This window comes from Flavobacterium soli DSM 19725 (assembly GCF_000422705.1).
Lineage (GTDB): Bacteria > Bacteroidota > Bacteroidia > Flavobacteriales > Flavobacteriaceae > Flavobacterium > Flavobacterium soli.
In genome coordinates, this window is record NZ_KE383908.1 from 1 (window position 1) to 57,671 (window position 57,671).

The window sequence follows — 57,671 nt, forward strand, 5'->3', positions numbered from 1 at the left end:
CGTAATTAACAGACAAACTCCATATGTAAATACATATAAATTTGCCTGTTAATTTTTAATATTTTATTTGTTTTTTATCATAGAATGCACTAGCCGTTGTGGGCATTTTGCTCAGACTAGCAAGGGCCTGTTAGTGGCAATCTTTTATTTTTTCGTATTCTTCTGCTTTAATTACTTGAGTTTTTATTTTCAATTTCTCAAAGGTTTTTTCGGCTTTATATTTACAACGATCATCATTTGTCATAAAAAAATCACAATGGGAAGCATAAAATGTATGTAATGCATCGTCAAACATATTATTAAAGTTACTATCTGTTTTGTAACCTTGTAAGTCATATTTGTAAAACGTTTCAATAATTTTTGAATATGCATTATTCTCACTAGTTTTTGATTTTGGCTCGTACAATTCAGATATTTCAAATATATCTAAATGCTTTGGTAAACCTTCGAAGTTTGATTTTATAGATTTAACCATTTCTGGGTTATTTCTATGTTTAGTTAAACTTTGAACTAAATATGATTTAAAAGATTTATACAAACTATAATCAGATTTTAATCTACTTTGAAAATCAAAAATATCTTCCATCAAAGCTAGTTGATTGTTTTCTATTCTAGATTTTGGATACATTATTCCAAACATTGGGTCAAATGAATATGCTTTTTTGAATTCAGGTGGAAGTGGAATTAATTTATATAAATCTGCAAGATTTGGTGCGTTAGGTATTTCATCAAATTTCAAAGCTTCAAGAAATGAAGTTGGTTCAAATTCCCATTCACTTTTTTTCTCTTCAAAAAATTCTTCTATTTTTCTGAAATGCCATGTTGCTTCGTTTCTTCCCCAATATTGGCAGATACACAAATCGTTTGTTAGTTTCTTTATGTAGTTTAAATGGCCGTCGATATAACTTGGATTTTTTTGAAAACCTCTGAACAAATCGTTAAGATGAGCGTTTGAATATGGAACAATAATTTTTTTTTCAAGAATCAAATTCTCTATTTCTGTATATGTAGTTTTTTCAGAAACTTCTAATTTTTCCTTTTTTTCAATTCTGTCAAATATGTTTAAATCTATATATACATTCATTTCATTTAGTTTAAGACTTGAATTATTCTTCTTTTGATAAAATAAAAATATAACTACTATATGGATCTCTTGAATTAAATCCTTCGTGAGATTCAAAAAGAGTTTGCTCTAAATTCCAACCAAGTTTTATGCAATAATTTAGAGCATCAACTTGAGAAATAAATTGAATAATTTTTCCACCTTCGTTTCGTATTAAATCTGCAACAGTGTTATCGCTATTTTTATGTGAAGAATTAAATTGACCTTCGTTTAATCTTGCAGGTCCGTTTTCATCTGGTGCAGTTCCGTTTGACATCCCTTTTGCCCAGTAAGTTAAGATTGCGTATTTTTTCATAATTATTAAATGATTTTTGATTTTTTCTTTCGATTTATTTTTTTGATTTACAATATTTTACCCAAAATTAACACTAACTTGTTTATATATCTGACGCTATCAGACTCCACCGAAAAAGTGTTTTATAAGTCTGATAAATTACTCAATATACAAATAATATCCATTCACAAATAAAAGTCGGAAAAATCAATTTACATTACGATTTTCCGTAAAAGCATAAAAAAAAATAAAAAAACTGCATCGTCATAAATCTAAAACCAAAATATTACAACCTTTCTCTCCTAAACTATAAACCCACTTTCAAGCAAAATCCTCATCTTTGTAGTAAAATTTAGTCAGAATACAACGCTTTTGGTATGGCTATTTAAAAAATCAAAAACACTACTGCATTTGAAAAAATACGTCAGAAAAGGGTTGCGAATTCTAGGATGGACCATAGGGATAATCATTATTTTACTCCTGATACTCCTCATTGCGATTCAAATTCCTGCCGTTCAGAATCTAATAAAGGACGAAGCCGTCAGCTATCTTGAGGGTAAGATCAAGACCAAAGTGGTAGTGGATAACCTCGAGATTTCATTCCCAAAAAAGGTACTTCTGGAAGGCGTTTACCTCGAAGACCAAAATAAAGACACGCTTTTATACGGCAAGAAACTCGCCGTCAACATCAACCTTTTTGACCTTTTGAGCAACAAAGTCGAAATCAATTCAATCGATTTGGAGCATATTGTAGCCAATGTTTCCCGCAACGATCAATCAGAATTCAATTTTGATTATATCATCAAGGCGTTTGATTCGGGCGAAACCAAAAAGGATTCTTCGGCTCCCATGCAAATTTCTATCGGAAAAATAAATTTGGACAAAATCCGATTGAAATATGACGATGCGATTACCAAAAACGACATCAGCCTGAACCTACATCATTTTGATACCAAGATTAAAACTTTCGATTTAGAAAACCTCAATTTCGAAATTCCAAAAATCACGTTGGATGGTTTGGCCGTGAAATTGAAACAAGGAATTGTAGAGCAACTTGCCCAACAAACTGAAGAAGTAGTTGAAGAACAATCGAAAAACCCAACCCTGACCTTAAAACTAGGCGAAATTGATTTGTCCCGAATCAACCTGGGTTATGAAAACGAAGCCAGCAAAATGGTGACAGAAAATAGTCTCGAAAAACTGCTGGTAAAGTTCAACTCGATTGACATCGAAAAACAAAACATCGATATCCAAAGCCTTGCCATCAACAACATCAAGAGTTCGGTTGTGTTTGGAAAATTAAACAACAGACCAAAAGAAACGATAAAAGATACCGTTCAAATTGCCAAGGAAGACAACAACTGGAAAGTAAAACTCAACAGAGCCGATTTGAAACAGATTGCCTTTTATTTTGATGACGCCAATTCGGCTCCACTCAAAAAAGGAATCGACTACAAACATCTTGACCTCAAGGATTTGAATCTGGATGCCCAGAACCTGGCTTACTCGACCACAACCATCTCTGGAAATCTCAATAATTTCAAGGTAAAAGACAAAAGCGGTGTCGACATCCAGAACCTGCAAACCGATTTCTTTTATGGCGAAAAAGGAGCTTCGCTTAAAAATTTATACCTCAAAACACCTCAAACCGAAATCAAGGACGAAATCATCATTGGTTATACATCACTTGATTCTATCAGTCAAAATATTGGCGATCTGGAAGTAAATGCTTCGATTGAAGGAAGCAAGATTGGCTTCAAGGATGTGTTGCTTTTTGTGCCAACTTTGGCCGACACGAATCCGTTCAAGAGTAATCCGAATGCGATTTTGCACATCAACAGCGAAGTTTCGGGGAAAGTGAGCGATATCACGATTCCGAATCTTGAAATTTATGGTATCGGAAAGACAAAACTCAACGCCAGCGGAAGAATTACAGGTTTGCCTGATGTGAAAACAGCTTATTTAGACATCAACCTCAACAACTTTGAATCTTCTGCAAAAGACCTGAATGATTTTGTTCCGAGTGGTACGATTCCGAAAAACTTTCAACTTCCAGCTTCTTTTAGAGCAAGAGGAACGTTCAAGGGAACATTGGATAATTTCAATACCGATATGAACTTGGCGACAAGCTCTGGAAATGCAAAAGTGAAAGCCAGTTTCGACAGCCGAAGAAAAAACTACGAACGCTATGATGCGATTGCCTCACTCGATAATTTTGATGTCGGACGATTATTGCGTAACGATTCCATCGGAAAAGTGAGTTTGAAAGCCAAAGTAAAAGGAACCGGTTTAGATCCAAAAACTGCAAATGCTGTAGTGGATGCTCAATTGATAAAGGCTGGTTTTAATGGCTATACCTATAAAAATTTAGACCTGAAAGGAAACATCAAAGGCGGGAATTTCAAGGCTGTAGCCGATATGAACGACCCGAACTTGACCTTTGGATTGGATGCTGAAGGTGGTTTCAATGGAAAATATCCTGAGGCAAAAGTAAGACTGAACGTGGATATTGCCGATTTGGAAAAACTGAATCTTCATGCAGGTCCTTTGAAACTAAAAGGAAACATCGATGCTGATATTGAAACAGCAGATATTGATTATTTGAATGGAACTTTGAATGCCTATAAATTTACGATTGCTAATGCTAACGAACAATTTGTTTTAGATACCATCAGTGTTGTAGCGATTGCAAATGCCGAAAAGGATTCAATTGGATTGAAATCACAGTTCGTAAATGCAAGTATCGACGGGAAATACAAGCTTTCGCAACTAGCAACGGCCTTGCAAAATTCGATTGCGAAATATTATGACACGAATCCATCTGCCAAAAAAATAAAAACCGATGCACAGCAAGTTGCCTTCAACATTGATATAAAAAGCGATCCCATCTTGATGAAAATAGTTCCGACTTTAAAAAGTTTGGAACCTATTACTATTTCCGGAAGATACAATTCTGTGAATGATACTATTATCTTGAAAGGTAGGATTCCGAAAGTCGTTTACGGAACGAATACCATCACAAATGCTGTCATTGACGTGAAAACTGAAAACGATTCGTTGTTGTATAATGTTGTTGTGGATGATATTGAAAGTGGCAAAATGAGATTGCCCTATACCCGACTTTCTGGTGGTGTAAACGATAATGTCGTGGCGTATGATTTGCTGTTGCGAGACCTTGCCGATAAAGACCAATATGCGATTTCAGGAAAATTGGAAGCTACAAAAGACAACACAGAGATCAGTTTAAATCCTGATGGTTTACTGTTAAATTATCAAGAATGGAACCTTCCGGCAACTAACAAACTGGCTTTTGGGAAAGACGGAATCCTGGCCGATAATTTTGAATTGAGCAATGAAGGAAGTTCGCTAAAAATTCAATCGGAAACCAACACACCAAACGCTCCAATTGCGGTTGATTTTACCGATTTTAAAATCGAAACCCTGACGAATATCGTGCAAATGGACAGTTTGCAAGTGGCGGGAGTCTTGCAAGGAAACGTGCTATTGAAAGACCTTAAGAACAACATGGTGTTCACCTCTGATTTGAATATTGAAAATTTCAGTTTCAGGAAAGATACTTTGGGGAACATCAACATAAAAGTTGACAATCAAACTGCCAATACGTTTACTGCAAAAGTGGCAATCACGGGTCAGGAAAACGAAGTGAATTTGGATGGAACCTATCGATCTGACAACAGTTCTTTCGATTTGAATTTGGATATCGCCAAATTGAATATGAAAAGTATTCAAGGTTTCACGATGGGAAATTTGGCCGAAAGCACAGGTTTCTTGGACGGACAATTCAAGATTACGGGAACGGCAAGCCAACCCAATGTAAACGGAGATTTGAACTTTAACGACGTTGGCTTTAAAGTAACACAGCTGAATTCGAAATTCAAATCCATCAACGACAAAATCACAATTGACGGAAACGGTTTGAACTTTAGGACCTTTACGATCACGGATGAAAACAACAATAAATTAGTATTGAAAGGAAGTGTTTTAACCAAAACGTTCACTGATTTTGGATTCAATCTGGACATTGAAGCTGATAATTTCAAAGCTGTAAATTCGGGTGCAAAAGACAACGATGTGTATTATGGTGAATTGTTTTTAGACACGCGATTAAAAGTTCGTGGTGACCTCAATAAACCTGTTGTAGAAGGCAATATCAAGATTAATGAAGATACGAAATTTACCATTGTCTTGCCTCAATCCGATCCATCAATTGTGGACCGTGAAGGAATCATAGAATTTATTGATCAGGACAATCCGCCGATGATTACCAAGGTTGCTGTGAATGATTCCTTGAGCAAAACGCAATTCAAAGGCATTGATGCTTCGGTAAATATTGAAATTGACAAGGAAGCCGAACTTTCGATCATCATTGATAAAGGAAACGGAGATTACTTAAAATTAAAAGGAGAAGCCCGTTTGACTGGTGGAATTGACCCTTCTGGAAAAACATCCTTAACAGGAAGATATGAGTTTACCGAAGGTTCCTATGAAATGACCTTCAGTGCCATCAAACGAAAATTCGACATCAAGAAAGGAAGTTATATTTTATGGACGGGTGAACCGACTTCTGCCGATGTGAGTATCACTGCTGTTTATAAAGTGGATGCAGCACCTATTGATTTGCTACAAGCTACACAAACAACCGATGCAACATATCGTCAGAGAATTGAATTTGAAACCGAATTGAAGATGAATGGCGAATTGCTGAAGCCCGAAATTACATTTGATATTGTACTTCCTGACGGAAATAACAATGTTTCGACCAATATCATCAATGCCACACAAACTCGACTTGCCCAATTACGTCAAGAACCTTCGGAATTGAACAAACAGGTATTTGCCTTATTGCTCTTGAATCGATTTGTGGGTGAAAATCCATTTGCAAGCGAAGCTGGTTCGGGTGGTGCAGAATCAATGGTTCGACAAAGTGCAAGTAAAATCCTGTCGCAACAGATGAACAATTTTGCAGGCGATTTGATTTCGGGTGTAGAGTTGAATTTCGACCTTGAATCAACCGACGATTATACGACAGGACAAAGAGAAAACAGAACCGATTTGAATGTTGCCGTTTCCAAGAGATTGCTTGACGACCGATTGAAAGTAACCGTTGGAAGTAGCTTTGGGCTAGAAGGCCCACAACAAGCCAACGAAGAAACCACCAATATTGCTGGAGACGTGGCTCTTGATTATCAGCTTACAAAAGATGGCCGATACATGGTTCGAGCTTATCGCAAAAACCAATATCAAGTAGCTTTGCAAGGTCAGGTTGTGGAAACAGGAGTTGGATTTATCATCACGATGGATTATAATAAATTTCGTGAATTGTTTCACAGAAGCCAAGAAGAAAAAGATTTGAGAGCCAAAGAAAAACAAGAGAAGAAAGAAAAAAAGGAAAAAGAAGAAAAAAGAGCGAAAGAAGAAGCCTTAAAAAACAAATCAGATGAACAATAAGCACTTACTATACTATTTGTTCGGACTACTGCTTTTTGCAAGTTCTTGTAGCAACACCAAATATTTAAAGGAGGGTGAACTGCTATATGTTGGCGGAAGCGTGAAAGTAGAAGGAAAAGATATTCCAAAGAAAGAGCGAAAGGCTTTAAAAAAAGAATTGGAGGATTTATTACGACCAAAACCAAACTCAAAAATTTTGGGTCTTCGCCCGAAGTTGTACTTCTATAATATTGCAGGAACGCCAAAAAAAGACAAAGGTTTCAAGCATTGGTTGAAATATAAAGTGGGTCAGGCTCCTGTTTTATTTGGTCAAGTCGATTTGCAATACAATGCCGATGTGCTTCGAAATTATACCGAAAATAGAGGATTTTTTAAAGTTCAAGTTGCATCTGATTCTACTCGAAGAGGAAAAAGAGCAACGGCTGAATATATTGTAAAACCTGGAAAACAGTATAAAATAAAGCAGGTTACATTTCCAGAAGATTCATCGGAAGTGGCAAAAGCTATCCGAAAAATAAAACGCAGATCGCTTTTGAAAGTTGGCAATGCATACGATTTTGAAACCATAAAAGCCGAAAGAGAACGAATTGACGAAAGATTGAAAGAGCGTGGTTTTTTTTATTTTGGAGCCGATTATATTATGGTCCAAGTTGACAGTACGGTTGGAACTCAAGAAGTAGATTTGATTATGAAGGTGAAAGACGAAACGCCGCCAAAAGCAAAGGAAATTTATAAAATCAACGACATCATTGTATATCCGAATTATTCGCTTCGTGATAGTACCCAAAATGTTGATGAAGATGTGGTTCAATACAAGGATTTTACGATTATTGATAAAGAAAATATCTTTGATCCAAGGATTTTTGACCGGACTTTGTATTTCCATAAAGGTGATATTTATAACAGAAAAGACCATAATTTATCGTTGAACCGATTGGTAAATATGGGTACTTTTAAGTTTGTAAAAAACCAATTTAGACCAGCCGATACCACTGGAAATTTTTTGGATACTTATTATTATCTCACTCCTCTTCCGAAAAAATCCTTTCGAGTTGAAATTTTAGCAAAAACCAATTCAGCCAATTATACTGGAACGGAGTTGAACATTAATTGGAGCAATAGAAATACGTTTAAAGGTGCCGAATTATTGACCGTTTCTGCTTTTGGTGGTATGGAAGTCCAAGTTTCGGGACAAAATAATGGTTTCAATGTCTATCGAATTGGAGGCGAAGCAAGTTTGATTTGGCCTCGTTTCATTGGCCCTTTCAAATTAAAAGCGTCAAGCGGATTTGTTCCGAAAACAAAAGCTTCATTGGGATATGAATTCCAACAACGCTCCAAATTATATTCGTTGAACACTTTTAAAGGTTCGTTTGGTTATTTATGGAAGGAAAACATCCGAAAGGAACACCAACTGAATGTGACGGATATCATTTATGTGAGCCCTCAAAACGTGACCAAACTCTATGATAGTCTGGCCGACCAAAATATAGCGTTGCAAAGGGTAATTGACAAGCAATTGATTTTTGGTCCCACCTATTCCTATACCTACACCAACACGATGCGAAAAAGAAAAAAGCATACGTTTTATTTTAAAGGTGGAATTGATCTTGCAGGAACGATTACCGGATTGGCAACTGGGGCAAACATCACGAAACGCGATACTATAAAAGTATTTGATGTTCCTTTCAGCCAGTTTGTGAGATTAGAAGCCGATTTTAGACATTATTTGAGATTGGGAGACGAATCGCAATTGGCCAGTAGAATCATTGTGGGTTCAGGATTTGCTTACGGAAATTCTGATCAGATGCCTTTCATTAAGCAGTTTTTTATTGGAGGAACCAATAGTATTCGGGCTTTTAGGGCAAGATCAATTGGGCCAGGTTCTTTTAAATCTGAAGAAGAAACAGCATTTCTTCCTGACCAATCAGGTGATTTGAAGCTGGAATTGAATACCGAATATCGGACCACAATTTATAGTATCGTCAAAGGAGCTGTTTTTGTTGATGCTGGAAATATCTGGATGATGAATGATCCCGATGAAGAGAAAAATATCTCTAAAAAGTTCTTGAGTGAGCTTGCTGTTGGAGCTGGAGTTGGCTTGCGATTTGACTTGTCGTTTTTAGTTTTGAGAACTGACTTGGCTTTTCCATTAAGAAAACCTTATTTGCCAGAAGGCCAAAGGTGGGTGCTAGACGACATCAGTTTTGGAAGCGGTAGCTGGCGAAAAGAAAATCTTATTTTTAACCTCGCAATTGGATATCCTTTTTAAATTTGCAGGAAATCCTTATTCGCTTTGAGTACTAAAACCTACAACAAGACCAATTTCCACAAGCATACTTTTTGTATTTTCAAAGAAGTAAATTTGCAGGAACTTATTGGCTTAAAGCCAAATTATACCAGCAAATCAGGAAGCAGTTATTATTTTACCGAAGATGGTGTTTATAGGGTTTCTAATCATTGGGGTCGGGCTGCAAATTGCAAATGGCGACTTCAGGCTTTAGAAGAAGTTTCATCAACCAGGACGAGAGCTGGTTTTGCCAACTGGACAGAATTTCATCCTGATAATGATATCCAAAAATTATATTTTATAGAAGTCGATTTTGATGAAAACACCGTCAATTATAACCACATTGGCAACAAAATCGAAGGTGATCACAAGCTTAGGACGGCCTCTGAAACCACAAAAAGAATTAAACTCATCCGACAGCTTCTAAAAAACAATGATTGGGCAAAACACCTCGACTTTACAGATCTTGAAAAAGCAAGAAAACAGATTATTCAAGAATTGATTTCGACTGATACAACCCTGTTGGAAATCAAAAAAGCACCTTTCCTCTAGGGGTGGAAAGATGCCTTTTAATCAAGAAAACTTTAAAAAAAAATTAAAACTAATAAAACTTCCTTTTATGTTTCTGCCTTGTTTTTATTCCAAAAAAATAATAGAAGGGACAGAATTCTATAATGGCAGAAAATAATAGGATGACACCAATTATTCCTGTAATCATCTCTATTTTATCGCTTTGAAAAACCTCCAGAAAAAATAACACAATTCCAAGTATTCCTAGAATTGCTCTAATCAATCCATCTGTTCTATTCAAATTCTTTCGCATTTCCGAATGGTATTTGATAAAAAATTTGGACAAGCCCAAGGTTATTTGATATAAGTACCGCCCCCAGTTCTTCTATCGCAAGCTCATCCAAATTTGAGCTAATGTAATATGAAAACAAAGAAAAACTACACTAAATGTGATGGGAGTCATAATATTTGTGACCAACCGTTATTTTGCAGGGATGACCGAAAAATGTAGCTTGAAGTGAACTACATTATTTTAATCCTTTTCAATAATTCCTCAGAAAAGGTTTTAGAAATAGGAATTTTGGTATCCAGAATCGTGACGTATGGCGTTTCAAATTTAGTGAGGTAATCTAAATTCACGATATAGGATTTGTGTGTTCTAAAAAAATTATTTCGGTTCAACCGATCCATAAATCCAGACATTGTAGCCCGAATAATTTCTTTTTTATTGAGAGTATTGATTTCCAAATAATTCCCATCAGATTTGATCCAAAGGATGTCATTTATCGTAAGCTTGGTATATTTAAATTTGTCCTTAATAAACAAAGCATCTTTAATAATCAAGGCTTCTCCATAATTTTCATCTATTTCTTGAGTAACGGTATCCGTCTTTTTTGCCATGTTGAAAATGGCAATCTCAATAGCAGTATAGAGCTGTTCTTTTTTGAAAGGTTTTACTAGATAATTGACTGGATTTACTTTCTTAGCACGTTCTAAAGTTGCTGCATCAGTATAGGAAGTCGTGAAAATAAAGGGAATTGAAAACCTCTTGTTGATTTCTTCGGCAAGTTCTATTCCATCTCTTTTGCCCGAAAGGTTGATGTCCAACAAAATAAGATCGGGTTTCTCTGACTCTAAAATCTCAATTGCTTCGTCAAAATCTATGGCTACGCCAATAATTGTATAACCGATTTTTTCTAGGATATTGGTCATATCTTCGGCAATTATCAATTCGTCTTCAACCAGTAGTATTGAAACCATATTTTTAAATTTGTGCAAGTCGGGATTTGGGATTGCTAAATTAATAATTTTATATTTGTTTTTGCATTTTAATTATATAGACGCTTGAAAAGCTTTCATATCTTTGAATTGCACCTTAAAAGATGTTCCAAGATCAGAACTTGAAGTCATTTTTCCTCTCAATTGCCTACTTAGAATGCTCACTAATTTCAAACCTAACGACTTGCTTTTCTTTGGATCAAAATTTTCAGGAAGTCCAATTCCGTTATCGTTCACCTTAAGTTCATAATCAAAACCATTCAACTTTCTAACTTGAATCGTTATGATGCCTGATTTACGATTGTCAAAGGCATACTTGTAGGCATTTGAAACCAATTCGTTTACAATCAGCCCTAAAGGTATGGCCGTATCAATATCAAACTGGATGTTATCAGCCTCCACTTCGACTTGAATACTTTTAGTATCGGCAAACATTTCCGAAAGGTAAATTACTAATTCACGAAGGTAATTTTCGATACCCACATTGCTCAAATGTTCGGATTGGTATAAATTCTGATGGATCAAACTCATGGCCTGAACCCTACTTTGGCCTTCCTGTATAGACAATAGAACATTTTCGTCCACAATATTTTGGGATTGAATATTCAAAAGGCTGGAGATGATTTGCAAGTTGTTTTTCACCCGATGGTGAATTTCACGCAACAAGGTTTCCTTTTCAGTCAAAGATTCCAGAATCACCTGGTTTTGATTTTCTAATGTTTCCTTTTGTGCTGTAATGATAATTTTCTGCTTTTTGTTTTTCTTCAAATTAGAGAAAATTATAAGCGTTAAAATGGTTAGACATATTAACGCAAGTATTGCAATTAATTTTATACTTCGCTCCCTGTTAGTCTCTTCCTTGATCATTAGTATTTTTTCATCCTGAACTTGCTTTGCCTTATCCTGAATTTTGTCAAACTCATATTGCATTTGCATTTGGGTTATCTTCTTGTCTTTCTCCTGATTAAAAATGGAGTCGCTCAGTTTTTTATGCAAAACCTCATTTTCATAGGCTAGCTTATAGTTTTTCGTAGCATTATAGATTTCAGACAAATACTTATAAGCGATTTTTTGGTTTACCAAATATTCATCTCTCTTGAAAATCTCCATAGCTAAACCGATAGTAGCCAAAGCTTCTTTAATATCGCCCTTTTTAAAGTAACAGTATCCAATATCTACATTGCAGGTAGAAATCCCATCATCGTTGCCAATTTTTGTATAGATTTTTTTGGAACTAAGAAAGAGATCTAAAGCCTTGTCATATTGTTTCTGTTTCAAATTTACTTCTCCTAAACAACGTAAACCAAGAGCTTCCATGAAAGCATTTTTATTAATCAAAGCTATCCGATGGCCTTTGTTATACATTTCGATGGCCTTGTCGAGGTTATTTTTACTAACATAAATAGATCCAATATTGATATAAATGCCTGAATATTCGATTTTGTTCTCATTTTCATTTTCAAATACTTTTAGTGCCTTCAAATAAAATTCTAATGCTTTATCAATGTCTTTTTGTGTTTCATACAAAGTTCCCATATTGGCATAAATGGTAAACAAATGTGCTTTGTTTTCTAGCTTTTCATACACCCTCAAAGACTGTAGAAAATAATGTGTTGACTCTGGAAAATTACCCTTTTGGGCATAGAAAACGCCTAAATTATTATAGCAATCTGCCACTTTTAAATCTATTTTTAAAACCAAATAAATTTCAAGTGCTTTTTTAACGTTTGAAATAGAGGTGTCAAAACGTCCTGACCTGCCGCCAAATCGTGCTAAATGAAAATAGGCATCAGCTTTTCCTTTCTGGTAATTGATTTCTTTGGAAATTTCCAATGCTTTTTGTGCATAACCAGTTGCCTCTTCAATATCCTGAAAATCATATGCAGAGGCTAATTTATTATAGAGGTTTACTTGGACTGAATCTTTGATTGAAACTGGCCGATGCAAATTCTTTTTTTCATAATTGGACAGCAGTTCTTTTATACTATCACTTTCTTTTGTTTGCGAAAAAACAAGGAGCGGCATCATTCCTACAAAAAAAATAAAGAAAATTCTATTTTTTAGCATCTTGTCATTTTTAGGAATTTGCCAATTGATAGGCTTTTATATCTTTGAAATGCACTACAAATGAAGTTCCGCTATCTGAATTTGAACTCATGTTTCCTCTTAATTGTCGGCTTAGAATGCTCACCAATTTCAGCCCTAACGACCTGCTTTTCTTTGGATCAAAATCTTCAGGAAGCCCCGTTCCATCATCGTTTACATTCAGTTCGTAATCGATTGTATTCAATGCTTTTATTTGGATTTTTATCGTCCCGGAACTGCGGTTTTCAAAAGCATATTTGTAGGCATTCGAAACCAATTCATTCACGATCAGTCCCAAAGGAATCGCGGTATCAATATCAAACTGGATGTGATTGGCTTCTACTTCTACCTGAATCGATTTATCGGCACCAGCAAACATTTCCGACAGGTAAACCACCAATTCACGAAGGTAATTTTCGATATCAACGTTGCTCAAATGTTCGGATTGATATAAATTCTGATGGATCAAGCTCATGGCCTGAACCCGACTCTGTCCTTCCTGAATAGACGAAAGCACGTTTTCATCTAGAATATGTTGGGATTGAATGTTCAAAAGGCTCGATATAATTTGCAGATTGTTTTTAACTCTATGATGGATTTCGCGCAACAAAGTTTCTTTTTCCGTCAAAGATTGACCGATAATAAGATTTTGTTCTTCCAATTTTTCATTTTGTTCTGCAATGATGGCCTTTTGACGCTGGTTCTTTTTGAGGTTAAAGAAAATTCCAAAAGCCAAAGCACACATGCAAAACAATGCCGCCATAACAATATATTTTATTGTTCGTTGCTTGTCATTTTCCTGACTCAGTTGCAATACCTTTTGCTGCTGTATTCTTCGTGCTCTTTCTTGAATCTTGTCAAAATCATACTGCATTTGCATTTGTGTGATTTTTTTATCTCTTTCAGTATTGAAAAGCGAGTCATTTACATTTTTAAACAACACCTGGTTTTCATAAGCCTGCTTGTAATCACCTTGAATACTGTATATTTGGGCTAGATTCTTGTACGCTTTTTTTTGCCATTCCAGCGAACCTATTTCTTTGGCAATGCCCAATCCTAGCTTATATTCAGTCAACGCTTTGGCTCTATCACCTTTCTTTAAATAGCAATACCCTATGTTGATATGACAATTTGAAATTCCGGCTTTATCACCAATTTCATTGCAAAAATCAATTGCCTTCGAGAACGATTTCAATGCCGTATCATACTTTCCTAGTTTCATATAATTCTCACCTATTGACTGATAACTTTCGGCAAATTGATAGGAATTATCAAACTCCTCTGCTAGTTCCAAACCTTTGTAATGAATTTCCAACGACTTTTCATATTTTCCCTGATTCAAATAGACATTCCCAATATTACTGTAGGTTCCTGCAATTCCAAATTGGGCATCCACATTGTCTATTTTCTCAAAAATTTGAATAGCCTTATAATAGTAATCTAACGCCTTGGCATACTCCTCTTGCTGTTTATAGGAAATCCCGATATTCACATAAGTATAGCCTACGGATAAAGTGTCTCCCGCTTTTTCATAAGCCTTCAACGCTTTGATGAGAATACTGAGAGCTTCAGGAAAGTTACCTTGTTTGCTATACACCACTCCCATTTCACTATAATTATAAGCCAGATTGAGATCTTCCTTTAGCTCTATAAATAGTTTATTTGATTTTTGGAGATAATCCATAGCAGTAGTGAAGTTGGCCTTGCTGTTGTAAATCCGTGCTAAATTGGAATACGAATTTGCAATACCCTTCTTGTAACCAATTTTTTTAGACAAGGCCAATGCCTGACTGGAATAGTCTTCGGCAATGTCTTGTTTATAATTTACATGATAATAATAGAGATCATTCAGTAAAATAACTTTTACCGAATCCGATAAAGAGGGTGATTGTTGTTGATGTGCCTGATTGTATTTTTTAAGTACCACATTCAAGCTATCGATTCTATGTTGTTGACAATAGACTGAAAAATTTAGGCACAATAATACCGTTATCAGGATATTTTTAATAGTTAACATTGGGGGTTATTTAACTATGTAAAAATAAAAGAAATATTGGTTAATTGACTATTATTCAGAATTATTTAAAATTCAACTAAAACACACAGTATCAAAAATTTGCTTATGACTTACCCGAGAGGAATAAAATCGTAAAAAATACATATACAAAAAGGAAAACAAGGGAAATTGAAACCCTATGCATGTCAAAATAACGCGAGCTAACTCTAAAAAATCTTTTTATTACTTTTCTTTCCATAACATATTTGCAATTTAGTTCTTCTTTCAAAGATTACAAATCTAATGTTTAGTACAATCTTAAATGTTATGAGATTACAATTCTAGGTTATGAAATTAATATATTTGGGGATTTATTTCCCTTCCTTTTTGCTGTTCATATATTCCGTTATTCTTCTAATACAGAAACGAATAGCAAAAAAATTAATCGCCAATAGAAAAAAGGTAAGTACCGAAAGCATGGCGATTTCAAACACATTCATAAAGAGATTTGCGTTTCTATCTCCGTCCAAAACGAAAAAGCTCGTGACCGAAAATACAATCGATATAATACCTACAAAAATTAATTTTGTTTGAGTTTTCATCTCTTTTTACTTTTTTTTGCAAAGATAAGCAAAACCCATTTTGAAACTATAATCCAAGTCGTTTCTTGTATGAAAACAATCACAAAGCATTTGAAAGAATATAGCCTACTCTGTAAATAAATTTATAACTTTACACCTACGTTAAAAACTACATTTTATGAGAATCGTCAAATACATCTTCCTTCTACTCCTCTTGGCCATCATTGGTGCATCAGTTTATATAGCTACCCAAAAAGGCGATTTCGAAATTGAACGATCAACTGTAATAAAGGTACCAAAAGAAATTGTTTTCAACTATGTAAACGATTATCGAAACTGGGAAGAATGGGGTTCTTGGAAAGAAGACGACAAATCAATGCAATTCACCTATCCTGACAATACTGTTGGTCTCGACGGATCCTATTCTTGGAAAGGAAGTAATGGTGATGGCGAAATGAAAACCACTTTTGTAAAACAAAACGACAGCATTGCACAAAAAGTAGTTTCAGGTGACAACCAATATACTTCTTTTATTACTTTCAAAGATACTGTTGGCGGTACAAAAGTAACTTGGGGATCAAAAGGAACTGTAGATTTCATGAGCAAGTTCCATGCAACTTTTAACGGCGGAATCAAGAAAATGATGGAAATCATGCACGAGAGAAGCCTCAACAACTTGAACCAAATCATTACAAAAGAAATCAGTACTTATAATGTAGAAGTAAATGGTATTGTTCAAAAACAGCCTTCTTTCTACATAAAGCAAACGGCAACTACCAAACTGAAAGACATGCAATCGAGAGTAAACCCGATGCTGCAAAAAATGATTACCTTCTTCAAAAACAATGCAATGAAGATGAATGGCAAACCTTTCATAATCTACGAAAGCGTTGATGCACAAGCGGGAACGATCACATTTTCAGTTTGTGGCCCCTTGATGGAAGAAATTTTTCTAGCTCCAGAAAGCGACATCAGTGTGGGGAAACTTGAAGGTTTTTCTGCCTTGAAAACTACTTTAAGAGGCGATTATTCACATCGAGATGAAGCGATTGCAACAGCAAAAGATCATATTGCTAAAAATAATATTCCTCAAAATACAGCCTTGAAATACATTGATGTGTATGTGCAAAATGCTTCGGATGTAAAGAGCCCTTCGAAATGGGTGACAGAATTATTAATCCCAGTTCAATCTCAAACTCCAACAGCTAATCCGGCTACGACCCCACCAACTGTAGTTACACCACCAGTTTTGGCTCCAGAAGTTATCACTGATTAATTATTGAAAAGACTTTTGCAAACGACTTCTGTAATGTGAATTGACACCTGTTTGACAATAGCTTTTGGGTTCAACTATAATACTATAAGAAAAAATTATAGAAATTTAATTTCATAAAACAAAAATCGGTTGTACATTTGCCTAACAGTGTTAAACAATTTAATACTTTATAAAATGGCAAGCAAAGATCGAATTTTACGTCAAAAAGAAGAAACCAGAAAGAACATTCTGGATGCTGCCTATACTATTGCAAAAGAAGAAGGTTGGCAAAGCCTCAGCATGAGAAAAATTGCCGACAAGATTGAATACACAGCCCCAATCATCTACGAATATTTTTCTAATAAAGATGCCATCTTGCAAGAACTTACACTTAAAGGTTTTATCGCTTTGACCAAAGACCTGGAAAAAGCAAAAAGCCTTTCAGAAGATCCAGCTGAACAATTAGAAAAAATGTGGATGGCCTATTGGGATTTTGCTTTTTCTGATAAGGAACTCTATCAAGTGATGTATGGCGTTCAAATGAACTGTTGTTCTGGTAGATGTTCAGCAACAGAAAATCCTTATAATCTATTTACAGGGGTAATTGCCGAAATAATGAAGAGCCAAAACCCATCAAAAGAAGTCATCAAACAAAAATATTTTACCTTCTTTTCTGTAATCCACGGATTGGTATCGGTGAATATGGTTGGAAATGGATTACCAGCTTCAACCAACAATGAAATTTTGAAAGATGCCATCGGTGGTATCATTAAATCCATACAATAAAAAAATTTTCAACTTTACTTAACAGTGATAAATCATTTAATTAACAAATAGAAGAGCATTGGCTTTTTTTTAAACTCTTACTTAACACTGTTAGATAGTTTAATACCAATTTAAAAGGAATGGTAGAATAATAATTATATGTCTTTTTTTACATTTTTACTTAACGATGTTAGATAATTTAATACAAATAAAACAAACCCTTAACCCTAATAAATGCAATCAATCTCAATGTTAAACAAATTTAAACCCAATACTAAAATGAAAAATGTAATCCTCTCCAGCTTGATACTGGTACTAACATTAATTGGATGTTCGGATAAATCCCAAGCTCCAATGGCGGCTGTCGCTCCTCAACTTCCGGTTTATTCCATTGAAGCTTCATCAGCTACTACTGATTCTGAATATCCTGCAGCTATCCAAGGAACTGTGGATGTTGAAATCCGTCCACAAGTAAGTGGCAACTTGGAAAAAGTTTTTGTTGATGAAGGTGCTTATGTTTCAAAAGGACAAGCCTTATTTAAAATTAACGAACAACCTTACCGAGAACAATTGAACAATGCTTTGGCAAGCCTGCATTCTGCGGAAGCGGCTTTAATAAATGCCCAATTGGAAATCGATAAATTAACACCGCTTGTTCAGAACAAAGTAGTTTCTGATTATCAGTTAAAAACGGCAAAGGCTTCACATAGAATTGCTACTGCAAATTTGGATCAGGCAAAAGCAATGGTAGGTTCTGCTAGAATCAACTTAGGTTACACAACTATCACTGCTCCAGTTAGCGGTTACATCGGACGTCTTCCAAAAAAACAAGGAAGTTTGGTTTCCTCTTCAGATATCGAGCCGTTGACAAAACTTTCTGACGTTCATGAAGTGTATGCTTATTTCTCTCTTGGAGAAACGGATTTTATCAACTTCAAGGCTCAATATTCTGGAAACACTATCAACGATAAAATCAAAAAATTGCCTCCTGTAACTTTAATTTTAGCCGATAATAACGCTTACGCAGAAACAGGAAAAATTGATATGGTTGACGGTCAATTTGATAAAAACACTGGAGCCATAACACTTCGCGCTACTTTTCCAAATGCAAATGGAATTTTACGATCTGGAAATACAGGAAAGATCCGCTTGGGAATTCAACATGAAGATGCAATTCTAGTTCCGCAATCTGCCACAATTGAAATGCAAGATAAAGTTTTCGTCTTTACAGTTGACAAGGAAAACAAAGTAACCAAAGCACCAATTACAATTATTGGTAAAAGCGGAACTGATTATCTTATCAAAGATGGCGTAAAATCAGGTGATCAGATCGTATTAAGCGGTATCGACAAACTTCAGGAAGGTCAGGCAATACAGCCAACAAAATCTACAAAGATTGCTCAAGTAATTACTAAAAAATAATTTTTTCGAAATGTTCAAAATATTCATTCAAAGACCGGTACTTGCAACCGTAATCTCCATTTTATTGGTGATTTTAGGTGTACTCGGACTTACAAAATTGCCCTTACAACAGTTTCCTGATATTGCACCACCATCGGTTTTGGTTACTGCTGTGTATCCTGGAGCAAATGCCGAAACGGTTTTACGTTCCGTAGCACCATCCTTAGAAGAATCTATCAATGGTGTTGAAAACATGACCTACATGAGTTCAACTGCCAGTAACGACGGTACGTTAGCGATCACTGTTTTCTTCAAATTAGGGACAGATGCCGATCAAGCTGCGGTAAACGTTCAAAACAGAGTTGCTCAAGCTACAAGCCAATTGCCTGCGGAAGTCGTGCAACAAGGTGTCATCACAGCGAAACAACAAAACAGTTTTATCATGGCCATCGGAATGTCAACCGAAGATGAGGCTAAATATGACCAGACTTTTGTTGCCAATTATGCCCAAATCAATATCATTCCAGAAATCAAGCGTATTCCTGGAGTGGGTTCTGCCGCTATCTTTGGAGGGACGAAAGATTACTCGATGCGTGTTTGGTTGAATCCAACACAAATGGCGACTTATAATGTAACGCCAAATGAAGTTATGGCTGCAATTCAAGACAAGAGTTTGGAAGCAGCTCCAGGTAAATTTGGGGAACGAAGCAAGGAAGTTTTCGAATATGTAATCAAATACAAAGGAAAACTAACCAAGCCTGAGGATTATCAAAATATTGCCATCCGTTCTAACAACGATGGTTCGATTCTTCGTCTGAAAAATGTTGCCAGAGTGGAACTCGGTGCCTATTCTTACAACAGTTTGACGCGCTTGAATGGTGAAAAGGGAATCGTAATTGGTATCATTCAGTTGGCCGGTTCTAATTCAAATGACATTCAGGTTGCGATTAACGAATTGATGGTAAAAGCGGCGAAAGATTTTCCAAAAGGTATCAAGCACAATATTTTTTACAGCACAAAAGTTTCGTTGGATCAATCTATCGAACAAGTACAACACACATTGATCGAAGCTTTTATGTTGGTATTTATCGTTGTTTTTCTTTTCCTTCAGGATTTCAGATCGACATTGATTCCTGCAATTGCAGTTCCGGTAGCGATTTTAGGAACGTTCTTTTTTATGCAATTATTCGGATTTTCGATAAATCTCCTAACGCTTTTCGCTTTAATCTTGGCAATTGGTATTGTGGTCGATGATGCGATTGTCGTCGTCGAAGCCGTGCATGCCAAGATGGAACATAAGCATTTGTCTCCAAAAGTTGCCACCCACGAAGCCATGCACGAAATTACCGGAGCAATTATTTCGATCACCTTGGTAATGGCTGCTGTATTCTTGCCCGTTGGTTTTATGGAAGGTTCTACAGGTGTTTTCTATCGACAGTTTGCCTTCACAATGGCCATTGCAATTGTAATTTCTGCTGTAAACGCTTTGACTTTAAGCCCTGCCCTAGCTGCATTGTTCTTGAAAGACAATCATGCACCACACGACGGTGAAAAACCATACGTTAAACCAGGATTTAAGCAAAAATTCTTCAACGCGTTCAATACCAGTTTTAACTCATTAACCAACCGTTATGTTGGCGGATTGAAATTCTTGATTCGTCATAAATGGGTTAGTTTGGGTGGTTTGGCTTTAATTACTGTAGCAACTGTTATAATGGTCAGAACAACTCCTGCTGGATTTATTCCTACGGAAGACCAAGGATTTATTGCTATTGCGGTAAATACTCCATCTGGAACATCGTTAGAAGGAACTCAGAAAGTGATGACCGAAGCTGAAAATATGTTACGAAAACTACAATCCACAAGAGATGTAACCGCTATTTCCGGTTTCAACCTCTTGACTAATTCTACGAGTCCTTCTTCTGCAATTGTTTTTATTTTGCTCAAGCCAAATGAAGAACGCGGCGAAGTAAAAGACATCAATGCCATAATGGGACAGGTTCAAGGTCAACTTGGTGCCATTTCAGGAGGAAGTTTCTTCGTATTCAGTTTTCCAACCGTTCCAGGTTTTAGTAACGTTGAAGCTCTGGATGTTGTGTTGCAAGATAAAACAGGTGGAAAGCTCGATAAATTTAGCGGTGTCTCTCAAGAATTCATCGGAGAATTGATGAAACGTCCAGAAATTGCCGTTGCCTTTACCTCTTTCAAAGCCGATTATCCTCAATTGCAATTGGATATTGATGATGCAAAAGCAGATCAATTGGGTGTGAAAGTAAAAGACATTCTACAAACCATGCAAGCCTATTTTGGTAGTGCTCAAGCCTCTGATTTCAACCGATTTGGTAAATATTACAGAGTGATTGTACAAGCTGATATTGAAGACAGAGCCGATCCTTCGGCTATCAATAATGTCTTCGTAAAAAATAAAAACGGCGAAATGGTGCCGATAAATACTTTGGTAAAACTGACTCGTATTTATGGTTCAGAAACGGCTTCGAGATACAACTTGTTCAACTCGATTTCGATCAATGCGATTCCAAAACCTGGCTTTAGTTCGGGTGATGCCATCAAAGCGATTGAACAAGTGGCAGAACAGCAATTGCCAGCCGGATACAGTTATGAATTTTCAGGACAAACCCGTGAAGAAATTTCTTCCGGAGGACAATCGGCAACCATTTTCCTATTGTGTCTGATCTTCATTTATTTCCTACTTGCTGCACAATACGAAAGTTATATTTTGCCTCTAGCCGTAATTTTTTCAATCCCAACAGGAATCTTTGGAGTTTTTGCAGCCATCGGCTTGACCGGAATTGAAAACAACATTTACGTTCAAGTTGCCCTAGTAATGCTCATCGGATTACTCGCCAAGAACGCGATTCTTATCGTAGAGTTCGCCGTTCAAAAAAGAAAATCAGGTCAGGCTTTGGTAAATGCGTCCATAAATGCGGCAAAATTACGTTTACGACCAATTATCATGACGTCACTAGCTTTTGTTGTTGGATTGATCCCGATGATGAGTGCCACAGGACCATCAGCTCAAGGTAACCATTCTATCAGTATTGGTGCCGCTGGAGGTATGGTTTCAGGAGTAATTCTAGGATTGTTGATCATTCCGGTTTTATTTATCGTATTCCAATATTTACAAGAAAAAGTCAGCGGAAAGCCAATCGCTGTAATCCATAACGAAGAAAAATAATGAAAAAGCACATCAATAAATACCTTGCCGTACTCGTACTTCTTACCTTATCAGCCTGTAAGATTTCCGAAAATGTCGAGACACCGAAAGAAGCAATTCCCGCAAGTTTCAGAAATGCAACTACGGAAGATTCAACTTCAATTGCCGATGTAGAATGGAAACAATTCTTTAAAGATGCTTCCCTTTTAAAACTCATTGACAGTGCCGTTGCCAAAAACAACGACCTGCAAGTGGCTCAAAAAAACATCGAGGCTGCTCAATGGCAATTGAAACAAGCCAAATGGAACAATGTTCCTGAATTGAACCTTCAAATTAATGGGGCTTCGAACCGTATTTCAGATAACAGTTTGAACGGTTTGAGTACCAATACCTTTTTGGGGCAGCACCACGTTAACGATTATAATGCAGCTGTAGGCCTTTCTTGGGAAGCTGATATCTGGGGTAAAATGAGAAGCCAGAAAAAAGAAGCTTTGGCAAAATACCTGCAATCTGGCGAAGCCAAAAAAGCTTTGCAAACCACAATTGTTGCGAATGTGGCCAAAGGCTATTACAATCTTTTGATGATGGATGCCCAATTGGCTATTGCCAAAAAGAACCTAACCTTGAACGACAGTACTTTATTTGTAATCAACTTGCAATTTGAAGCTGGACAAGTCACTTCTTTAGCCAAGCAACAAGCCGAAGCACAACAATCAGTTGCAGCACAATTGATTCCGCAATTGGAACAAAATATAGCTATTCAGGAAAATGCCTTGAGCATCCTGGCAGGAACTTTTCCAGATGCAAAAGTACGTAATACTGACTTGAACAGCATTGGCTTAAACGACGATTCATCTGCTGGAATACCTTCTTCATTAGTGAGCCGAAGACCGGATGTACACTTTGCCGAATTGGGCTTGCAAGCCGCCAATGCGAAAGTAGGTATCGCAAAAGCCTATTTCTATCCGAGCTTGAAAATTACCGCTTCTGGTGGTTTGAATTCCTTCGAATCCAGCAATTGGTTCAATATTCCTGCTTCTGTATTTGGTACCGTTGCCGGAAGTTTGACGCAACCAATCTTGAACAGCAGAAAAATCCGTACCCAATATGAAGTAGCCAAAATAGATCGCGAAAAAGCCGTTATCCAGTTCCGTCAATCGGTTCTGGTAGCCGTTGGTGAAGTATCGGATGCTTTGGTGCAGGTTGAAAAACTAAAGGAACAGCAAAACATTTTAGCCAACAGGGTAACCACCTTGCAGACCGCCATCAAAAACGCCAATATGCTCTTCAAAAACGGAATGGCAAATTACCTCGAAGTGATTGTAGCGCAAAGCAATTTATTACAAAGCGAATTAGAACTGGCAACAATAAAACGATCTCGTCTGGATGCCGATGTAAATTTATACAGGGCTTTAGGCGGAGGCTGGAAATAAAAATTAAGGTTTTGTTTTAGATTTGTTTTTATTTGTTTCTCCGAATCAATTGCCCGAAATTTGAGTACGGCAATTGATTTTTTTTTTTTCAGAATAAAAAACAATTCAATTTAAAAACTATTTTTATAGAGATTTACAGTTAACACAGATTGCACAGATTTTCACAGATTCTGTTTTATTCAATTTAGAAATCTGTGCTTAAATTAAGAATTAGAATCTGTGTAAATTTGTGAAATCTGTGTTTAAATAAAAAATTAAAATCTGTGAAAATCTGTGAAATCTGTGTTCAAATAAAGAATTACAATCTGTGTAAATTTGTGAAATCTGTGTTCAAATAAAATAAACAATATGCAAGAAAACTTCCTCTTTCAAGCCATGATCTATTTGGCAGGAGCCGTAATCATGGTGCCCGTTGCCAAACGGCTTGGCCTCGGTTCCGTACTGGGTTATTTAGTAGCAGGAGTCATTATTGGGCCTTTTTGTCTCGGATTTATCGGAACCGAAGGACACGACATTATGCACTTTGCCGAGTTTGGGGTGGTGATGATGTTGTTTGTAATTGGGCTCGAACTCGAACCCTCACGTTTATGGCGAATGCGAAAAACCATTGCTGGAATGGGCGGTTTGCAAGTCTTGGGGACTACAATCGTCATCACCGCTTTGGCAATGTTAATAGGCCTTGATTTCAAAACCTCACTTGTAATGGGAATGATCATTGCCATGTCATCCACTGCAATTGTCATGCAAACTTTGGAAGAAAAAGGGTGGATGAAATCCGTTGCGGGACAAAGTTCGTTTGCCGTATTGCTGTTTCAGGATTTAGCCATTATCCCGATGCTGGCCTTGTTTCCGCTTTTGGCAGATGATACTTTAAAATCGGCTTCCGCCAATGTCTCCCACACCACTTTAATCGACAACTTGCCCGAATGGAGCCAACCCTTCATCGTTTTACTCGCTGTGGCAACCGTAATCATCATTGGAAAATACCTCTTGAGACCAATATTCCACATGATGGCAAAAACCGGAATGCGTGAAATGTTTACCGCAACTGCCTTGCTTCTGGTTGTAGGTATCGCCGTCCTGATGACTTCCGTTGGACTTAGTCCTGCACTGGGAGCTTTTTTGGCAGGTGTAGTTTTGGCCAACAGCGAATACCGACACCAACTGGAAATTGCCATCGATCCCTTTAAAGGATTGCTTCTTGGCTTGTTTTTTATCGCCGTTGGAAGTTCCATCGACTTTCAATTGCTTATTAGTAAACCGTGGATCATCCTTAGCTTGGTGGTAACCTTGATGCTCATCAAAACCATAATCCTTTTCGGAATAGGCAGGATCTTCAAAGTACGAAATGCCCAAAACCTCCTCTTCAGTGTAGGCTTGAGCCAAATTGGAGAATTCTCGTTTGTACTGTTAAGTTTCTCCTTTCAGGAAGGCATTCTCGGTAAAGAAATCACTGATTTGATGATGGCTGTTACTGCCATAAGTATGGCCCTCACTCCTATCATGATGCTGCTGAATGAAAAATTCCTGATTCCGCGTCAATGTGCCGCGATGAATCCTACTGGTTATATTGAACGTGAAAGCGATATCGAGGAACAGGACAACCCCGTTATCATTGCCGGATTTGGACATTTCGGAAATACCATCGGACGATTTTTAAAAGCAAATGATATTGCTACAACGGTTTTGGATAATGATAGTGATAATGTAGATTTCCTACGTAAGATGGGCTTTAAGGTCTATTATGGCGATGCAACACGTTATGATTTGTTAGAAATCGCTGGAGCAAAAAAGGCACAGATTATTGTCATCGCCATTAACGATGCTGAGAAACGCTTGAGCATGATTGAAACCGTCAAGAAACATTTCCCCCACTTATACATCTTGGTTCGTTCCTCGAATAGGTATGATGCCTACGATCAGATGAATGCAGGAATCATGCACATCTACAGGGAAACACTCGACACCAGCCTTCGAGTTGGGGTGGATGTCCTGAAAATTTTAGGACATAGCAAATTAGAAGCTACCCAATCTGCCAAGACGTTTTTCACCCATGATGAAAGAACCTTGAAGTTTTTGGCAAGCATGAAAAACAATGATGACGAATACATCAATGCGGCACGAGAAAAAATCGAGGAACTGGAAAAACTCATCCTTGCCGACCGTGAAGCACTCCGCCTCCAGAACGCCGAAAGTGCTTTATTGATCGAATAAGGAAACTTTTTTAGAGTGATTAAATAGTTAAAGTTCAGCACCTGCTTTTGCCTTTATTCCAAAGGCAAATGCCTTTTGGTACAAAAGAAAACCCCAAACTTTACAAATTTCTTCACTAAATTTAAATCCAAACGAAGCCATAAAGTTCTTAACTTTGTTAGGAACACAACCCAAGAGTACCCACTAAAAAGAACATCTTATGGACAACACCAACACTACTTTTGAGGACCACCTCAACGGCCTCTTTGTTACCGAAGATCAAATACCTCAAGAACATCGCATTGAGGAACTCCACCAAAAACGCTACCTCAGCAATGGCGATATGAAAACATGGGACGGTCCCGTTCATGAAGTCTATTCGCCTGTTTATATCAAAACAAAAGAGGGGCTGAAGCCAAAACTCATAGGCAGTTATCCCGTTTGCACGGAAAAGGAAGCGATGGATTCCCTCACGGCTGCTGTCGAAGCCTATAATGATGGTCGAGGTGAATGGCCCACGATGAATGTTTCCGAAAGGATCAGCCATGTTGAGGCTTTCACCCGAAAAATGATAGCCAAGAAGGATGCCGTTGTCAAACTCATCATGTGGGAAATTGGTAAATCCCAAGCCGATTCGATCAAGGAATTTGATCGAACAGTCGAATATATTTATGCCACCATTGACGCTCTCAAAGATATTGATCGTGATTCGTCAGGTTTTCAAATTGTAGAGGGCATTGCGGCACAAGTTCGCCGTTCTCCACTCGGAGTCGTATTGTGTATGGGACCTTTTAATTATCCGTTGAATGAAACCTTCACCACTTTGATTCCTGCCTTGATTATGGGAAACACCATCCTTTTCAAACCACCAAAATTTGGTACCTTATTGCATTATCCGCTTCAAGAAGCTTTTCAGGAATCGTTTCCAAAAGGTGTCATCAACGTGATTTATGGTCGCGGAAATGTCATTATTCCGGGGCTGATGCAATCGGGAAAAATAAATGTGCTGACGTTAATTGGCTCCAGCCGAGTTGCCAATGAACTTAAAAAACAACATCCAAAAGTCAACCAACTTCGGGCGGTTTTAGGACTTGATGCCAAGAATGCTTCTATCATCACCCAAAATGCCGACTTGGATTTAGCCGTAAAAGAAACCCTTACTGGCTCGTTATCGTTCAACGGACAACGTTGTACGGCACTCAAGATTGTATTTGTACAAAAATCAATTGCCGATGCCTTTATCGAAAAATTCAACAAGGCCCTTTCACAATTAAAATTTGGCTTGCCGTGGGAAGAAGGCGTCAACCTGACTCCACTACCCGAGCCCTATAAAATAGACTACCTCAACGATTGCATCACTGATGCTCAAAAACATGGTGCCAAGGTGGTCAATGAAAACGGTGCTAAAACCAATGCCTCGTTCTTCTACCCAGCCGTTGTCTATCCTGTAAACAAAGACATGAAACTGTATTATGAAGAACAATTTGGACCTATAGTGCCAATCGTTCCTTTTGATGATTTGGAGGAAACCATCCAATACCTCATCAATTCCACACATGGTCAGCAAGTGAGTATCTTTAGCAATGACTCGGATGAAGTCGCTTGGTTGATCGATCCATTAGTGAATTTGGTGAGCCGTGTCAATGTGAACAGTCAGTCACAACGAGGTCCGGATGTGTTGCCATTTACGGGAAGGAAGGATAGTGCCGAGGGAACCTTGTCTGTAACCGATGCGATCCGTTCGTTTTCGATCCGTTCGCTCGTGGCCTTCAAGATGAACGACAGCAACAATCAATTGGTAAACGAAATTGTCAATTCAGGGAAGTCAAAATTCCTGAGTACGAAGTTTATCTTTTAAGCCAATGCACTCCATCACCGATTTATTGGCACAAATAGCACACCGTCCTTGGGAACTCCCGAAAGGAAACTGGAAATATTACCAGGAATGGAACAATGCCCTTTTCATTCATTGGGCCGTTCCTCCAGAAGCATTGCAACATTATCTTCCGGAAAATCTTCCTTTGGACACCTTTGAAGGCAAGGCTTATGTTTCGTTGGTGGCGTTCACGATGCAAAAGATTCGTCCTCGACAATTGCCGGCTGTTGCCTATATTTCGGACTTTCATGAAATCAACCTTCGCACTTATATTGATAGGGATGGCAAAAAAGGCGTTTACTTCCTAAGTATGGAAGCCGAGAAAAGCCTCTCGGTGTGGATTGCCAAAAGCATGTCGGGACTTCCGTATGAAAAAGCCTTGATGTTTAGGGACGAAAAAAGCTATACCTCCAAAAATGCCAAAAGGGATTTTGAGTTGGATGCTGTTTTTGAAATCAAGGAAACTGTAGCCACCAAAACCGATCTCGACCGATGGCTGACCGAACGCTATAGTCTTTATTTAGACGAAAAAAACAGCCTCTACCGCTATGAAGTGCACCACAAAGAATGGGAAATCAAGCATGTGGAAGTGAAAAACCTGAACTTGAAATATAAGATTGGCGACTTGGATTTCTCCAAACAAAAACCTGATTTGATGCATTATTCTGATGGTGTGAAAGTCTTGGCTTGGGGGAGAGAGAAATTAAAATAAACTCCACTGCCCTATTTTTTATAACGAACCGCGTCCTTTTTGACGCGGTTTTTTTATTAAAGCAATCAAAACTTCATTCTTTTATAAAATGCAATAAAAACAGTACGAGTGTTTTTGTAAATGTAGCCCACTTTTACTGTGCTTTTTAAGCCGTCTGCCACTACATTTAGTTGCTTTATCGCTCCGTTACTACCCGTTAGTGCACCGTTACTTCATGTAAGCGTTTCGTTAATCGTTGTCACTGTTTCGTTAATCTTTTCCACCTTCTTGTTAATCATTGCCACCATTTCGTTAAGCCATGCCATCTTTTCGTTAATATTGGCACCGTTTCGCTAATATTTGCCACCTTTTCGTTAGCCTTTGCAACCGTTTCGTTAAGGCTTGCCACCAATTCGTTAATCATTGCCACTATCTCGTTAAGGCTTGCCAGTATTGAAAACTATTGAAGTAGTACTATATAACTACCAATTTTTTGAAGTATCACTAAAAATACTCGATTCCTACTTCTAAAAAATTCTGGAAAGCATTCAAATTATGAGATCTTTTTACACAAAAGAAGAATTTACTTTCCTAGTAATATGGTCTTGTAATAATGATTTAAAAATTATTTTTGAATTCTGCATGAAACATAAAGAGATTAAGTGAAGAGGCTTAGTTTCGATCAATTGATATTTTGTGTATATTCGGAGAAGAAATGGGCAGACCTATATGAAAAAAATAAAGCATTCATTTATCTTACTACTAGTTTTGATTTCTATAAATAAATTAAGAAGTCAAAATTTAAATTTGATTGTAAAAAAAATTGCTACAATAAATGAATTACAATTTGAAGGACAAAGTGGAAAATATCCAAACTTTGAAAACTTTGAACTCCTAAAAAACAAAGCAAACACAGGAGAACTTATAAACCTTCTTGACAACAAAAATGCTGTTGTTGCAGGTTATGCTTCTCTGGGCCTTATTGACAAAAATCATAACGAACTTGAAAAAGTCTTTACAAAGCTTCTCCTTAAAAATGAAACTGTCACAACATTAGGAGGTTGTCTGATAGACGAAGAAGAATTACCTGCTGTATTTTATAATTATTTCATTTTTGAAAGTAAACTATCCGAAGTTGAAAAAAATAAAACAATTTCAAAACTTGACAGTATTGTAATTTACAATGGAAACTCAAATTATTTATTACATAAGGTATTAGAAGAAAAAAAAAAATAATAATTCTTCTTATAATCAGCAAATTAAACATTTAGCTTATCAAAAATACAATCAAGATGCACTTCTTTATATTTCAAATTGGAAAATTGAAACAGATAAAGAAATACTTAAAAAAGCATGGCTAACTTATATTGACAAAATAGAAATAAGCGATCATTATTTAGGGTTTTATTATAACACAGTTGAAAAATTATTGGAATTTAAGGACGATGAAATTAATGCTAAAATTTTATCAAAACTTATCAAGAATAAGGAAAGCTGGGAATATGATAAAGAAAAATTTAAACTCTTATTCTCTGAATATAATTTAAAACTAGATTTAGAAGATTGATGGAGAGGATTTAAAATTGAGGAACTTTCCAAAGTAATTTGAATAGCAAAAAGAAAACATCAAATGAAAAACAGTAAACAAGTGACAGCATTATATTCAAACACTCGGCATCTGACCAAAGTTATAGTTGCGGAGTTTACTTACTGTATTCTTATTTTTTTTTGTTTTCTTCTTATAGCCAAAAATACTATTGCAGTTTATCAAGATTTGATACTGGTTGTCTATGTAATCCTTTTGTTTGTAGTACCATTTGGGTTCAATCTCTTTCAGATTTTTAAATTCAGTAAACAAAAGGAGAACGGAAAAGTAAGCAACTATATCATTACCACTATTTTATTAATAAATTTAATGTTGATGTATCTATTGAAATAAATCAAAACTATAAAATGACTCACCCCTTTTCTCCTCTAATTCAACCACAAGAATTATTAGAACTACAGCATTCTAAAAACCTAATCCTAGTTGACGCTAGCAATGGAAAAGACGCTTACGCAAACTACCAACGTCAACATCTGGACAAGGCTTTGTTTGTAGATCTAAACACAGAACTTGCCGATATCAAAGAAGATGTTACTGATGGCGGAAGGCATCCGTTGCCTACAATAGAGCAATTCTCAAAAACCTTGTCGCGATTGGGGATTTCCAAGGAAAGCCATGTTGTGGTGTATGATGACAAAATGGGTGCGAATGCTGCTGCACGGTTTTGGTGGATGCTAAAAGCAGTTGGACATGAGAAAGTGCAGGTGCTGGATGGAGGTTTTCAGGAAGCAGAACGGGTGGGTTTTCCGATAAATTCAAAAGTGGTAAGCACGACACCAACGACCTATTTCATCGAAGACTGGAAGCTGCCTCTAGCTACAATGGACGAAGTAGAAGCTGTGGTGCAAGACACCCATCATATCGTAATTGACGTTCGGGACAGTGAACGTTATCGAGGCGAAAAAGAACCGATTGACTTGATTGCGGGACATATTCCGGGAGCGATCAACATTCCTTTTACCGAAAATCTAACTAAAAATGGCGTATTCCTTTCTTCGGAAAAATTAAAGGAAAAATACCTAAACGTTTTCAATAGCATTTCTTCTGATAAAATCATTGTGCATTGTGGTTCTGGTGTAACAGCTTGCCATACTCTTTTGGCGATAGCTACTGCTGGTTTGGATATTCCGAAATTATATGTAGGTTCATGGAGTGAATGGAGCCGGAATAAAATGTAAACCCAACTTATTTTATATACTTAATCCATATAAAGAAAAAGACACGAATTACACGAATTTACACCAATTGTCTAGTATCGATTTGTGCAAATTCGTGTAATTCGTGTCTCTTTTGTTTTTTTTCTTTCTGAGTAATTACAAGTTCATCTATCGTTTGATAGCACCATCAAAATCGGATTAATGCGGAAGCTTGTCTTTTAGCAATCCGTAGATAAAAGTTCCGATCATGGCTCCAAGAAGGATGACGGCAACACTCCAAAATCCCGCACCAATAAGGATAAAAATGGGTCCCGGACAAGCACCAACCAAAGCCCAACCCAAACCGAAGAACAAACCTCCGACCCAGTAACGGAAAGAACCTTTTTCTTTATCGGCGATAATGATTGGGTTTCCCTCAATGTCTTTGATGTTTTTGCGTTTGATGATTTGGATCCCGATGATTCCCGTGAATACGGCTACTCCAATGATGCCATACATGTGGAAGGATTGGAACTGGAACATTTCGTAGATGCGGTACCAGGAAACGGCTTCAGATTTTGTGAGTACGATCCCGAAAAGGAAGCCAACTAATAAATATTTTATGAATTTCATTTTATGTTTTTTCTAAAAGTTAAAAGAGTGCCTTTTGTTTTTAATCTAGCCTCGATTGTAATGGAAATCCTTTTTATTTTTTCTTTAAAAATGAAAAGGATTGCAATGGAAAGCGGGAATATGGATTGTTTTATGCCTTGTGTTTTGCTCCTAAAAAATAAGAGGTAAAAGGAAATGTGCCATGATCAATCCGCCAACAAAGAATCCGATGACGGCTTTGAGCGAAGGAATTTGCAGGTTGCTGAGTCCTGAAATGGCGTGTCCTGAAGTACAGCCACCAGCATAACGCGAACCAAAACCGATTAATATTCCGCCAATTAGCAGGATGATGAGCACCTTTGGTGAACTGAACACTTCATTCCCAAAAAGGGCTTGTGGAGCGAGTTTTCCGTTTGGTGCATCGATGTTTAGAGTTGCCAGTTGCTCGATTGTTTTAGGGTTGATGTCAACGTTTGTTGGGTCGCTCATATAGTGAACGGCTACAAAACCGCCAATCATGGCCCCCAAAAGAACGACAAGGTTCCAGATTTGTGATTTCCAGTCGAAACGGAAAAATTCGGCGAATTTATCGGCTCCAGCCAATGTGCAAAGTGTTCGGATATTGGAAGACATTCCAAAAACTTTTCCGAAATAATTGAGCAGTAGCATGACCATCCCGATTATAAATCCTGACACATACCACGGCCAGGTTTGGGTAATTAAATCCATATTAATTATTTTTTATTTTTATTCGCCACAGATTAAAAGAATTAAAAAGGATTCTATTTTGTTGAATCATAAAAATCCTCTAATCTGTGGGAAAATAAGATTGATAGTTTTTTTGTTTAATTAATGCAAAAATAGCAATTCAAATGATTTTTTGGGCGAAATACCAACGTATTAAAATAAACGCTTAAATTTGGGTGCTTAATTTAAAGGTCGAAATGAAAAAATTTACAATCGAAATCAAATGGGGAATACGGTATTTTTTTGCCTATCTCGTTTGGACGTATGTCGAAAAAATGAGTGGGTACTACAACGAAAAAATTGATGATTATCCTTTATACTCCAGTTTGTTTCTTTTTATTGCCATCTTTATATATGCCATGGCGATAAACGATAAGAAGAAAAATTATTTCAACAACACTATGGAATGGAAACAAGGCGTTGTGACAGGAATTTTTATGACGATTGTAATTGCGATTTTGATGCCGTTGTGTCAAATCGTGATCCATAAAGGAATGGCTCCCGAGTTTTTCCCAAACATGATTGAAAATGCTGTAGCAAAAGGAACAAAAATCGAAGATGCAAGAGCCTATTTCAACCTTTCGAGCTATATCTTCCAGAGTATCTTTTCGGCTTTATCGTTTGGAGTGGTAATTTCGGCGATTGTGGCTTACTTTTTGCAAACCAAAACTTTAAAAAAATAAGATGAAAACAGGTGCTTTTTTTTCGGGATTGTTGGTGATGTTGGTACTGGTTTCTTGCGTAAGTACGAAATCAACTATCAAAAATATTGATGATAATGCTCCTGATTTGGTGCTAACAAAGGACAATGTTTTCCTTATTACGGAATACAGCACGGACAAGAAATATGGCTATGATAAGGATTATCCCATCAATTTGTTTTATAAGAATGCAAAGGATGATTCCATCAATCAAGCTCGCTTTTTGAATGCTTTGGCGGGGCCAAACGGCGAAAAGATTTTCTACAAGAAATTGGAGAATTGTTGCCCGTTTCCTTCCAAGAGAAGTGAATATGGTGCGGCATTGCTCGACGTTTATGAAATCAAATGGATAGGTCAAAAAAAACCAATCAAGCTGTACTTGAATATTTATGAAAAAAGCGAATTGATGGTGCCAATTGGGTTTACGTTGAAGAAGTTTTAAGTCTTGATCGTATAGAAATTTTTGACAAATTTTAGTAGAAAAACAAAACTTAAAAACAACAGCGTCAATACAACAGCAAAAGAACTTTCCAGAAATTGAATCCCCAAAATAAAAGCCAAACCTGTCGCTAACATCCTATTTCGATAATCATAAAGAAGTATTTTTTCTTTTTCGAAATGGATCATCAACATCGAAATCAAACTAATCAACCCGATAAAAAATACTAAATCCTGATAATCATTTGTTTGTTCGATTAAAGCAACAATGAGTAATCCGATAGAAATAAAAATCCCTAGCGACAATGCAAGTGTGTCTATATTTGCTTTTTGTACCCATATTTTAGACTGGTTATAGAACGAAAGATTGAAGTTTTCAAATTCACCATTGCTCATTGTCTTTCCTGTTAGACATTTTCGTTTTAAGATATCAAAATACTTTATCGGGAATCGATCTCTAAAATCTAGAAACAAACCAATGTTCCATTCTTCTGAATCTTGTGGTAAAAAAATTTCAGATATAAGAAAATCTAATTTTACCGTTATACTTTTTGTATTACCATCAATCAATAGTGATAGGTTTTCGCAATGCATGATTTTCGAAAGTAGTTTTCCGTTATCACCATAAACTTTCACTTTACGGAAATGATACCAATTGTAAGGAAAAATTAGTTTGAGGTTTAACTGTTTCATAAAGCTTTTTTTTTGAAATAGTATAACTATTTGGATTAAAACCAATTAATCAAATTTAAAGAAATAAAACCAAAATTCAAATATTTTTAAAATCTAAACTTCTCTACAACGTTTTTGTCGAAAAAGTAATCATAATAATTTCTAAATCAACATCCTTTTTTATCAATTCATAACTATCTTTGCACCGTCAAAAACTACATTATGAATCTACAAGATATTCCAAAAATTAAGCATTTAGACAGTGGCAATTTCTTTCTTCTAGCTGGTCCTTGTGCTATTGAAGGCGAAGAAATGGCTTTGAGAATTGCCGAAAAACTAGTTGCTGTTACTGATAAATTACAAATTCCTTACGTTTTTAAAGGTTCTTTCAAGAAAGCAAACCGTTCTAGAATTGACAGTTTTTCTGGAATTGGAGATGAAAAAGCCTTGAAAATCCTTAGAAAAATCTCTGAAACATTTGATGTTCCCACCGTTACAGACATTCATACCAATGAAGATGCTGCAATGGCTGCCGAATATGTGGATGTTTTGCAAATCCCTGCTTTTTTAGTTCGTCAGACGGATTTAGTTGTGGCTGCAGCCAATACAGGAAAGGTAGTGAACTTGAAAAAAGGACAATTTATGAGTCCCGAAAGCATGAAACACGCCGTTCAGAAAGTATTGGATTGCAACAACCAAAGCGTTATGGTTACGGATAGAGGAACGATGTTTGGCTACCAAGATATGATCGTGGACTACCGAGGTATTCCAACAATGCAACAATATGCTACTACGGTTCTGGATGTGACGCATTCTTTACAACAACCAAATCAAACCGTTGGTGTAACAGGCGGAAGACCTGATATGATTGAAACCGTTGCCAAAGCTGGAATCGCTGTTGGGGTTGATGGTATTTTTATAGAAACTCATTTTGATCCTGCAAATGCAAAAAGCGATGGGGCGAACATGCTTCATTTAGATTATTTTGAAGGCTTGATGACCAAATTGGTTGCCATCAGAAAAACCGTAAATTCTTTTTAATACATACCTAATTACATCATTACCTTGAAACATCCATTATTGGTTGTACTCACTTTTTGTGTTTTTTCACAGTACGCTTCTGCACAAGAACTGGCAGAAAATCCGGAAAAATACACCGCAAATAACAAAGGAAAATTCTTTATTTCGTGGGGAGGAAACCGCGAAAGCTATTCTAAATCTGATATTCACTTTAAAGGTGATGGCTATGATTTTACATTGAATGATGTAAAAGCCGATGACAAGCCAAAAGGGTATCATATTGATTATCTAAATCCGGCAAGGATGACGATTCCGCAAACGAATTTGAAGTTGGGTTATTTTATTACCGATCATTACAGCGTTAGCATTGGCGTAGATCACATGAAATATGTGATGCGTCAAAACCAAACGGTTAATATGACGGGAACCATCAATGGATATGCACCTTATGATGGAACTTATAACAACACACCACAGGTTTTAGAAAATGAATTCCTGACGTTTGAACACACCGATGGTTTGAATTATGTTCATGGTGAATTTTCTAGATTTGATGACATTTCATCCTTCTTTAACATTGAAAATACGGATAAATTCCAGATCAATCTGACCGAAGGACTGGGCGGTGGTATTTTGTATCCAAAGACCAACACCAAGATTTTAGGCAAGGATCGATATGATCAATTTCATGTTTCGGGCTATGGCCTTTCGGCGAAAGCAGGAATCAATATTACCTTTTTCAAATATTTTTACCTTCAGGGAGAATTGAAAGGCGGTTATATCGACATGCACGACATCCGAACTACAAAAAGCACGAACGACTCTGCTTCACAGCATTTCATGTTCTTCCAGAGAATTATTTCGGTTGGAGGAATTTTTAGGGTGTAACAACTTTACAAATAAAAACTTCAATGTCCTATGAGATTCAAAACTTATAGGACATTTTTTTTTAAGGATATAACTTCTTGGATGCAATCAAAACCTCCTCTAAAACCTTATTATCAATAGTCTCAAGCGATACATACCGAAGTGATTTTACCAAGCTTCTTTTCTCCCCTACTAAATCGTCCTGATGGATATCCAAATGAAAACCTTTCATAAAAGCCACATCCACGAATTGCTTTTTATGACTGGCATTGAAATAGCAAAATGGCTTCCCATTGAGATAATAAAACGGAATTTTCCATTTGTATAGCAACTGCAATTCAGGAATAGTATGCTCTACAACAGCTTGCAAATGCAATAGAATTGACTTGTAGGGTTCAGGTTGATTGAGTATATAAAGTTCGGCTGGTTTCATGATTCAAAAATAAATGAAATTTTATTAGGTAGAAACTTTTTTTATCATTTACTTTGTAACTCAAAGTACTTTAGTATGGAAGCGAATAAAAATCTTCAAGATATCGAGTATATCAAAAACATGATGAACAAATCGACACAGTTCATCTCCTTGAGTGGAATGGCGGGTGTTTTGGCTGGAGTGTATGCTCTTGTGGGTGCTTTTTATGTCAATTTTCTGATTGAAAGTCATGCATACGAATACATTACTTTGGAAAGTACAACATTCAGATTAATTGTAGCAACGGCCTTTATAGTATTGTTTCTTTCCTTGATTACTGCTTATATCTTAACGGTTCGAAAAGCGAAAAAAATGGGCGAAAAAGTGTGGAATCCTTCCTCAAGAAGATTGGTTATGAATTTTGCAATTCCGTTGTTTACTGGTGGAATTTTTGCACTACTCCTTTTGAAAAACGGACATTACGGATTGATCTCTCCAGTGGTACTTATTTTTTATGGATTGGCCTGTGTAAATGCTAGCAAATATACCTTTAGGGACGTTCGCTATTTGGGAATTACCGAAATCATTTTGGGATTGATTGCCATTGAATTTTCGGGCTATGGATTGCATTTTTGGGTAGTTGGTTTCGGAATTTGTCATATTTTTTATGGTGCTTTTATGTATTTTAAATACGAGAGGAATTCATGAGAAAGCTTATTTATTTTTTATTAGTAATGATTAAAAAGTTAGCATGACATTAGAAAGATTAAATAAAATTGGCCAGCAAACAGCTTTACTTTCATTCTTGTTTGGTACAACTATTTTTGCGGCTTATTTTTATACTTCAATGTCTGAATTACTTTTTATAGGCTATACTTTCATTATAATTGCAGGTTTAGTAAACATCAGAATTATAATTTCCATTTTATTAAAAACAAATGAAGATAAGGTACAGAGAAAAAAATCTATGAAAACTTGTGGTATAATGCTACTTAACATTCCTGCTCTACTACTATATTGTTGGATTGCAATAATCCTGATTAATACAATGAGAATAACCTTTACAAACACAACACGAATGAATTTGACTAACATCAACATATTAGGTTGTGAAAAAATACATATTGACAAACTAAAAGTTGGCGAAAGCAAAACTGTTTGGGTTGAAATCACAGGAGATTGCTCAATCAATATTGATTATCTAGCAAACGGAATTCAAAAAGAAGAAAGTGTTGAAAGCTATGTAACAAACGGCATGGGACAAAAAATAAACCATAAAATTGGAAAATTAAACGAAGAACAAATCTATTAAAACAATAAAATCAAATACTGTAAGAGAAAAAGAATCAAGTCCTTACATTTGCAATAGTAGAGCCTAAAATAAAACGATACCCTAATTTACAGCACAAAATAAATTTGAAAAACATCATCCAGAATATCAACAAAGCTTTTGATCATCGTATCCGTCTGGGTATCATGTCGATATTGATGGTAAACGAAAGTGCCGACTTCAATATGCTGAAGGAACTTTTGGGTGTAACCGATGGAAACCTGGCCAGCCACACCAAAGCCCTCGAAGCTGAAAATTATATCATGATCGAAAAACAATTCATCGGTAAAAAGCCAAACACTAGATATATTGCTACAAAAGATGGAAAAAAAGCCTTCAGGGAACATATCGAAGCCCTTGAAAAATTGATCCAGAAATCATAAACCAAAAAAATTTATTTATTTACTTTGAAATTCAAAGTTCTTTTAAAAAAATAAAACATGAAAGATTTGCTAATCGAAAAGCTGTATGAAGCCAGCAAAAAGCCCTATCAGAAATACTTCAAGAAAAATAAACCTTGGAATATTTCAAGAAGAGAATTATTGAGTCATGAAGAGCAGTCATTGGGATTTCATCTGGGTTGTTTCCTGTTGAAACACGATTTTCAAATCCAAGAAAAACTCGAAGATCATGATGTTATCCACATCCTGACCAACACCGGAATTTCTGTTCAAGACGAAATTGGGATGCAATATTACTTGCTTGGAAACGGGAAAAAAAGTCTTTATCTGTATATGGTTTTGTTATCGGGAACCATTTTTTATCCAACGAAACTCAACTATTTTCTATCCGAATACAAAAGAGGAAAACAGGCATTGGAATTCCATTATTTGGATTTTTATAAGATGCTGAAAATTCCTGTAGCAGAAATTCAACACACCTTCAAAATAAAATAAAAAATAATAGTTTCAATAACCTTTAAAAACAATTAATCATGGAAAACTCAGAAAATCAAGAACAGAAACAAACCAATTTCTTCCAATCCGCTACCGCCAAGATGATCATGGTTGGAGTACTCACCTTATTTTTATTGATTCCGCTGGAATATGTCAAAAACCTGATCTTCGAACGCTCAGAACGAAAAAAAGAAGTTGTAAATGAAGTAACCGAATTATGGGGTCAAGATGTCCATTTTTACGGACCAACACTTAGAATTCCCTACAAAACGTATAGTGAAACATCTGTTGTAGATGCCAAAACTAAACAGGTTCAGATCCAGAAAACGGCCTATACTAATTATGCTTATTTTTTTCCAGAGCAATTAAAGAACAAATCGGATATCAAGAAAAATACATCCCTGAAACGTGGTCTTTATAACAACGTGGTCTTTACGGCAAATATGAATTTTGAGGGATTTTTCGGTAAACCAAATTTCGAAAAATTGCAAATAAAAAACGAAGATGTACTTTGGGACAAAGCTGTAATCATCGTAAAAACTAGCAACTTAAAAAGCATCAAGAGTGATTTAAATATAAAATTAAACAATCAACTATTTGTCTTTGAATCCAAAGCCCAGGAAGATAAATTTTATGGCGAACTGGAAACCAATATTTTCGATTACAATGCATTGAAATCGGACGAAAACATCAGCTTTAATTTCTCAATGCAATATAACGGAAGTAACAGCGTGAAGTTTATTCCTGTTGGAAAAACCACAACCGTAAGTATCGACTCTGATTGGGAATCGCCAAGCTTTGAAGGTTCGTTCGCTGCCAATACCGACTCGAAAACCATCAACAAAACAGGCTTTCATGCCGATTGGAAAGTACTCCACATCAACCGTCCATTTGCACAGCAACATCTTGAAAAGATGCCAAACCTAGACGAATTTCTTTTCGGAGTTAAGCTCATAGAAACAGTCGACGAGTACCTGCAAAACGAAAGAGCATCTAAATACGGATTTCTTGTTATTGGCCTAACATTCCTAATCTTTTTCCTTATCCAATCCATCAGCAAAATCAGCATCCACATCTTTCAATATAGTATGATTGGCTTGGCCTTGATCATGTTTTACACACTTTTAATCTCTATTACTGAGCATTCAAGTTTCACATTAGCCTACATCGTCGCTGCCATTTCTGTAATCATAATGATCGTCCTCTACTCCTTCTCCATCTTAAAAATAAAGAAGTTTCCGGTCTTTATCGGTGCTGCACTAGCTGCACTTTACACCTTTATTTTTGTCATCATACAGCTCGAAAACTACGCATTATTAGTAGGAAGCATCGGATTATTCCTGATTCTCGGAGCTGTGATGTATTTCTCCCGAAAAATAGATTGGAAAAACAACTAATCATTCAAATTTGGGCGTGACCCCGAAAGAAAAATTCGGGGTCGGGCTATTCGCTCCCAATCTTTTGTTTTTTTAAAGAAAAAAAACAAAAGGATTTACGCTACTATCCCTCACGCGAGCAACTTTGGCGATTACGTTTGCCAAAAACCTTTTCCAATAAAAAAAGGCTGTCAAAATATTGACAGCCTTTTTTAATATTTTTTTGGCCTTAACTAATTTATTTTAAACTTCCAAATTTACTTCTATGAATGTAATTGGTTACATCGCCGTGCACCTATTTTGTATTGAGCTGATTAATAATTAAATTTGTCATTAATAATAAAACATAAAATTTATGAACAAGTTTTTAAAACAAATCACCCAAGACAAATCCACCTTTGAAAAGACAGCAGTTAACTACGTAAAAGGCTTTGCAGGTATCCTCATGATGGAAAGTGCAAATACTAAAAATCCCGAAGTGAACGTAAATTTTATTGTCGAAAAATACAATGAAATGTTTTCCGCCTTTAAGAATCTCGCATCAGAAAGAGCCATTTCACTATTCGAAAAGTATGGTGAAAAACATGAGCCTTTCTTAAGATTTGCCGAGAACGAATTTTATGTAATATTCCTCAAGAAACACGGTGATATTCAAAAACTCCTGAGGGAACACAAAAACTATGATTCCCACTTGAGTTTTATCTTGTAGAAATCTTATATTAGTTTTGCTTTTAAATTGTTAGCTTATCTATTTTTTTCCCGAGCCGATAAATAAGATAAATAAATAATAAAAATTACTCAATCACACGAACCGTAATTTGGTTTTTATCTTCCATTTTCCAGAAATCTCCCGTTACTTTTAGCATCTCTCCTACTTTCACTGACTTATATTGCTCATGATTAGTAAGATTTGAATGACTGATTGTTACATAATAATGTTCTTTTTCGGCCGTTTCCAATTTTGCCGTATAGCCATCCTTACCTGGAGTTATTTCTACAACTTTCCCTTCAACTGTTTTAGTTTCTACTTCTGGAGTTTCAGGTTCAACAACCGAATCAGTTGCCACAACCTCTTGATTGTCTAGAACTTCAGTTTTTACTTCTACTTTCTTATTACAACTCGAAAGTGCAACAACACCTGATAAAACAACGATTTTAAAAAAATTATTTTTCATTTTTTTTTTTGAGTTTTAGATGGTAAAGATACTGCTCCAATTCTAAAAAATATATTAAAAATAAAAGCATATTTTCAAAACTTGCACAATTAAAATCTTTATTCTACTTTTAGCTAAGCTATAAAAAGATTTATGACCGAAATTGATATTGAACAAGAAAATAAAGCAATTGCAAAAGAGTATAAGGAATTACTCCGAATCAGCTATCAAACTTTAACGGAAGACGACAAAAAACTCATCCGAAAAGCCTTTGATGTAGCCGTTGACGCACATAAGGATCAGAGAAGAAAATCAGGCGAAGCCTATATCTTCCATCCTATTGCTGTAGCAAAAATTGTAGCCTCAGAAATTGGCCTTGGAGCCACTTCGATCGCTGCAGCTTTGATGCATGATGTCGTGGAAGACACGGATATTACAGTTGAAGATATCGAAAAAATGTTCAATCCAAAAGTAGCACAATTGGTGGAAGGACTCACGAAAATTGCTCTTGTCCAAAAAGACATGAACGTTTCCATGCAAGCCGAAAATTTCAGGAAGATGTTACTAACATTGAATGATGATGTTCGGGTAATCCTGATAAAACTAGCCGATAGATTGCACAACATGCAAACCATGGAGTCGATGGTGGATTATAAGCAAACAAAAATTGCTTCGGAAACTTTATATATTTATGCTCCACTTGCCCATCGTTTGGGACTTTACAACATCAAATCGCAGCTTGAAGATTTAGGCTTAAAATATACTGAACCTCAAGTTTACAATGACATTGTTAGCAAGGTTAAAGAAACCAAAGAAGAACAGGACGAATATATCAAGACCATTTCGGACGTTTTAAAGGAGTCCTTGAATGCCGAAAATATTGACTATGTAATCAAGGGAAGGCCAAAATCTATCTATTCGATTAGACGGAAAATGAAGGCTCAAAATGTGAGTTATGACGAGGTATATGATAAATTTGCCCTTCGAATTGTTTATAAATGCAATCCTCAAGAGGAAAAATTTATCGCCTGGAAAATATATTCTATCGTGACCGATCATTATCGTCCGAGTCCGAGCCGCTTGAGAGATTGGATTTCTTCTCCGAAATCTACAGGCTACGAAGCTTTGCACATTACCGTCATGGGACCAAAAGGCCGTTGGGTTGAAGTGCAGGTTCGAAGTGAACGGATGGATGAAATCGCAGAAAAAGGTTATGCTGCACATTATAAATACAAACAAGGTGCAACTGAGGAAAGTGGCCTCGATGTTTGGCTGAATCTCTTGAAGGAAGCTCTGGAAAATCAGGAAACCAATGCGGTAGATTTTGTAGAAGATTTCAAAATGAATCTGTATTCAAAAGAGATTTTTGTCTTTACACCGAAAGGGGAAATAAAATCACTTCCAAAAGGTGCAACATCATTGGATTTTGCTTTCAGTATACACTCTGCTGTTGGCGTTCATACCAGAGGAACACGTGTGAATGGGAAATTGGTTCCATTGAATCACGAACTCAAAAGTGGCGATCAGGTTGAAATTATTACGTCTCCCAACCAAAAGCCTACCTCCCATTGGTTGGATTATGTGACGACAGCAAGGGCAAAAAATAAAATCAAGAGTGTTCTCAATGAAAATACTAAAAAAATTGCCGAAGACGGAAAAGAATTGTTAACCCGAAAGCTTCGACATTTGAAGATTACGGTTAACGAAACCATCATTAACGAACTGGTAATTTTCTTCAAATTAAAAACCAGCTTGGATTTATTTTACCGTGTTGGGATTGGTTCGATTGAAAACAGCCAATTGAAAGAATATGCTGCCTTGAAGAGTAATTCGATCATGAATTTCTTCAAAAATAAAATCAAACGTTCACCTTCGCAACAGCCAGAAATTCACAAGGAAGAGCTAAGCAATAATTATGACATGCTTGTTTTTGGCGTAGACCAAGACAAACTAGATTATAAATTATCAACCTGTTGCAATCCGATTCCAGGTGATGAAGTTTTTGGATTTGTAACCATTAATGAAGGAATCAAGGTGCATAAAAAAGACTGCCCGAATGCGATTAGCATGCAATCAAATTATGCTTACCGAATTATCCAAGCCAAATGGATTGACTCTTCCCAGCAGGAATTCAAGGCCATTTTGGACATTACAGGAATGGATAGTTTGGGATTAACCAACGAATTGACAAAGGTTATTTCGAGCAATATGCACGTGAATATTCAGAGTATTTCTTTGAGCAGTGAGGCAGGAATCTTCAAGGGACAAGTTGCAGTTATTGTTCAGAATAATACCATTTTGAAACGTTTGACCGACAACATCAAAAAAATCGACGGTATTGATAAGGTGACTAGGGTTTATAAGAATTAGTAAATTAAATTTTGTTTTGTAATAGATTTCTAATTCATAATTTAAAATTCATAATTCCTAATTCATAATTCTCACATTGCCCTTTCAAAATAAAAAATTATCTTTGCAGGATATGACACTAATTTCAGTAGATAACAGTAAAAATCAGGAAATTGTAAAAAATGTTTTTACAAAATACCTTGAGAACAAAGGACATCGAAAAACTCCTGAACGCTATGCTATTCTTCAGGAAATATATGATAATGAGGAACATTTTGATATCGAAAATTTGTATATCAAGATGAAAAACAAGAATTATCGTGTGAGTCGTGCTACACTTTATAACACCATCGAATTGTTGTTGGATTGTGCATTGGTTCGCAAGCACCAATTTGGACAAAACCAAGCACATTACGAAAAATCCTATTTCGACAAGCAGCATGATCACATTATCATGACCGATAGTGGGGAAGTAATTGAGTTTTGCGACCCTAGAATTCAAACCATCAAAAAAACGATTGAAGAGATTTTTGACATCGAAATTCATAATCATTCACTTTACTTGTATGGAAATAAAAGAACTCCAAACAAAGAACAGGAAAACATTTAACTACAAATAGGCATTAGGCCACAACTAACACACACAGAATGACCGTAGATTTATTATTAGGATTGCAGTGGGGAGACGAAGGCAAAGGAAAAATTGTTGACGTCCTTACTTCAAAGTACGATATCATTGCTCGTTTTCAGGGCGGTCCAAATGCAGGACACACTTTAGAATTTGACGGAATAAAACACGTCTTGAGAACAATTCCTTCTGGGATTTTTCATGATAACAACATCAACGTTATTGGAAATGGAGTCGTGATTGACCCTGTTGTTTTTAAAAGTGAAATCGACGGTTTGGCAAAATTCAACTTGGATTTAAAATCAAAATTGATCATTTCGAGAAAAGCACATTTAATACTTCCAACACATAGATTGCTTGACGCTGCTTCTGAGGCTTCGAAAGGGAAAGCTAAAATTGGTTCTACTTTAAAAGGAATTGGGCCAACTTATATGGACAAGACCGGTAGAAACGGTTTGAGAGTTGGTGATATAGAATTAGCAGATTTTAAAGAAAGATACAGAGCATTGGCCGATAAACATGAAGCCATGATTGCTTTTTATAATGTTGATATCCAATATAATTTAGAAGAATTAGAAAAAGAATTTTTTGAATCGATCGAAGATTTAAAGAAATTAGATTTTATTGATAGCGAAGAATATTTGAACCAAGCTCAAAAAGCAGGTAAATCAATTCTTTGTGAAGGTGCTCAAGGTTCATTATTGGATGTCGATTTCGGAACTTATCCTTTTGTAACTTCTTCAAACACTACTGCAGCTGGAGCTTGTACTGGTTTAGGAATTGCTCCAAACAAGATCAAGGAAGTCTACGGAATTTTCAAGGCCTATACTACAAGAGTTGGAAGTGGCCCATTCCCTACTGAAGATTTCGGCGAAGATGGCGACATCATGGCAAAAGTTGGTAATGAATTTGGATCAGTTACAGGAAGAAAACGCCGTTGTGGATGGTTGGATTTAGTAGCCTTGAAATATGCTGTTCAGGTAAATGGAGTTACCCAATTGATGATGATGAAAGGTGACGTGCTTTCTGGTTTTGAAACCTTAAAAGTATGTACGGCTTACAACTATAAAGGAGAAGAAATTTCGCATTTGCCTTATAACATTGAAGAGGAAAATGTGACACCAATTTACAAAGAATACAAAGGTTGGAAAGCCGATTTGACTGGAATGACAACTTATGATGAACTTCCAATTGAATTAAAGGAATACATCGAGTTCATCGAAAATGCAGTAGAAGTGCCGATAAAGATTGTTTCGGTTGGTCCTGATAGAAAACAGACCATTTTGAAGTAATTCAATTTTATATAGAACAAGAAAGGCTGTCGATTGACAGCCTTTTTTATTTATGAAATGTAATGAAAGTTTATCTTTTTAGAGAAAAATGTGATCGAAATTCTTTATTTTGATTGTTCTCATTATAATAGATTACGAACCAATAATCCGTTGAAGGAACATCCGTTGAGTTATAGGTTCCATCCCAGCCTGTTCCAGAAGGAAAAAGTTCCTTGATTAATTTTCCAAATCGATCAAAAACATGAATCTTGGTGTTGACAAGATGACTTAAATCGTCAATATTCCAAACATCATTATATCCATCTCCGTTTGGCGTGAAGAATTTAGGATAATTTACAAAGAAAATTTCCTTTGTCAAAGATGCACATTGGTAAATATCCCTTACGGTAACAGTGTGTGGTCCAAATGGAATATTTGAAAAGTTAGGACTGTCTTGAAAGGGAAGGCCATCGATTTGATATTCGTATGTGCCAACAGGCAATACTTCAATAGCTAAGGCAGTTGGGTCAACAAAATAATTTGATGTCGTAAAGCTAAAATCAGTTGGAGGATATGCGGGAGTAACATTTACAGTAACCATTCCTGACTTGCATCCTGTTATTAAATCTTGTGCCACAACTCCATAATTTCCTGGTTCGAAAACTTCCAAATAACTTTCAATTGCTCCATCTACAATCTCATTTGTGCCTGAATTCAAATCATACCATTCAAAACTATGATCCAATGGGTCTAATCCTGTTTCTAGAACAAATGATTTTAAAACGGTGGAAGTCCAATTAGTACAAAGAATACCATCTGATGGAAGTGAAAAAATAGGTGGTGAAAATACATTCACCACTATGGGAACTCTAGGACTTTCGCAACCATTTAGCGTTTGGCTAACATAAAAAGTAGTGATGCCTGAATTAGAAGTTTGAGGAGTTGGTGCCGCACTTGTTCCTGTTCCTCCTGCACTATTCGAATACCAAAGTAAATCAGTTCCTATTGCCGTTAAAGGATTTGCCGTTTCATTTTGACAATAGTTTAAAGGAGAAATCACATCTGGAGCATTTTCTGTAGAAATTATTTCAACGGTAATAACTGATCTTGCACTTTCACATCCATTCGTAGTTTGGGAAACATAATAATCAAAAGACCCCAAACTAGAAGTGTCGGGAGAAAGTGGTTGAGAATTCCCAGTTCCTCCAACCGCATCAGTATACCACAATAAATTGCTACCATTTGCAGAAAGTGGCTGAGCTGTTTCGTTTAAACAATATGTTATTGGACTTGAAACCTGTGGTGCACTACTTGGCGGTTTTACACGAACAGTCAAGACTGTTCTAGGACTTTCGCATCCATTTATAGTTTGACTTACATAAAATGTCTTGTTCCCTTCAATACTTGTATCCGGTGTAGGTGCTGTTACATTTCCTGTTGTTGCTGTTGCAGAATCATACCATACTAAATCAATCCCATCTGCAGATAAAGGCAAAGCGGAATTTCCTAAACAATAATCCACAGGGGAAACAACGATTGGGCTACTTGGAATGGGCGATACTTCTACAATAATCGAGGCTCTTTGGCTTTCACAACCACCTACTGTCTGACTTACATAATAGGTTTTTGAACCAGTCTGACTTGAATCTGGAAAAGGTTTTGTTACACTTCCAACTCCTCCATTTGCGGTACTGTACCATAATAAATTTGTTCCTGTTGCTACGAGAGGTACTTCAGTTTCATTTTGACAATACAAAACAGGCGAAACAACCGTTGGAGGATTAGCAAAAGTGGCATTAATGGTTACTAAAGCTGGTAAGGTTGAATAAGCTGGACAACTTCCTGAGGCCGGAACATTATATACAATTTCATAATCGCCACCTAAACTTCCTGAAGGTAATATTGCACCTGTAACCGAATCTAATTGCAAGCCACTTGGTGTAGCCGTGAAAGAACCACCTGTTGAAGCCGTTGAATGCACCTGTTGAGGGACGGTCAAATCTGCACAATACAATGATTTTTCATAAGAAATATCTCCAGTTTGGATCCCATAAGCATTTATATTGAAGGAAATAATCCTTGAACATCCATACAGATTGGCACCAATTTCTTGGACTCTTACCCAAATAATTCCTGTAGCAGTATTAATCGTATAATTATCCAAATTCTCGGAAGAAATCAAGCCGTTGGACGAGCCCAGATTTGCATCAGTAGCATTTGTATAATACCCGACCAAATATTGATCTGGATTTAAAGCATCTAGAATAACATTCGTCTGATTAATCGTTGGAAAGGTATATGAGGGAGCCCACAAAGCACATAAATTAATATCTGGCGGATCTACTATTGCCAATTCTCGGCGGTATCCTATCAGAATTTCATCATAAGCAAATTTACATCCAGCTGCCGTAAAGATACTCAGTGAATACCTTCCTCCTTCGCCAACCGTTATAGTTGGTCCATTTCCTGGAATCACGGTCTCGTCTTTCTTCCATACAAAAATATTATCCTGAGCTTCAATTCCTGAAAATATAGAAATAGTTTCGCCAAAGCAAACATTCAAATTTTCAGGCAAATTGTTGCTTTCTACCAATTCCAAAGATTGTTGTACATTAAAATTTTTAATAAATACAGCCGAATCATATTGATTATCTCCCACATTGCCAATTGCCAATTTCATATGATAGGTCGCTCCACAAATCAAATCTGCTTTAGCTCTTATTACCGTAGTAAATCCGTCATATTGGATAAAAGCATTGGTTTCGGGAGTAGTTCCTATGCCATTACTTACATAAAATTCGCAATATTCGCATGGCCCCTGATTGGAAGTCCCATTGTTTAAATTATTGATGGTAACTTCTGTACTGGTATTTGGAATCAATGCTACATTGGCTGCATTATTTAGATAAGGTCCTGTTATTCCTGGTCCACTCAAAAAAAATCCAAAAACATCATTGTAACTTGAATTGGCATATTCTGGATACTCTTCGGAAGCAAAAATATAATCAAAATTCAATTCCGTCCCAGTTGCCACAAAATCAAATTCTAATACCGAACTGCTTTCTAGGAATTGAGCTCCAGGGATTTGAATCAAATCGGGATCCAGATAAGCCCCATTAAAGGCAAATGTAGAAGACGAAGCACTACTATTGGGACCAATTGCGACATCTGTATCGGCTGTTGCCAAAATCAATCCTTCGACCAAACCTAGATTGGTAGCAGTACTTTCTGTAGAAAACTGAGACACTTGCAACATAATTGCATCACCTGACTCACCATTAAATTTGATGTTTGAAGGAAGAACCGAAGCATCAACCAAAACATTTTCAACCAGATGAGAAACCGTTAGTGAATCACTCACAACCAACTGACCCAATGCATTAAACGATAACAAAAAGCAAACTACAGAAAAAAGGTGTTTCATTGTTTTTTTGATAAAATTGTCCCATCAGTGTTGTGTGACCGATTTCCTGTAAAAATATAAAAAAAGAGCTGTGTTGTTAAAAAAACCTTAAAAAAAATAGTGCTTTTTTTAAGATAATTTAAACAATTAAAAAAAAATATATAATATATTGATTTTTATAGTTTTAAATCTAAAGGTATATCAAAGTTTAGTAAAACAAGGAGTTTACACACATCACTTTTGAAGCAAGAAAACAAAATATAATCATTGCAAGTCCAAATATACAATACATAGTTAAGCCATAAAACATAATTGCTTATGAAAATATTTAGCCACATTGTAGCTGTTTTTTGATTCTACTTGTCCTAATTTTTGCTACAAATTACAAAAAAAGCAAAAAGGCGAAAATGTTTTAAAGTTGGTATATAAATGACTCCAAAGGCTTCAAAGCCACTTTAACTTTCCCGACACCATTTTTTACTTCTAAAACTACTTTAGATTGATGATATAATTGATCTTTCAAATCATAATTTCCATCTTTCAATTTCCATTTCGAAATAACATCGGCTAGAACTTTCAACTCAAAACTGCTTGTCGTTAGCCAAGAAAAATTGGTAACAACCAACAACTTCTCATTATCCGACCATCTCACAAACGAATAAATTCCAGGATCATAGCCATCTGTTTTATCACGGTTTGCCGATTGGATTTCTTGGAATTTTCCCATTAAGGCATCGCTTTTAATTGAAAAATTCAACAATCGCTTGTAAAAATCTCGCAGTTCTTTTTGCTCTTTCGAAAGCTTTCCACCGTCAAATTTTCCACCGTTCATCCATTTCTGATGATTTGGCACGCCAACATAATCAAAGATAGAAGTTCTAGAATGTGTTCCGAAACCACCGTTTTCATTTCCAGCTTCCCCTACTTCTTGACCAAAATATATCATCGTTGGCGAAGAACTTATCAAGGTAGAAACCACCATCAACGGCTTACCTTTTTCTGGACTTCCAGCAAATTCTGGACTTGCCAAACGCTGTTCGTCATGATTATCCAAAAAGTGCAACATGTGATGTTCGATATCTTCCAATCCTTTTTGAATATCCGAAATCGGATCCGGCAAACTTTTCCCCTGAACCACTTCTTTCAATTTGTCATACAACTCTACCTTGTCATACAAATAATCCATTTTTCCTAAACGGATATAATTGCGATATTCCTTCGGATTATACACCTCAGCCAATAAAAAAGCATCTGGATTTTTCATCTTCACGGCCGAATTCATATAGCTCCAAAACTCATACGGAACCATTTCGGCCATATCATATCGAAAACCATCCACACCTTTATCAATCCAATACAAGGCAATATCACGGAATTTCTTCCATGAACTCGGAACGTTTTTATGCTTCCAAAAAGCAAAATGCTCCTTATACTCTTTTTGATCAAAACCTGCAGGAAGTTCCGGAAAGTCCTTCGAGCCATCAGGTTTTACGCCATAATTTATCTTCACCGTTTCATACCAATCGTTTATATCTGGCTTCGCCAAACGCGAACCATTTCCCGTCCATTTAGCAGGATTCTCATCAAATTTTCCATCAATCATTGGATTTTTTTCGCCACCCAAAGGCTTATAATTTTCAGAAGTTGGCACTTGAAACGGCTGATTCGGAATATAATAAAAGTTGTTATCACGTTTATATTCCACCGTCACGTCATCATCTGCACCAAAATCACGAACCCCTTTCGGATTCGTTTTTCCTTCATATTTTCGTGCAATATGGTTCGGAACAATATCTATAATCAATTTCAAACCGTTGTTGTGGGTTCGCTCAATCAAGGCTTCAAATTCCTCCAAACGTTTCGCGGGATTCACTGCCAAATCTGGGTTCACATTATAATAATCCTTCACGGCATAAGGCGAACCAGCCCTACCTTTCACCACTTCTGGATCATCATTCGAAATCCCAATACTGGTATAATCATTCACCAAAGCGTGATGCGGAACTCCCGTATACCAAATATGTGTAACACCCAAATCCTTGATTTCCTGCAAAGCCTTGTCGGTAAAATCATTAAACTTCCCTACGCCATTTTCCTCAATCGTTCCCCACGGCTTGTTCGTTTCCTTTGTATTCCCAAACAAACGTGTAAACACCTGATACAAAACCACTTTTTTCGGCTCTTCCTTCTTAATCTCCATCTTTTTTTCGTCCTTATTACCACAAGCCGATGCCAAAAGCACCAAACCAATTCCTATTGTTAATTTTGTTTTCATATTTTCTTTTTTTTAAGGAGCTAATCCCGCTATCCGTTCCCAATCTTTTCTTTTTTTAAAGAAAAAAAAGAAAAGGATTTCCACTACAAACACGAAGTGTTCACCGAACACTTATGAAAATAAGTGTATTGTGAGGTAATCGGGGCTAGCTTCGCACGAGGAAACTTTAGACTGAAAATAAATCTACTTTTAATCACTAAAACTTTTCGCCCCAACTTCACAAATATAAAAATTTCACCACAGCTTTATCTTCCGCTGATAAATATTTCTTAATAAACTCAATCCTTTAGACATTTTACTTAAATTTGGCAAAAAATAAAATCCCTTGAAAAAAATCCTTTTTTTCTTATTACTGAGTTGTACTGTATTGATTTCCAATGACGCTTTGGCACAAGAGCCTAAAAAAATTCTAATTAAGAATGCTGAATTTGGCGACCGAAATCAAATAGAAATTCCTGGTGCAGCACTGCTAACTGGAAACGTGATAATTGATCATGACGGAATTATCATAACTTGTAATAAAGCTTATTATTTTGAAGAAGAAAACTATGCAAAACTATTTGGAAACGTCCAGATGGTGCAAGGCGATACGCTTTTTCTAAACAGTAAGTATGCTGAATACAGCGGAAATTCAAAAAAAGCTTATGCAACTGGAAATCCTGTAATGCGATCGCCAGATATGACCCTTACAACTGACACAATCAACTTTGACCGAAACAAACAGGAAGCCTATTACAACAGTTTTGGAAGAATTGTAAACAAGGAAAATACCTTGACGAGTAATTCCGGAAGGTATTATGCCACCCAAAAAAAATCACAATTCTTTACAACGGTTAAGATTACAAATCCAGAATATACAATAAAATCAGACCATGTAGATTATTACCACAATTCAGGCCATGCCTATCTTTTTGGACCATCGACCATAACGGGAAAAAATAATTTCATTTACACGGAAAAAGGATTTTACAACAGCAAGAAAAACGTGGGTCACTTTCTTCGGAAATCCTACATCAGATATGACGACCGACTCATTGAAGGCGACAGCTTGTATTATGACCGTAAAATTGAATTCGCTTCGGCAACCAATAATGTAAAAATCACCGATACCATCAATAAAGGCATTATCAAAGGCCATTATGGTGAAGTCTACAAGCAAAAAGATTCGATGTTTGTAACCAAAAGAGCCGTTGCTATCAATTTGGTAGAAAATGATTCGGTTTACATCCACGGAAAAAGATTGATGATTACAGGAAAAAAAGGAAACCAAATCATCCGTGCTTTTGACAATGCTCGATTTTACAAGACGGATATGAGTGGGAAATGCGATTCCATCCATTCCAGCACGAAAAAAGCGTTGACACAATTGCTAGGAAGACCCGTAATTTGGAACGGCGAAAACCAGATGACAGGCGATGTAATTCATCTTATCGGAAATAATGCCACCGAAAAACTAGATTCGTTAAAAGTGCTCAACAATGCCTTTTTGGTTTCCAAAGACACACTAGGAACTGGATTTAATCAAGTGAAAGGGCAACATTTGTATGGGAAATTTAGGGAGAATAAACTATATGAGGTAGACATTGTCAAAAATACAGAAGTCATTTATTATGTTTATGATGAATTAGAACTCACCGGAATTGAAAAGAAAAAAAGCAGTTCAATCAATATCACATTTGAAGATAATAAAATCAATACGCTAACTTCATTCAAGAAAATCGAAAGCGAGCTATATCCAGATGCCGAATTGCCTAAAAATGCTCGGAAACTCAAAGGATTTATTTGGCGAGGTGACGAAATCATTAGAACCAAAGATGACATCTTTCCTCCCGAAGAAAACGAACTAAACGACAAGATAGTCAAGGAAAGTACGGCAGAAAAAGCCAAGGAAAACACCCCGATGGAAGTGCGAAAAGAAACTTTGGAATACGACAAGAAAAATCCTGTGAAGAAGAGTGTTCAGTAATCAGTCTTCAGTCACAGTTTACAGTAAAAGTAATGAGTTTTTAATAATCTTTTAATCTTAAAAAAACTCAGTACCTCAGCAACTTTGCCACTCAGCAACTTATAAAATGAAAAACGATTTCCTAAAATACCAAGCCCAAACTTCTCCCTATCCATTAGGAATGGAAGTAAGTCATGCGATTGGTTCCTATATATACGACACAAATAATAAAAAACACCTTGATTTTGTGGCTGGAGTTTCGGCTTGTACACTTGGACATCAGCACAAAAGAGTCAACGATGCCATCAAAAACCAGCTGGATAAATATTCACATGTAATGGTTTATGGCGAATATGCCCAAAATCCAGCCGTTGAATTCTGTAAACTATTAGTTGAACATTTACCTGAACCTTTAAATAAAGTATATCTTGTGAATTCTGGTACCGAAGCAACAGAAGGTGCCTTAAAACTCGCCCGAAGAGTTACAGGAAGAAGCCAATTGATTTCCTGCAAAAATGCCTATCATGGCAATACGATGGGTTCGATGAGTGTGATGGGATTCGAAGAAAGAAAACAAATTTTCCGTCCGTTGATTCCCGATGTGGATTTTATCACCTTCAATAACGAAGAAGATTTACAAAAAATCACCACCAAGACTGCTGGAATTATCCTAGAAAGCATTCAAGGAGGAGCCGGATTTATTGAACCTCACAATGGTTTCTTACGAAAAGTAAGAGAACGTTGCACAGAAGTGGGTGCCTTGATGATTGTAGATGAAATACAACCAGGATTTGGACGAACTGGAAAACTATTTGGTTTTGAAAACTATGATGCCATTCCCGACGTAATTATAATAGGTAAAGGAATGGGTGGCGGAATGCCGGTTGGCGGGTTTGTAGCTTCCGCAGAAATGATGGATTTATTGAGTCACGACCCAAAACTCGGACATATTACAACCTTTGGCGGTCATCCTGTCATAGCGGCAGCATGTTTGGCAACTTTACAAGAAATAACCGAAACCACACTGATAGCCGATACATTAGAGAAAGAAAAACTCTTCCGTTCGCTTTTGGTACACCCTTTGATAAAAGAAATAAGAGGAAGAGGATTGATGTTGGCCCCAATGACGGAAAGCCCTGACATCACAAATGAAGTAATTTTAAAATGCCAGGAAAAAGGATTGATTTTGTTCTGGCTACTTTTTGAAGGTTGTGCCATCAGGATTACCCCACCATTGACCATCTCTGAACAAGAAATTAAAGAAGGTTGTACCATTATTTTAGAAGCAATGGACGAAGTTTTAAACAAACTTTAAGACTAAAAACATTTTAAATTTCTTACCTTAATAGAACAATTTTTGAGTCATTAAATTGTTAATTAAATTGTTCACAACAAATACACCTCTTCCCTAAACGGAACCCTAACGTTACCTAAATTTATTTTAGGATAATTTTAAAGAATTAAGCTATGCAATTAAGCAACGAAGAAGAAGACTACAACTTATCCTTATCAAAATTTGAGTCGATGTTGAAAACCAACAAAGTGCTCTTTTTTGACTCCGAGGAATTTGAGGAAATAATTCTTCATTACCTCGATATGGGTAAGGCGACTTTAGCGAAAAAAGCTTTGAAACTGGCACTTGAGCAACATCCCAAATCAACGGGTCTAAAACTCGTTCAGGTAGAAATGTTGGTCTATGATGACAAGCTTGAAATAGCCGAGAAATTATTGAATGAACTCTACGCCATCGAACCAAATAACGAAGAAATCTATATTCAAAAAGCCAATATCTATTCCAAAAGGGATAATCACGAAAAGGCTGTTGAATTGCTAAAAGTTGCCCTTAAATATACAGATGACTATGCCGATGTTTATAATTTGATTGGTATGGAATATCTATTTATGGACAATCTTGAACTTGCAAAGGAGAATTTCATCAAGTGTATGGATGAAGATCCGGAAGATCAAGGAGCATTATATAATGTTATCTATTGCTTTGAATTTTTAGACGAAAATGAACAAGCAATAGCCTATTTGGAAAAATATATTGATAAGAATCCTTACAGTGAAATCGCTTGGCATCAGTCAGGCAGATTGAATTATGGATTGAAAAAATACGAAGAAGCGTTAAAGGCTTTTGACTATGCAACCTTGATTGATGATGAATTTCTAGGTGCTTTTATGGAAAAGGCAAAATCCTTGGAACGATTGAAGCGTTATGAGGATGCGATTGAAGCTTATGAAAGAACGATTGAATTAGACGATCCAACTTCTTATGCCTTATTGCGAATCGGGAAATGTTATGAAAAGCTAGGCAACAAAGCTTTAGCCATCAAATATTTCAACAAAACAGTTCACGAAGATCCATTGTTGGATAAAGGCTGGATCGCAATTACCGATTTTTATGTACGTCAGAAAAACTACCAGAAAGCATTGTTCTTTGTAAACAAGGCGTTGAACATCGACAATCAGAACCGTATGTATTGGAAGCGTTATGCCACCATTAATAAGGAAATGAATTTCTTTGAAGAAGCCGAATTTGGATACAGAAAAGCGGTTGAATTTGGCGATACAGCTTTGGATACTTGGTTGTTCTGGGTAGATATTCTTCAGTTTTTAGGAGAATTTGACAGTGCGATTCAAACGTTATTGCAATCAACGGAATTTTTTCCAGAATCATATGAAATCGAATACCGTTTGGCTGGATTATATTTTATGTTGCACGAAGATAAAAAAGGAAAATTCCACATCAGCAATGGTTTGAGATTGAACTTTAAAAACCATACCATTTTAGAGGAATTATTTCCAGTAGTTTGGACTCGGAAAATGGTTCAGAATGCCATTAATAAGTATAAAACACCCTAATCTTGGCTTCAAAAAAAAAATATGGTTTAGTGGGTAAAAATATAAGCTACTCGTTTTCGAAAGCCTATTTCGCTGAAAAATTTGAACGCGAAAACTACAAAAACCATACGTATGAAAACTTTGATATCCAGGAGATTTTTGGATTTCCTGGTATATTAAAAAATAATCCAGATTTAAAAGGACTCAACGTGACCATTCCCTATAAGGAAGTGGTCATTCCTTTTTTGGATAAGATGTCGAAAAATGCATTGAAAATTGGAGCTGTTAATACCATAAAGTTTACGTCGAGCGGAAAGACAAAAGGCTACAACACGGATTTTTATGGTTTCAAAAAGTCTTTAAAGCCTTTATTAAAATCGCATCATCAAAAAGCTTTGATTCTTGGAACAGGTGGAGCCTCGAAAGCAGTTGCTTTTGCATTGCGATTGCTTGAAATTGATTATGTTTTAGTTTCCAGAGCGCCATCTGAACATACCATTACATATGATGAGATTGATGCTTCTACTTTTGAAGAATACCAAATCATTATCAATTGTACTCCTTTAGGAACAAGTCCAAATGTGGAGGTTTGTCCTGAAATTCCGTATGCGTATTTCACTGAAAAGCATATTGCCTACGACTTGATTTATAATCCCGAAGAAACACTTTTTCTTAAGAAAGCTAATGAAAAGGGAGCTACTATCAAAAATGGTTATGAAATGCTGGTTTTTCAGGCGGAGAAAGCTTGGAAGATTTGGAATAAATAAACCTTTATGAGAAAAACTACTTTGATTATTTTCTTTTTAGCCGCTATTTCTTGTCAGCGAAAGGAATCTATTACAACTTCAAATGTTAAGCAAACAATTGAAACTGCAGATTGTGAATCCGATTTTGATGCTTTTTTTAAAGAATTTGCTAAGGACTCGGTTTTTCAGAAAAGCCATATAAAGTTTCCTTTGAGTTCTGCTTATTATGGTGGTGAATCTTACGAGGAGTTAATACTTGACACAATTAAAACAAAAGAGGATTTCAGGTATATCGATTTTACTGAAGATGCAACTGCTATGCAAAGTGAAACGGGAAAATATACCCATGAAAAAATCAAATCTAAAAACGGTTTAGTTTATAAACTTTTGGGTTATGACAATGGTATTATGGTTTCATACAAATTCGAAATCATAAATAGTTGTTGGACACTGGTTGAGATTCTAGACGAATCTACTTAATTCGAGTTTTTAAAACTACAAATAATTCTACACCTACTTTACAAAATTATACCTACAAGGTTTTGAAAACCTTGCAGGAGGACAAACTGGGAAAAGATTCCAAAGTTCTTATAGTTTCCTCCTAGCCCCGACAACTTTTTGTTTTTCCTTTAAAAACAAAAAGCTTTGGAAAGATGGCGGGAACAAGCCCCGAAGCGTCGGGACTAATATGCCCAAAAGATTCGCTCCTGATCTTTGTAATAAAAAATCTTAACATAATTTTTGGTATAAATCGGGCTTTTGCTTTGAATTTTGATCCGCCTTTAGTACCTTACACCCCTCAAAATTTATGAACCTTATACATTTTATAAGATGTTAGAAGAAAAGAA

46 protein-coding genes (1 of these 46 running past the window's edge) are annotated in these 57,671 nt (G+C 36.3%); 32 read left to right on the plus strand and 14 right to left on the minus strand.

Going from position 1 to position 57,671, the window contains the following annotated elements; translation table 11 throughout:
• Window positions 1–130: 130 nt before the first annotated feature.
• The gene (locus tag G508_RS0117435) at window positions 131–1,084 is read right to left on the minus strand and encodes a hypothetical protein (RefSeq protein WP_026706513.1); all 954 of its coding nucleotides are present in this window, start codon (window positions 1,082–1,084) and stop codon (window positions 131–133) included.
• Between the two features lie 22 nt (window positions 1,085–1,106).
• Window positions 1,107–1,418 carry a hypothetical protein gene (locus G508_RS0117440; RefSeq protein WP_026706514.1) on the minus strand — a complete coding sequence of 104 codons (312 nt, stop codon included), beginning with the start codon at window positions 1,416–1,418 and terminating at the stop codon, window positions 1,107–1,109.
• A 390-nt stretch (window positions 1,419–1,808) separates the two neighbouring features.
• On the opposite strand from G508_RS0117440, the gene G508_RS0117445 reads away from it, so the two are divergent.
• Genes G508_RS0117445 through G508_RS0117455 form a run of 3 tightly spaced genes read left to right on the plus strand, consistent with a single transcriptional unit; the run spans window position 1,809 to window position 9,708 of the window.
• Window positions 1,809–6,866 carry a translocation/assembly module TamB domain-containing protein gene (locus G508_RS0117445; protein ID WP_026706515.1) on the plus strand — a complete coding sequence of 1,686 codons (5,058 nt, stop codon included), beginning with the start codon at window positions 1,809–1,811 and terminating at the stop codon, window positions 6,864–6,866.
• A complete protein-coding gene (gene tamL / locus G508_RS0117450; RefSeq protein ID WP_026706516.1) occupies window positions 6,856–9,138 on the plus strand; it encodes a translocation and assembly module lipoprotein TamL in 2,283 nt (760 codons plus the stop codon). The genes G508_RS0117445 and tamL overlap by 11 nt, the downstream gene beginning before the upstream one ends.
• A 24-nt stretch (window positions 9,139–9,162) precedes the next feature.
• The gene (locus G508_RS0117455; RefSeq protein WP_035695146.1) at window positions 9,163–9,708 is read left to right on the plus strand and encodes a hypothetical protein; all 546 of its coding nucleotides are present in this window, start codon (window positions 9,163–9,165) and stop codon (window positions 9,706–9,708) included.
• Between the two features lie 49 nt (window positions 9,709–9,757).
• Here G508_RS0117455 and G508_RS20640 read toward each other — a convergent pair whose 3' ends face one another.
• The 5 genes from G508_RS20640 to G508_RS0117485 form a co-directional block, all read right to left on the minus strand.
• The gene (locus tag G508_RS20640) at window positions 9,758–9,979 is read right to left on the minus strand and encodes a YgaP family membrane protein (RefSeq protein WP_026706518.1); all 222 of its coding nucleotides are present in this window, start codon (window positions 9,977–9,979) and stop codon (window positions 9,758–9,760) included.
• Between the two features lie 209 nt (window positions 9,980–10,188).
• Complete coding sequence (locus tag G508_RS0117470; RefSeq protein WP_035695148.1) at window positions 10,189–10,926, minus strand: LytR/AlgR family response regulator transcription factor; 738 nt, start codon at window positions 10,924–10,926, stop codon at window positions 10,189–10,191.
• Window positions 10,927–10,998: 72 nt separating this feature from the next.
• Window positions 10,999–13,011 carry a tetratricopeptide repeat protein gene (locus tag G508_RS0117475; protein ID WP_084626022.1) on the minus strand — a complete coding sequence of 671 codons (2,013 nt, stop codon included), beginning with the start codon at window positions 13,009–13,011 and terminating at the stop codon, window positions 10,999–11,001.
• 10 nt (window positions 13,012–13,021) lie between these two features.
• Entirely contained in the window at window positions 13,022–15,046 is a 2,025-nt protein-coding gene (locus tag G508_RS0117480; protein WP_084626023.1) for a tetratricopeptide repeat-containing sensor histidine kinase, read from the minus strand.
• Between the two features lie 350 nt (window positions 15,047–15,396).
• The gene (locus tag G508_RS0117485) at window positions 15,397–15,627 is read right to left on the minus strand and encodes a hypothetical protein (protein ID WP_026706522.1); all 231 of its coding nucleotides are present in this window, start codon (window positions 15,625–15,627) and stop codon (window positions 15,397–15,399) included.
• 157 nt (window positions 15,628–15,784) lie between these two features.
• On the opposite strand from G508_RS0117485, the gene G508_RS19255 reads away from it, so the two are divergent.
• From G508_RS19255 to G508_RS0117555, 10 genes are all read left to right on the plus strand, one after another.
• Complete coding sequence (locus G508_RS19255) at window positions 15,785–16,882, plus strand: SRPBCC family protein (RefSeq protein WP_051197741.1); 1,098 nt, start codon at window positions 15,785–15,787, stop codon at window positions 16,880–16,882.
• A 174-nt stretch (window positions 16,883–17,056) separates the two neighbouring features.
• The gene (locus G508_RS0117495) at window positions 17,057–17,647 is read left to right on the plus strand and encodes a TetR/AcrR family transcriptional regulator (RefSeq protein ID WP_026706523.1); all 591 of its coding nucleotides are present in this window, start codon (window positions 17,057–17,059) and stop codon (window positions 17,645–17,647) included.
• Window positions 17,648–17,905: 258 nt separating this feature from the next.
• Complete coding sequence (locus tag G508_RS0117500) at window positions 17,906–19,048, plus strand: efflux RND transporter periplasmic adaptor subunit (RefSeq protein ID WP_035695151.1); 1,143 nt, start codon at window positions 17,906–17,908, stop codon at window positions 19,046–19,048.
• Window positions 19,049–19,058: 10 nt separating this feature from the next.
• Complete coding sequence (locus G508_RS0117505) at window positions 19,059–22,223, plus strand: efflux RND transporter permease subunit (RefSeq protein ID WP_026706525.1); 3,165 nt, start codon at window positions 19,059–19,061, stop codon at window positions 22,221–22,223.
• Window positions 22,223–23,635 (plus strand): efflux transporter outer membrane subunit, encoded by a 1,413-nt coding sequence (locus tag G508_RS0117510; RefSeq protein WP_026706526.1) that lies wholly within the window; start codon window positions 22,223–22,225, stop codon window positions 23,633–23,635. The genes G508_RS0117505 and G508_RS0117510 overlap by 1 nt, the downstream gene beginning before the upstream one ends.
• Before the next feature lie 348 nt (window positions 23,636–23,983).
• Window positions 23,984–25,849, plus strand: a complete 1,866-nt coding sequence (locus tag G508_RS19260; RefSeq protein ID WP_035695154.1) for a monovalent cation:proton antiporter-2 (CPA2) family protein — start codon at window positions 23,984–23,986, stop codon at window positions 25,847–25,849.
• Window positions 25,850–26,048: 199 nt separating this feature from the next.
• Entirely contained in the window at window positions 26,049–27,686 is a 1,638-nt protein-coding gene (locus G508_RS0117525; protein WP_026706527.1) for an NADP-dependent glyceraldehyde-3-phosphate dehydrogenase, read from the plus strand.
• Window positions 27,687–27,690: 4 nt separating this feature from the next.
• Window positions 27,691–28,416 carry a YqjF family protein gene (locus tag G508_RS0117530; RefSeq protein ID WP_026706528.1) on the plus strand — a complete coding sequence of 242 codons (726 nt, stop codon included), beginning with the start codon at window positions 27,691–27,693 and terminating at the stop codon, window positions 28,414–28,416.
• 708 nt (window positions 28,417–29,124) lie between these two features.
• Window positions 29,125–29,631 carry a hypothetical protein gene (locus tag G508_RS0117540; RefSeq protein WP_026706529.1) on the plus strand — a complete coding sequence of 169 codons (507 nt, stop codon included), beginning with the start codon at window positions 29,125–29,127 and terminating at the stop codon, window positions 29,629–29,631.
• Window positions 29,632–30,348: 717 nt separating this feature from the next.
• Complete coding sequence (locus G508_RS0117555) at window positions 30,349–31,179, plus strand: sulfurtransferase (protein ID WP_026706531.1); 831 nt, start codon at window positions 30,349–30,351, stop codon at window positions 31,177–31,179.
• Window positions 31,180–31,356: 177 nt separating this feature from the next.
• Here the strand turns inward: G508_RS0117555 and G508_RS0117560 are convergent, their stop codons facing one another.
• Window positions 31,357–31,770 (minus strand): DUF6691 family protein, encoded by a 414-nt coding sequence (locus G508_RS0117560; RefSeq protein ID WP_026706532.1) that lies wholly within the window; start codon window positions 31,768–31,770, stop codon window positions 31,357–31,359.
• Window positions 31,771–31,920: 150 nt separating this feature from the next.
• Window positions 31,921–32,478: a YeeE/YedE family protein gene (locus G508_RS0117570; protein WP_026706533.1), complete on the minus strand. Its 558-nt coding sequence runs from the start codon at window positions 32,476–32,478 to the stop codon at window positions 31,921–31,923.
• A gap of 215 nt (window positions 32,479–32,693) precedes the next feature.
• Here G508_RS0117570 and G508_RS0117575 point away from each other — a divergent pair, with 215 nt between their 5' ends.
• Window positions 32,694–33,179, plus strand: coding sequence for a DUF4199 domain-containing protein (locus G508_RS0117575; protein ID WP_026706534.1), 486 nt, complete (start codon window positions 32,694–32,696; stop codon window positions 33,177–33,179).
• A 1-nt stretch (window position 33,180) separates the two neighbouring features.
• Window positions 33,181–33,639: a hypothetical protein gene (locus tag G508_RS0117580; protein WP_026706535.1), complete on the plus strand. Its 459-nt coding sequence runs from the start codon at window positions 33,181–33,183 to the stop codon at window positions 33,637–33,639.
• On the opposite strand, the gene G508_RS0117585 is transcribed toward G508_RS0117580, so the two are convergent.
• Window positions 33,636–34,328 (minus strand): hypothetical protein, encoded by a 693-nt coding sequence (locus G508_RS0117585; RefSeq protein ID WP_157486098.1) that lies wholly within the window; start codon window positions 34,326–34,328, stop codon window positions 33,636–33,638. The genes G508_RS0117580 and G508_RS0117585 overlap by 4 nt on opposite strands.
• A gap of 201 nt (window positions 34,329–34,529) precedes the next feature.
• On the opposite strand from G508_RS0117585, the gene kdsA reads away from it, so the two are divergent.
• Together kdsA and G508_RS0117595 are read left to right on the plus strand one after the other, a co-directional pair.
• Entirely contained in the window at window positions 34,530–35,348 is an 819-nt protein-coding gene (gene kdsA / locus G508_RS0117590; protein ID WP_026706537.1) for a 3-deoxy-8-phosphooctulonate synthase, read from the plus strand.
• A gap of 24 nt (window positions 35,349–35,372) precedes the next feature.
• Entirely contained in the window at window positions 35,373–36,215 is an 843-nt protein-coding gene (locus G508_RS0117595; protein ID WP_026706538.1) for a hypothetical protein, read from the plus strand.
• Window positions 36,216–36,276: 61 nt separating this feature from the next.
• Here G508_RS0117595 and G508_RS0117600 read toward each other — a convergent pair whose 3' ends face one another.
• Window positions 36,277–36,627: a DUF1801 domain-containing protein gene (locus G508_RS0117600; protein WP_026706539.1), complete on the minus strand. Its 351-nt coding sequence runs from the start codon at window positions 36,625–36,627 to the stop codon at window positions 36,277–36,279.
• A gap of 75 nt (window positions 36,628–36,702) precedes the next feature.
• Here G508_RS0117600 and G508_RS0117605 point away from each other — a divergent pair, with 75 nt between their 5' ends.
• The 6 genes from G508_RS0117605 (at window position 36,703) to G508_RS0117630 (ending at window position 40,917) form a co-directional block, all read left to right on the plus strand.
• Window positions 36,703–37,314, plus strand: coding sequence for a hypothetical protein (locus tag G508_RS0117605; RefSeq protein WP_026706540.1), 612 nt, complete (start codon window positions 36,703–36,705; stop codon window positions 37,312–37,314).
• 43 nt (window positions 37,315–37,357) lie between these two features.
• Entirely contained in the window at window positions 37,358–37,918 is a 561-nt protein-coding gene (locus G508_RS0117610) for a hypothetical protein (protein ID WP_026706541.1), read from the plus strand.
• Between the two features lie 104 nt (window positions 37,919–38,022).
• A complete protein-coding gene (locus G508_RS0117615) occupies window positions 38,023–38,319 on the plus strand; it encodes a winged helix-turn-helix domain-containing protein (RefSeq protein ID WP_026706542.1) in 297 nt (98 codons plus the stop codon).
• A gap of 57 nt (window positions 38,320–38,376) precedes the next feature.
• On the plus strand, window positions 38,377–38,832 hold the full coding sequence (locus G508_RS0117620; RefSeq protein ID WP_026706543.1) for a hypothetical protein: 456 nt from the start codon (window positions 38,377–38,379) through the stop codon (window positions 38,830–38,832).
• 38 nt (window positions 38,833–38,870) lie between these two features.
• Complete coding sequence (gene creD, locus G508_RS0117625) at window positions 38,871–40,229, plus strand: cell envelope integrity protein CreD (RefSeq protein WP_026706544.1); 1,359 nt, start codon at window positions 38,871–38,873, stop codon at window positions 40,227–40,229.
• A 334-nt stretch (window positions 40,230–40,563) separates the two neighbouring features.
• Window positions 40,564–40,917, plus strand: coding sequence for a hypothetical protein (locus tag G508_RS0117630; RefSeq protein WP_026706545.1), 354 nt, complete (start codon window positions 40,564–40,566; stop codon window positions 40,915–40,917).
• Window positions 40,918–41,002: 85 nt separating this feature from the next.
• On the opposite strand, the gene G508_RS0117635 is transcribed toward G508_RS0117630, so the two are convergent.
• Window positions 41,003–41,383, minus strand: a complete 381-nt coding sequence (locus tag G508_RS0117635; RefSeq protein WP_026706546.1) for a hypothetical protein — start codon at window positions 41,381–41,383, stop codon at window positions 41,003–41,005.
• 132 nt (window positions 41,384–41,515) lie between these two features.
• Here G508_RS0117635 and G508_RS0117640 point away from each other — a divergent pair, with 132 nt between their 5' ends.
• From G508_RS0117640 to G508_RS0117650, 3 genes are all read left to right on the plus strand, one after another.
• Window positions 41,516–43,732, plus strand: coding sequence for a RelA/SpoT family protein (locus G508_RS0117640; RefSeq protein WP_026706547.1), 2,217 nt, complete (start codon window positions 41,516–41,518; stop codon window positions 43,730–43,732).
• A gap of 112 nt (window positions 43,733–43,844) precedes the next feature.
• A complete protein-coding gene (locus tag G508_RS0117645) occupies window positions 43,845–44,321 on the plus strand; it encodes a Fur family transcriptional regulator (RefSeq protein WP_026706548.1) in 477 nt (158 codons plus the stop codon).
• 38 nt (window positions 44,322–44,359) lie between these two features.
• Window positions 44,360–45,631, plus strand: coding sequence for an adenylosuccinate synthase (locus G508_RS0117650; RefSeq protein WP_026706549.1), 1,272 nt, complete (start codon window positions 44,360–44,362; stop codon window positions 45,629–45,631).
• Between the two features lie 70 nt (window positions 45,632–45,701).
• Here the strand turns inward: G508_RS0117650 and G508_RS19690 are convergent, their stop codons facing one another.
• Both G508_RS19690 and G508_RS0117660 read right to left on the minus strand, forming a co-directional pair.
• Window positions 45,702–49,034, minus strand: a complete 3,333-nt coding sequence (locus G508_RS19690; RefSeq protein WP_026706550.1) for a choice-of-anchor L domain-containing protein — start codon at window positions 49,032–49,034, stop codon at window positions 45,702–45,704.
• A 391-nt stretch (window positions 49,035–49,425) separates the two neighbouring features.
• Entirely contained in the window at window positions 49,426–51,288 is a 1,863-nt protein-coding gene (locus G508_RS0117660) for an alpha-amylase family protein (protein ID WP_026706551.1), read from the minus strand.
• 325 nt (window positions 51,289–51,613) lie between these two features.
• Here G508_RS0117660 and G508_RS0117665 point away from each other — a divergent pair, with 325 nt between their 5' ends.
• From G508_RS0117665 to G508_RS0117695, 6 genes are all read left to right on the plus strand, one after another.
• Window positions 51,614–53,254, plus strand: coding sequence for an OstA-like protein (locus G508_RS0117665; protein WP_026706552.1), 1,641 nt, complete (start codon window positions 51,614–51,616; stop codon window positions 53,252–53,254).
• Window positions 53,255–53,360: 106 nt separating this feature from the next.
• Window positions 53,361–54,548, plus strand: coding sequence for an aspartate aminotransferase family protein (locus G508_RS0117670; protein ID WP_026706553.1), 1,188 nt, complete (start codon window positions 53,361–53,363; stop codon window positions 54,546–54,548).
• A gap of 152 nt (window positions 54,549–54,700) precedes the next feature.
• Window positions 54,701–56,098 (plus strand): tetratricopeptide repeat protein, encoded by a 1,398-nt coding sequence (locus G508_RS0117675; protein ID WP_026706554.1) that lies wholly within the window; start codon window positions 54,701–54,703, stop codon window positions 56,096–56,098.
• Window positions 56,099–56,100: 2 nt separating this feature from the next.
• A complete protein-coding gene (locus tag G508_RS0117680) occupies window positions 56,101–56,844 on the plus strand; it encodes a shikimate dehydrogenase family protein (RefSeq protein ID WP_245569891.1) in 744 nt (247 codons plus the stop codon).
• A 6-nt stretch (window positions 56,845–56,850) separates the two neighbouring features.
• Window positions 56,851–57,303, plus strand: a complete 453-nt coding sequence (locus G508_RS0117685) for a DUF4348 domain-containing protein (RefSeq protein WP_026706556.1) — start codon at window positions 56,851–56,853, stop codon at window positions 57,301–57,303.
• A 351-nt stretch (window positions 57,304–57,654) separates the two neighbouring features.
• Window positions 57,655–57,671, plus strand: the start of a protein-coding gene (locus G508_RS0117695; protein WP_026706557.1) for a DUF349 domain-containing protein. 2,032 nt of this gene lie beyond the right edge of the window; 17 of the gene's 2,049 nt are visible here — the first part of the coding sequence; its start codon is at window positions 57,655–57,657; the stop codon falls past the right edge of the window.

Excerpts from the sequence above, each read along its gene's own strand:
- kdsA (WP_026706537.1), top strand. The coding sequence starts at position 34,530 with ATGAATCTACAAGATATTCCAAAAATTAAGCATTTAGACAGTGGCAAT.
- G508_RS0117530 (WP_026706528.1), top strand. The coding sequence starts at position 27,691 with ATGCACTCCATCACCGATTTATTGGCACAAATAGCACACCGTCCTTGG.
- G508_RS0117510 (WP_026706526.1), top strand. The coding sequence starts at position 22,223 with ATGAAAAAGCACATCAATAAATACCTTGCCGTACTCGTACTTCTTACC.
- G508_RS0117505 (WP_026706525.1), top strand. The coding sequence starts at position 19,059 with ATGTTCAAAATATTCATTCAAAGACCGGTACTTGCAACCGTAATCTCC.
- G508_RS0117525 (WP_026706527.1), top strand. The coding sequence starts at position 26,049 with ATGGACAACACCAACACTACTTTTGAGGACCACCTCAACGGCCTCTTT.
- G508_RS0117580 (WP_026706535.1), top strand. The coding sequence starts at position 33,181 with ATGAAAACAGGTGCTTTTTTTTCGGGATTGTTGGTGATGTTGGTACTG.
- G508_RS0117495 (WP_026706523.1), top strand. The coding sequence starts at position 17,057 with ATGGCAAGCAAAGATCGAATTTTACGTCAAAAAGAAGAAACCAGAAAG.
- G508_RS0117560 (WP_026706532.1), bottom strand. The coding sequence starts at position 31,770 with ATGAAATTCATAAAATATTTATTAGTTGGCTTCCTTTTCGGGATCGTA.
- G508_RS0117475 (WP_084626022.1), bottom strand. The coding sequence starts at position 13,011 with ATGCTAAAAAATAGAATTTTCTTTATTTTTTTTGTAGGAATGATGCCG.
- G508_RS0117485 (WP_026706522.1), bottom strand. The coding sequence starts at position 15,627 with ATGAAAACTCAAACAAAATTAATTTTTGTAGGTATTATATCGATTGTA.
- G508_RS19255 (WP_051197741.1), top strand. The coding sequence starts at position 15,785 with ATGAGAATCGTCAAATACATCTTCCTTCTACTCCTCTTGGCCATCATT.
- G508_RS0117610 (WP_026706541.1), top strand. The coding sequence starts at position 37,358 with ATGACATTAGAAAGATTAAATAAAATTGGCCAGCAAACAGCTTTACTT.
- G508_RS0117670 (WP_026706553.1), top strand. The coding sequence starts at position 53,361 with ATGAAAAACGATTTCCTAAAATACCAAGCCCAAACTTCTCCCTATCCA.
- G508_RS19260 (WP_035695154.1), top strand. The coding sequence starts at position 23,984 with ATGCAAGAAAACTTCCTCTTTCAAGCCATGATCTATTTGGCAGGAGCC.
- G508_RS0117435 (WP_026706513.1), bottom strand. The coding sequence starts at position 1,084 with ATGAATGTATATATAGATTTAAACATATTTGACAGAATTGAAAAAAAG.
- G508_RS0117540 (WP_026706529.1), top strand. The coding sequence starts at position 29,125 with ATGAAAAAAATAAAGCATTCATTTATCTTACTACTAGTTTTGATTTCT.
- G508_RS0117585 (WP_157486098.1), bottom strand. The coding sequence starts at position 34,328 with ATGAAACAGTTAAACCTCAAACTAATTTTTCCTTACAATTGGTATCAT.
- G508_RS0117675 (WP_026706554.1), top strand. The coding sequence starts at position 54,701 with ATGCAATTAAGCAACGAAGAAGAAGACTACAACTTATCCTTATCAAAA.
- G508_RS0117605 (WP_026706540.1), top strand. The coding sequence starts at position 36,703 with ATGGAAGCGAATAAAAATCTTCAAGATATCGAGTATATCAAAAACATG.
- creD (WP_026706544.1), top strand. The coding sequence starts at position 38,871 with ATGGAAAACTCAGAAAATCAAGAACAGAAACAAACCAATTTCTTCCAA.
- G508_RS0117440 (WP_026706514.1), bottom strand. The coding sequence starts at position 1,418 with ATGAAAAAATACGCAATCTTAACTTACTGGGCAAAAGGGATGTCAAAC.
- G508_RS0117660 (WP_026706551.1), bottom strand. The coding sequence starts at position 51,288 with ATGAAAACAAAATTAACAATAGGAATTGGTTTGGTGCTTTTGGCATCG.
- G508_RS0117620 (WP_026706543.1), top strand. The coding sequence starts at position 38,377 with ATGAAAGATTTGCTAATCGAAAAGCTGTATGAAGCCAGCAAAAAGCCC.
- G508_RS0117500 (WP_035695151.1), top strand. The coding sequence starts at position 17,906 with ATGAAAAATGTAATCCTCTCCAGCTTGATACTGGTACTAACATTAATT.
- G508_RS0117570 (WP_026706533.1), bottom strand. The coding sequence starts at position 32,478 with ATGGATTTAATTACCCAAACCTGGCCGTGGTATGTGTCAGGATTTATA.
- G508_RS0117555 (WP_026706531.1), top strand. The coding sequence starts at position 30,349 with ATGACTCACCCCTTTTCTCCTCTAATTCAACCACAAGAATTATTAGAA.
- G508_RS0117685 (WP_026706556.1), top strand. The coding sequence starts at position 56,851 with ATGAGAAAAACTACTTTGATTATTTTCTTTTTAGCCGCTATTTCTTGT.
- G508_RS0117600 (WP_026706539.1), bottom strand. The coding sequence starts at position 36,627 with ATGAAACCAGCCGAACTTTATATACTCAATCAACCTGAACCCTACAAG.
- G508_RS0117480 (WP_084626023.1), bottom strand. The coding sequence starts at position 15,046 with ATGTTAACTATTAAAAATATCCTGATAACGGTATTATTGTGCCTAAAT.
- G508_RS20640 (WP_026706518.1), bottom strand. The coding sequence starts at position 9,979 with ATGCGAAAGAATTTGAATAGAACAGATGGATTGATTAGAGCAATTCTA.
- G508_RS0117640 (WP_026706547.1), top strand. The coding sequence starts at position 41,516 with ATGACCGAAATTGATATTGAACAAGAAAATAAAGCAATTGCAAAAGAG.
- G508_RS0117645 (WP_026706548.1), top strand. The coding sequence starts at position 43,845 with ATGACACTAATTTCAGTAGATAACAGTAAAAATCAGGAAATTGTAAAA.
- G508_RS0117630 (WP_026706545.1), top strand. The coding sequence starts at position 40,564 with ATGAACAAGTTTTTAAAACAAATCACCCAAGACAAATCCACCTTTGAA.
- G508_RS0117470 (WP_035695148.1), bottom strand. The coding sequence starts at position 10,926 with ATGGTTTCAATACTACTGGTTGAAGACGAATTGATAATTGCCGAAGAT.
- G508_RS0117635 (WP_026706546.1), bottom strand. The coding sequence starts at position 41,383 with ATGAAAAATAATTTTTTTAAAATCGTTGTTTTATCAGGTGTTGTTGCA.
- G508_RS0117575 (WP_026706534.1), top strand. The coding sequence starts at position 32,694 with ATGAAAAAATTTACAATCGAAATCAAATGGGGAATACGGTATTTTTTT.
- G508_RS19690 (WP_026706550.1), bottom strand. The coding sequence starts at position 49,034 with ATGAAACACCTTTTTTCTGTAGTTTGCTTTTTGTTATCGTTTAATGCA.
- tamL (WP_026706516.1), top strand. The coding sequence starts at position 6,856 with ATGAACAATAAGCACTTACTATACTATTTGTTCGGACTACTGCTTTTT.
- G508_RS0117650 (WP_026706549.1), top strand. The coding sequence starts at position 44,360 with ATGACCGTAGATTTATTATTAGGATTGCAGTGGGGAGACGAAGGCAAA.